The sequence below is a fragment of the Streptomyces macrosporus genome (assembly GCF_039533145.1).
Lineage (GTDB): Bacteria > Actinomycetota > Actinomycetes > Streptomycetales > Streptomycetaceae > Streptomyces > Streptomyces macrosporus.
The window spans coordinates 145,910-200,035 of the sequence record NZ_BAAASZ010000020.1; the positions used below are offsets into that span (position 1 = coordinate 145,910).

39 protein-coding genes are annotated in these 54,126 nt (G+C 73.6%); 18 read left to right on the plus strand and 21 right to left on the minus strand.

Annotation, left to right across the window (positions count from 1 at the left end):
• Positions 1–40: 40 nt before the first annotated feature.
• The 4 genes from ABD335_RS12745 to ABD335_RS12760 form a co-directional block, all read right to left on the minus strand.
• Positions 41–466 (minus strand): Fur family transcriptional regulator, encoded by a 426-nt coding sequence (locus ABD335_RS12745; protein ID WP_344323005.1) that lies wholly within the window; start codon positions 464–466, stop codon positions 41–43.
• A gap of 143 nt (positions 467–609) precedes the next feature.
• Positions 610–1,497, minus strand: a complete 888-nt coding sequence (locus ABD335_RS12750) for a metal ABC transporter permease (RefSeq protein ID WP_344322390.1) — start codon at positions 1,495–1,497, stop codon at positions 610–612.
• On the minus strand, positions 1,494–2,255 hold the full coding sequence (locus ABD335_RS12755; RefSeq protein ID WP_344322391.1) for a metal ABC transporter ATP-binding protein: 762 nt from the start codon (positions 2,253–2,255) through the stop codon (positions 1,494–1,496). Before ABD335_RS12755 ends, ABD335_RS12750 begins: the two co-directional genes overlap by 4 nt.
• 74 nt (positions 2,256–2,329) lie before the next feature.
• Positions 2,330–3,355: a metal ABC transporter substrate-binding protein gene (locus tag ABD335_RS12760; protein ID WP_344322392.1), complete on the minus strand. Its 1,026-nt coding sequence runs from the start codon at positions 3,353–3,355 to the stop codon at positions 2,330–2,332.
• 173 nt (positions 3,356–3,528) lie between these two features.
• Here ABD335_RS12760 and ABD335_RS12765 point away from each other — a divergent pair, with 173 nt between their 5' ends.
• The 3 genes from ABD335_RS12765 (at position 3,529) to dusB (ending at position 6,743) form a co-directional block, all read left to right on the plus strand.
• Positions 3,529–4,908, plus strand: coding sequence for a glycine--tRNA ligase (locus ABD335_RS12765; RefSeq protein ID WP_344322393.1), 1,380 nt, complete (start codon positions 3,529–3,531; stop codon positions 4,906–4,908).
• A 278-nt stretch (positions 4,909–5,186) separates the two neighbouring features.
• Positions 5,187–5,489 carry a hypothetical protein gene (locus tag ABD335_RS12770; RefSeq protein ID WP_344322394.1) on the plus strand — a complete coding sequence of 101 codons (303 nt, stop codon included), beginning with the start codon at positions 5,187–5,189 and terminating at the stop codon, positions 5,487–5,489.
• Between the two features lie 123 nt (positions 5,490–5,612).
• The gene (dusB, locus tag ABD335_RS12775) at positions 5,613–6,743 is read left to right on the plus strand and encodes a tRNA dihydrouridine synthase DusB (RefSeq protein ID WP_344322395.1); all 1,131 of its coding nucleotides are present in this window, start codon (positions 5,613–5,615) and stop codon (positions 6,741–6,743) included.
• Between the two features lie 24 nt (positions 6,744–6,767).
• On the opposite strand, the gene ABD335_RS12780 is transcribed toward dusB, so the two are convergent.
• Positions 6,768–8,318 carry an MGH1-like glycoside hydrolase domain-containing protein gene (locus ABD335_RS12780; protein ID WP_344322396.1) on the minus strand — a complete coding sequence of 517 codons (1,551 nt, stop codon included), beginning with the start codon at positions 8,316–8,318 and terminating at the stop codon, positions 6,768–6,770.
• A 366-nt stretch (positions 8,319–8,684) separates the two neighbouring features.
• On the opposite strand from ABD335_RS12780, the gene ABD335_RS12785 reads away from it, so the two are divergent.
• The 8 genes from ABD335_RS12785 to ABD335_RS12820 all read left to right on the plus strand — a co-directional run bounded on the left by ABD335_RS12785 (position 8,685) and on the right by ABD335_RS12820 (position 23,869).
• The gene (locus tag ABD335_RS12785; protein ID WP_425583621.1) at positions 8,685–10,046 is read left to right on the plus strand and encodes an ABC transporter substrate-binding protein; all 1,362 of its coding nucleotides are present in this window, start codon (positions 8,685–8,687) and stop codon (positions 10,044–10,046) included.
• A gap of 62 nt (positions 10,047–10,108) precedes the next feature.
• Positions 10,109–11,086, plus strand: coding sequence for a carbohydrate ABC transporter permease (locus ABD335_RS12790; RefSeq protein WP_344322397.1), 978 nt, complete (start codon positions 10,109–10,111; stop codon positions 11,084–11,086).
• 14 nt (positions 11,087–11,100) lie between these two features.
• Positions 11,101–11,952, plus strand: a complete 852-nt coding sequence (locus ABD335_RS12795; protein ID WP_344323010.1) for a carbohydrate ABC transporter permease — start codon at positions 11,101–11,103, stop codon at positions 11,950–11,952.
• A 37-nt stretch (positions 11,953–11,989) separates the two neighbouring features.
• Complete coding sequence (locus ABD335_RS12800) at positions 11,990–13,207, plus strand: ROK family transcriptional regulator (RefSeq protein ID WP_344322398.1); 1,218 nt, start codon at positions 11,990–11,992, stop codon at positions 13,205–13,207.
• A 504-nt stretch (positions 13,208–13,711) separates the two neighbouring features.
• Positions 13,712–16,450 (plus strand): pyruvate, phosphate dikinase, encoded by a 2,739-nt coding sequence (gene ppdK / locus ABD335_RS12805; protein WP_344322399.1) that lies wholly within the window; start codon positions 13,712–13,714, stop codon positions 16,448–16,450.
• A gap of 764 nt (positions 16,451–17,214) precedes the next feature.
• Positions 17,215–19,275 (plus strand): NACHT domain-containing protein, encoded by a 2,061-nt coding sequence (locus tag ABD335_RS12810; protein ID WP_344322400.1) that lies wholly within the window; start codon positions 17,215–17,217, stop codon positions 19,273–19,275.
• A 711-nt stretch (positions 19,276–19,986) separates the two neighbouring features.
• Positions 19,987–20,886: an arginase family protein gene (locus ABD335_RS12815; RefSeq protein WP_344322401.1), complete on the plus strand. Its 900-nt coding sequence runs from the start codon at positions 19,987–19,989 to the stop codon at positions 20,884–20,886.
• A gap of 190 nt (positions 20,887–21,076) precedes the next feature.
• Positions 21,077–23,869 carry a glycosyl hydrolase gene (locus tag ABD335_RS12820; protein WP_344322402.1) on the plus strand — a complete coding sequence of 931 codons (2,793 nt, stop codon included), beginning with the start codon at positions 21,077–21,079 and terminating at the stop codon, positions 23,867–23,869.
• Positions 23,870–23,948: 79 nt separating this feature from the next.
• Here the strand turns inward: ABD335_RS12820 and ABD335_RS12825 are convergent, their stop codons facing one another.
• A complete protein-coding gene (locus tag ABD335_RS12825) occupies positions 23,949–25,106 on the minus strand; it encodes an alkaline phosphatase PhoX (RefSeq protein WP_344322403.1) in 1,158 nt (385 codons plus the stop codon).
• Between the two features lie 220 nt (positions 25,107–25,326).
• Here ABD335_RS12825 and ABD335_RS12830 point away from each other — a divergent pair, with 220 nt between their 5' ends.
• Entirely contained in the window at positions 25,327–25,953 is a 627-nt protein-coding gene (locus tag ABD335_RS12830; RefSeq protein ID WP_344322404.1) for a mycothiol-dependent nitroreductase Rv2466c family protein, read from the plus strand.
• Between the two features lie 114 nt (positions 25,954–26,067).
• Here ABD335_RS12830 and ABD335_RS12835 read toward each other — a convergent pair whose 3' ends face one another.
• The 7 genes from ABD335_RS12835 to ABD335_RS12865 form a co-directional block, all read right to left on the minus strand.
• Positions 26,068–26,865 carry an alpha/beta fold hydrolase gene (locus ABD335_RS12835; protein WP_344322405.1) on the minus strand — a complete coding sequence of 266 codons (798 nt, stop codon included), beginning with the start codon at positions 26,863–26,865 and terminating at the stop codon, positions 26,068–26,070.
• 38 nt (positions 26,866–26,903) lie between these two features.
• A complete protein-coding gene (locus tag ABD335_RS12840) occupies positions 26,904–27,824 on the minus strand; it encodes an oxidoreductase (protein WP_344322406.1) in 921 nt (306 codons plus the stop codon).
• Between the two features lie 152 nt (positions 27,825–27,976).
• Positions 27,977–30,244: a beta-xylosidase/alpha-l-arabinosidase gene (locus ABD335_RS12845; protein ID WP_344322407.1), complete on the minus strand. Its 2,268-nt coding sequence runs from the start codon at positions 30,242–30,244 to the stop codon at positions 27,977–27,979.
• A 52-nt stretch (positions 30,245–30,296) separates the two neighbouring features.
• Positions 30,297–31,220: a carbohydrate ABC transporter permease gene (locus tag ABD335_RS12850; RefSeq protein WP_425583622.1), complete on the minus strand. Its 924-nt coding sequence runs from the start codon at positions 31,218–31,220 to the stop codon at positions 30,297–30,299.
• Positions 31,217–32,125 carry a carbohydrate ABC transporter permease gene (locus ABD335_RS12855; protein WP_344322408.1) on the minus strand — a complete coding sequence of 303 codons (909 nt, stop codon included), beginning with the start codon at positions 32,123–32,125 and terminating at the stop codon, positions 31,217–31,219. The genes ABD335_RS12850 and ABD335_RS12855 overlap by 4 nt, the downstream gene beginning before the upstream one ends.
• Positions 32,122–33,456, minus strand: coding sequence for an extracellular solute-binding protein (locus ABD335_RS12860; protein WP_344322409.1), 1,335 nt, complete (start codon positions 33,454–33,456; stop codon positions 32,122–32,124). Before ABD335_RS12860 ends, ABD335_RS12855 begins: the two co-directional genes overlap by 4 nt.
• Before the next feature lie 158 nt (positions 33,457–33,614).
• Positions 33,615–34,694: a LacI family DNA-binding transcriptional regulator gene (locus tag ABD335_RS12865; protein WP_344322410.1), complete on the minus strand. Its 1,080-nt coding sequence runs from the start codon at positions 34,692–34,694 to the stop codon at positions 33,615–33,617.
• Positions 34,695–34,816: 122 nt separating this feature from the next.
• Between ABD335_RS12865 and ABD335_RS12870 the strand changes: the two genes are divergently transcribed.
• Positions 34,817–36,247: an endo-1,4-beta-xylanase gene (locus ABD335_RS12870; RefSeq protein ID WP_344322411.1), complete on the plus strand. Its 1,431-nt coding sequence runs from the start codon at positions 34,817–34,819 to the stop codon at positions 36,245–36,247.
• A 31-nt stretch (positions 36,248–36,278) separates the two neighbouring features.
• On the opposite strand, the gene nirD is transcribed toward ABD335_RS12870, so the two are convergent.
• From nirD to ABD335_RS12895, 5 genes are all read right to left on the minus strand, one after another.
• On the minus strand, positions 36,279–36,731 hold the full coding sequence (gene nirD / locus ABD335_RS12875) for a nitrite reductase small subunit NirD (RefSeq protein ID WP_344322412.1): 453 nt from the start codon (positions 36,729–36,731) through the stop codon (positions 36,279–36,281).
• Positions 36,728–39,325 (minus strand): nitrite reductase large subunit NirB, encoded by a 2,598-nt coding sequence (gene nirB, locus ABD335_RS12880; RefSeq protein WP_344322413.1) that lies wholly within the window; start codon positions 39,323–39,325, stop codon positions 36,728–36,730. Before nirB ends, nirD begins: the two co-directional genes overlap by 4 nt.
• 2 nt (positions 39,326–39,327) lie before the next feature.
• Positions 39,328–40,602 carry an NAD(P)/FAD-dependent oxidoreductase gene (locus ABD335_RS12885; RefSeq protein ID WP_344322414.1) on the minus strand — a complete coding sequence of 425 codons (1,275 nt, stop codon included), beginning with the start codon at positions 40,600–40,602 and terminating at the stop codon, positions 39,328–39,330.
• A gap of 149 nt (positions 40,603–40,751) precedes the next feature.
• Positions 40,752–42,065 carry a cytochrome P450 family protein gene (locus tag ABD335_RS12890; RefSeq protein WP_344322415.1) on the minus strand — a complete coding sequence of 438 codons (1,314 nt, stop codon included), beginning with the start codon at positions 42,063–42,065 and terminating at the stop codon, positions 40,752–40,754.
• Positions 42,066–42,260: 195 nt separating this feature from the next.
• The gene (locus tag ABD335_RS12895; RefSeq protein WP_344322416.1) at positions 42,261–42,905 is read right to left on the minus strand and encodes a SanA/YdcF family protein; all 645 of its coding nucleotides are present in this window, start codon (positions 42,903–42,905) and stop codon (positions 42,261–42,263) included.
• A gap of 95 nt (positions 42,906–43,000) precedes the next feature.
• Between ABD335_RS12895 and cutA the strand changes: the two genes are divergently transcribed.
• The gene (gene cutA, locus ABD335_RS12900) at positions 43,001–43,369 is read left to right on the plus strand and encodes a divalent-cation tolerance protein CutA (protein WP_344322417.1); all 369 of its coding nucleotides are present in this window, start codon (positions 43,001–43,003) and stop codon (positions 43,367–43,369) included.
• A 15-nt stretch (positions 43,370–43,384) separates the two neighbouring features.
• Here the strand turns inward: cutA and ABD335_RS12905 are convergent, their stop codons facing one another.
• On the minus strand, positions 43,385–45,646 hold the full coding sequence (locus ABD335_RS12905; RefSeq protein WP_344322418.1) for a molybdopterin oxidoreductase family protein: 2,262 nt from the start codon (positions 45,644–45,646) through the stop codon (positions 43,385–43,387).
• A 161-nt stretch (positions 45,647–45,807) separates the two neighbouring features.
• On the opposite strand from ABD335_RS12905, the gene ABD335_RS12910 reads away from it, so the two are divergent.
• The 3 genes from ABD335_RS12910 (at position 45,808) to ABD335_RS12920 (ending at position 48,900) form a co-directional block, all read left to right on the plus strand.
• Positions 45,808–46,596, plus strand: a complete 789-nt coding sequence (locus tag ABD335_RS12910; protein ID WP_344322419.1) for a sirohydrochlorin chelatase — start codon at positions 45,808–45,810, stop codon at positions 46,594–46,596.
• A gap of 67 nt (positions 46,597–46,663) precedes the next feature.
• The gene (locus ABD335_RS12915; RefSeq protein ID WP_425583623.1) at positions 46,664–48,016 is read left to right on the plus strand and encodes a deoxyguanosinetriphosphate triphosphohydrolase; all 1,353 of its coding nucleotides are present in this window, start codon (positions 46,664–46,666) and stop codon (positions 48,014–48,016) included.
• 401 nt (positions 48,017–48,417) lie between these two features.
• Complete coding sequence (locus ABD335_RS12920; protein WP_344322420.1) at positions 48,418–48,900, plus strand: hypothetical protein; 483 nt, start codon at positions 48,418–48,420, stop codon at positions 48,898–48,900.
• Positions 48,901–49,076: 176 nt separating this feature from the next.
• On the opposite strand, the gene ABD335_RS12925 is transcribed toward ABD335_RS12920, so the two are convergent.
• Both ABD335_RS12925 and ABD335_RS12930 read right to left on the minus strand, forming a co-directional pair.
• The gene (locus ABD335_RS12925; protein ID WP_344322421.1) at positions 49,077–49,796 is read right to left on the minus strand and encodes a lytic polysaccharide monooxygenase; all 720 of its coding nucleotides are present in this window, start codon (positions 49,794–49,796) and stop codon (positions 49,077–49,079) included.
• A 365-nt stretch (positions 49,797–50,161) separates the two neighbouring features.
• Positions 50,162–51,079: an endonuclease/exonuclease/phosphatase family protein gene (locus ABD335_RS12930; protein WP_344322422.1), complete on the minus strand. Its 918-nt coding sequence runs from the start codon at positions 51,077–51,079 to the stop codon at positions 50,162–50,164.
• 258 nt (positions 51,080–51,337) lie between these two features.
• Between ABD335_RS12930 and ABD335_RS12935 the strand changes: the two genes are divergently transcribed.
• Positions 51,338–54,126, plus strand: a 2,789-nt coding sequence (locus tag ABD335_RS12935; protein ID WP_344322423.1) for a helix-turn-helix transcriptional regulator, incomplete at its 3' end; no start/stop codon positions are given.

A 54,126-nucleotide genomic window follows, 5' to 3' on the forward strand; every position in this document is an offset into this window, starting at 1 on the left:
GTGCGTGCGGAGGCCGCGGCGCGAGCGGCGGCGCGGGCCGTCAGCTTCCGGAGCGTCCGGCGGCGGCGCACTCGCCGCAGGTGCCGAAGATCTCGATGGTGTGGGCCACGTCGACGAAGCCGTGCTCCTCGGCGATGGAGTCCGCCCACCTCTCCACGGCGGGCCCCTCCACCTCCACGGCCCTGCCGCAGTGGCGGCACACCAGGTGGTGATGGTGGTCCTCGCTGCTGCACCGGCGGTAGACGGCCTCGCCGTCGTCGGTGCGCAGCACGTCCACCTCGCCCGCGTCGGCCAGCGACTGGAGGGTGCGGTAGACCGTGGTCAGACCCACCGAGTCGCCTCGGTGCTTGAGCATGTCGTGCAGCTCCTGAGCGCTGCGGAACTCGTCGACCTCGCTGAGAGCCGCCGCCACAGCGGCGCGCTGCCGGGTCGACCGGCCGCGTACGGGGGGACCTGCGGTCGCCACCATTGCCTCCTCATGTCGGCGCTACCTCGCGTAGCTGATCGGCCATTGTGCCAGGGTGTGGTGGGCGCGGTCGGGGAGCGCTCCTTACCGGTGCGTCCACCGGTGTGTCTCCGTCCGTGCCGCCGCCGACGACCGTGGTCGCCTCACCGCACGACCGTAGCGCCCTCGGGCGTCTCCTGGGCCCTGTGGTGTTCCTCATGCCGGGTTCCCACCCGGCTGCGTACCCGCGCCACCAGGGGTGTCACCACCGCCAGGAGCGCGAACAGCGCGATGGCCAGCAGCACGATGCTCGCGCCGGGCGGCACGTCCGCGTAGAAGGACATGGCGGTGCCGGAGAGGGCCACCAGCACGCCGGCGACCACCGACAGCGCCAGCGTCGTCACGAAGCCGCGCGTGACCTGCTGGGCGGCGACGACGGGCAGCACCATCAGGGCGCTCACCAGCAGCAGGCCCACCACCCGCATCGCCACGGTCACGGTGACGGCCGCGGTGACGGCCAGCAGCAGGTTGAGCGCCCGCACCGGCAGCCCGGTGACCCGGGCGAACTCCTCGTCCTGGCAGACGGCGAACAGCTGCCGCCGCAGCCCCAGGCAGACCGCCAGCGCGAACGCGGACAGCGCCACGATCGCCGTGACGTCCTCGGGCGAGACGGTGGTGATGGAGCCGAAGAGGTACGTCATGAGATCGGCGTTGGAGCCGCCCGGCGACAGGTTGATGATCATGACGCCGCCGGCCATGCCGCCGTAGAACAGCAGCGCCAGGGCGATGTCGCCACGCCCCACGCCGTACCAGCGGATCAGCTCCATCGCGATCGCGCCGAGGGCGGAGACCAGCACGGCCGTCCACACCGGGTTGGTGCTCAGCAGGAAGCCGAGCGCCACACCGGTCATCGCCACGTGCCCGATGCCGTCGCCCATGATCGCCTGGCGGCGCTGCACGAGGTAGATGCCGACGGCCGGAGCGGCGACGCCGACCAGCAGCGCCGCCAGCAGGGCGCGCTGCATGAAGGGGTAGTTCAGCAGTTCGATCATGTCAGCAGTCCGGTCCGGGCGGGGGCGGAGGGGTCGGGGTGCGGGTGGCACGCCTGGTCGTGGAGGTGGGTGGTGCCGTCCACGCGCTCGACCCGGCCGTCGTGGAGGACGACGGTGCGGTCGATCAGCGGGGCCAGCGGGCCCAGCTCGTGCAGCACCAGCAGGACGGAGGTGCCCCGCGCGGTCTGCTCGCGCAGCGCGTCGGCCAGGACGCGCTGGCTGACCAGGTCCACCCCGGCCAGCGGTTCGTCCATGACCAGCAGTTCGGGCCCGCCGGCCAGCGCGCGGGCGATCAGCACGCGCTGGTGCTGGCCGCCGGAGAGCGCGTTCACCGAGTCCCGGGCCCGGTCGGCGAGCCCGACCAGCTCCAGGGCGCGGCGCACCGCCTCCCGGTCCGCGCGGCCGAGCGGTCCGAACCGCCTGCGGGCCAGCCGCCCGGCGGAGACCACCTCGCGCACGGTCGCGGGCACGCCCGCGGCGGCGGTCGAGCGCTGCGGCACGTAGCCCACGCGCCGCCAGTCGCGGAAGCGCCGCAGCGGGGTGCCGAACAGCTCCAGCTCGCCGCCCGTGGGCTGCACCTGGCCGACGACGGTCCGCACCGTCGTCGACTTCCCCGAGCCGTTCGCGCCCAGCAGGGCGACGACCTCGCCGCGCGCCACGGTCAGGTCGATCCCGCGCAGCACCTGACGCGCTCCGAGGGAGGCGGTCACGCCCCGCAGGGAGAGCGCCGGTGCCGCCGTGGTCTGCTCGTCTGCCATGGGTGGCCTCCTCGGTGGGCTCGGTGGGCTCGCTCGGCCCGTCCGGTCGGTCCGTTCCGTTCGGTCCGTTCGGTTCACTCGGCGCCGAGCGCCTTCCGCAGGGCCTGGAGGTTGGCGCGCATCACCTGGAGGTAGTCGTCGCCGCGGGAGTTCTCGCCGATGCCCTCGATCGGGTCGAGGACGTCGGTGCGCAGGCCCAGGTCGTCGGCGAAGGTCCTGGCCGTCCGGTCGCTGGCGGCGGTCTCGAAGAAGACGGTGTTCACCTCGTCCTCCTCGGCGATCTCGTGCAGCTCCTTCATCCGGGCGCCGCTGGGCTCGGACTCGGGGTCGAGGCCGGCGATGGCCTCCTCGTGGAGGCCGTAGCGCTCGGCGAGGTAGCCGAAGGCGGAGTGGGTGGTGATGAAGGTGTCGGTCCGGCGGTTCTTCAGGCCCTCGCGGAAGTCCGCGTCGAGGTCGTCCAGCTTCGCGGCCAGGGCCTTGGCGTTCTCGCGGTAGTCGGCGGCGTGGTCCGGATCGGCCTTGGCCAGGGCCTCGCCGACGCCCTCGGCGATCTCGGCGTACTTCACCGGGTCGAGCCAGACGTGCGGGTCGACGGCGTCCTCGCCGTGGCCGTGGTCGTGGCCCTCGTGCTCCCCGGCGTGCTCGCCGTGGTCGTGGCCCTCGTGCTCCCCGGCGTGCTCGTGCTCGTGTCCGGAGCCGCGCTCCTCCAGTTCGGTGTACGAGCCGGCCTCGGCGACGTGCTCCACCCCGGACTGCTCGACGGCCTTGTCCACGGCGGGCTGGAAGCCCTTCAGGTAGACGACGAGGTCGGCCTCGCCCAGCTCGGCGATCTGCCGGGGGCTGAGTTCCAGGTCGTGCGCCTCGACGCCGGGCTTGGTCAGGGTGTCGACCGTGACGTGCTTCCCACCGACCTCCTCGGCGATGAACCGCATCGGATAGAAAGAGGCGACGACGTTCACCTCCTCACCCCCGCTTCCGCCTCCCGTACCGGTGCCGCACGCGGTCAGGCCGAGCACGCCCAGGGCGGCCGCGCCGGCCAGAGCCGTGCGGGAGGCGACGCGGGGGCGGGGTATGAGGGGGCGACGTCGTCGAGCGTTCATGACAGTCATTTTCAGCCGAGATGGAAATGATTGTCAAATGAGATGGGGAGTTTCCGCCTGATCCGCCCGGGTTCCCGTGGAGTGCCGTGCGAGCTTCCCCGGACCGATTTGGTCAGGCCCCCTGTCTCGCCGGTAACCTGAGATGTTCCGTCGTCTGCATTGAAGAGAGCACCGTGGCCGCCGACAAGATCGACACCATCGTCAGCCTCAGCAAGCGCCGTGGCTTCGTCTACCCCTCCAGCGAGATCTACGGAGGGACGAGGGCCGCCTGGGACTACGGTCCACTGGGCGTGGAGCTGAAGGAGAACATCAAGCGCCAGTGGTGGCGCTCCATGGTCACCTCGCGCGACGACGTGGTCGGCATCGACTCGTCGGTGATCCTCGCCCCCGAGGTGTGGGTGGCGTCCGGTCACGTCGCCACCTTCACCGACCCGCTGACCGAGTGCACCTCGTGTCACAAGCGGTTCCGCGCCGATCACCTGGAGGAGGCGTACGAGGCCAAGCACGGGCGTCCCCCGGCGGGCCTGGCGGAGGTCAACTGCCCGCACTGCGGCACCAAGGGCCAGTTCACCGAGCCCAAGCAGTTCTCCGGTCTGCTCGCCACGCACCTCGGTCCCACCCAGGACTCCGCCTCGATCGCCTACCTCCGTCCCGAGACCGCGCAGGGCATCTTCACCAACTTCGCCGCCGTCCAGCAGACCTCGCGCAAGAAGCCGCCGTTCGGCATCGCGCAGATGGGCAAGTCCTTCCGGAACGAGATCACTCCGGGCAACTTCATCTTCCGGACCCGCGAGTTCGAGCAGATGGAGATGGAGTTCTTCGTCAAGCCGGGCGAGGACGAGAAGTGGCACGAGTACTGGATGGAGCAGCGCTGGAACTGGTACACCGACCTGGGCCTGCGCGAGGAGAACATGCGGTGGTACGAGCACCCCAAGGAGAAGCTCTCCCACTACTCCAAGCGCACCGCCGACATCGAGTACCGCTTCCAGTTCGGCGGCAGCGAGTGGGGTGAGCTGGAGGGCGTGGCCAACCGCACCGACTACGACCTCACCGCGCACTCCAAGGCGTCCGGCCAGGACCTGTCGTTCTTCGACCAGGAGGCCGGCGAGCGCTGGACGCCGTACGTCATCGAGCCCGCCGCCGGTGTCGGCCGCACGATGCTCGCGTTCATGCTCGACGCCTACGTCGAGGACGAGGCGCCCAACGCCAAGGGCAAGATGGAGAAGCGCGTCGTGATGCGCCTCGACCCGCGCCTGGCGCCGGTGAAGGTGGCCGTCCTGCCGCTGTCCCGCAACCCGCAGCTCTCGCCGAAGGCCAAGGAGCTGGCGGCCGCGCTGCGCAAGCACTGGAACATCGAGTTCGACGACGCGGGCGCCATCGGCCGCCGCTACCGCCGCCAGGACGAGATCGGCACGCCGTACTGCGTCACCGTCGACTTCGACACCCTCGAGGACAACGCGGTGACCGTGCGCGAGCGCGACTCGATGAAGCAGGAGCGGGTCTCGCTCGACCAGGTCGAGTCCTACCTCGCCGGCCGCCTGCTGGGCTGCTGAGCGACTCCGTCCGCCCTCCGAAGGTCCCGGACCCGCCCGCGGGTCCGGGACCTTCGACGTACCCGCGGCCCGCGGCGGCCCGCGGCGGTCACCGCGCCCGGAGACGCCCGCCCGAAAACGGAAGCAAACCGGCCGGTTCACCGGGCTTCGTACCGCGCATCCTGCCGGGATCCGGCAGCCGGACGGCCCCCGACACTGCTGCCATCACCCCTGCCGCACCGGCCCGCCCCGCGCCAGACTCGGTCGGGACGCACCACGGTGTCGGAAGGGGGACACGGATGCCGACGACGAGCGTGGTCAGCGGTTACGGCACGGACGGGCGCCTTCACGAGGTGCGGATCGTCCGAGCCCTCTCCTTCCGCCGCGGCACGGAGGACGCCCGGATCGTCTGCGGCACCTGCGACCACCGGGGGACGGCCCGGGGCCTCGCCCGGTCCGAGGCCGCCCACCACCTCGCCGAGCACGGCGCGGCGCGCGGCGGCGGCACACGGCAGCGGCTGAGCCCCGCGCCCTGGATCCTGGGGCTGATCGGGGCGGCCGGCTTCCTCGTGGTCTTCACCGCCGGCGTCCTGGGGCACTGAGCCCGCCGCCGGCGGGGCCGAGGGCCGGTCCGGACACCGGAGCGGATGGGGGACGGCGAATGGGGGACAATGAAGGATCGTCCCCCCGAAGCGACCCCCAAGCGACAGAGGATGCCCACGCCCATGACACAGCAGCTCGCCATCGGCCCGCACACGGTCCGGCCGCCGGTGGTCCTCGCGCCGATGGCCGGGATCACCAACGCGCCGTTCCGGACGCTGTGCCGCGAGTTCAGCGGCGGCAGGGGGCTGTTCGTCAGCGAGATGATCACCACCCGGGCGCTGGTGGAGCGGGATGCGAAGACCATGCGGCTCATCCGCTTCGACGCGAGCGAGAAGCCGCGCTCCATCCAGCTCTACGGCGTGGACCCGGCGACCGTCGGCAAGGCCGTCCGCATGATCGCCGACGAGGACCTGGCCGACCACATCGACCTCAACTTCGGCTGCCCCGTCCCCAAGGTGACCCGCAAGGGCGGCGGCTCCGCGCTGCCCTACAAGCGGCCCCTGCTGCGGGCGATCCTGCGCGAGGCCGTGGCGGGCGCGGGCGGGCTGCCGGTGACGATGAAGATGCGCAAGGGCATCGACGACGACCACCTCACCTACCTGGACGCCGGGCGCATCGCGGTGGAGGAGGGCGTCACCGCCATCGCCCTGCACGGCCGCACCGCCGCCCAGCACTACGGCGGCACCGCCGACTGGGAGGCCATCGCCCGGCTGAAGGAGGCCGTCCCCGAGATCCCGGTGCTGGGCAACGGCGACATCTGGTCGGCCGACGACGCCGTGCGGATGATGCGCGAGACCGGCTGCGACGGGGTCGTGGTCGGACGCGGCTGCCTGGGACGGCCGTGGCTCTTCTCCGACCTGGTCAACGCCTGCTCCGGCTCCGACGAGCGCGCCCGGCCGACGCTGCGGGAGGTCGCGGCGGTGATGCTGCGGCACGCCCGGCTGCTGGGGGAGTGGCTGGAGGACGAGGCGCGCGGCGTGATCGACTTCCGCAAGCACGTCGCCTGGTACACCAAGGGCTTCTCGGTCGGCTCCGAGATGCGCCGGAGGCTGGCCGTCGCCTCCTCCCTGGCGGAGCTGGAGGACCTGCTGGGCGAGCTGGACCTGGACCAGCCCTGGCCGGCGGGGGCCGACGGTCCGCGCGGTCGCACCTCCGGCCGCAACCGGGTCGTCCTGCCCGACGGCTGGCTGGACGACCCCAACGACTGCGCGGGCGTCGCGGCGGACGCCGAGCTGGACACCTCCGGCGGCTGATCCGGCCGCCGGGGGCGGCCGGGCTCACCGGGCCGCTTCGCCGCTCCCCACCGGGGCCCCGACGCGGGCCTCGACCCGCGCTTCGACGCGCGCCTCGACGCGGGGTTCCGCGAGAGCGGCGGCCCGCTCCGGAGCGGGCTCCGCGGCCGGTGCGCTCTCCGCGGCCGGTGCGGTCTTCAGCAGGTCCAAGGCGAGCGCCGCCGTCCAGCTGAACTCCCGGCTGCCGTACCCGGCGCCGGTGCGCGGGTCGACGTACTCGGCGAAGTCCGAGGCGGCGGCGGCCGTCACCACCGCGGCCCGCAGGGCGTCGGCGCGCGCGGTCTGCCCGTGCTGCCGCAGGCCGCGCTCGACCAGCCAGTTGACGTTGAACCAGGCGGGGCCGCGCCAGTAGCGGCGCGGGTCGAAGGCGTGCCCGAGCAGGTCGTAGCTGGGCACCAGCCGCACGGTGCCGCCCAGCCCGAAGTGCTCGCCGCAGACCGTGCGCAGCAGCGCGTGGACGACGTCCCGCGGCAGGCCCGGCACGATCAGCGGCAGCAGCCCGGCGACACCGCGCTCCCGGATCGGCTCCCCGGACCGCACGTCGCGGCAGAGGAACTGTCCGGCCTCCGCGTCCCACAGCCGCTCCACCAGCGCGGCGGTCAGCTCGCGGGCCCGCCGGCGGTGCGCGTCGGCGTCGGCGCACAGCGCGTCCCGGGCCTCGGAGACGGGGTCGGGGACGACCTCGGGCGCGATCTCGTCGGCGATGTCCGCGAGCGCGTGCTCGGAGGCGATCAGCAGGGCGTTGACGCCGGGGTCCTCGACGGCGAACCGGTGCGGCGCCTCGGCGTCCAGGTAGTCGTGGTCGCGGTAGTCGGCCGCCAACCGCACGTACCGGGCGTAGTCCAGGTCGGTCGGACGGTCCGCCGCGGAGCCGTGGTCGAGGTCGGCGCGGCGGAAGGAGCCGGGCGGGGCCGGCTCGACGCGCGCCAGCGGCTCGTCCCAGCAGGGGCTGTTGTCCATGCCGGGCTCCCACGGGTGGACGACCGACACCAGGCCGTGTCCGCCCAGGTCGCGGTGGGTGGTGAGGTAGCGGTGCCAGGCGACCAGCTTCGGGTACAGCCGGCGCAGGAAGCCGCGCCGCCGCGAGGTCGCCGGGTCGGCCCGGTGCACCAGCCAGGCGGCAAGGGCGTGGACGGGCGGTTGCACGATGCCCGAGGTCTCGACGCCCTCCGGCGCTCCGGCCGCGGCTCCGGCGGTCGAGGACCGCCAGAAGTCGGGGCTGGGGAAGTAGGCGTCCAGCGGGACGGCCGGGTTGAAGACGATGTGCGGGACGCGTCCGTCGCCCCACTGGGCGGCCAGCAGCGTCTCCAGCTCGCGCTGGGCGCGCTCCGGCGACACGTGGCGCAGGCCGATCGCGACGAACGCCGAGTCCCAGCTCCACTGGTGCGGGTACAGGCTGCGCGAGGGGACGGTCGAGTTCCCCACCCAGTTGCGCAGCAGCACCCGCCGCGCGGCGTGGCGCAGCGCGCTCGCGGTGACGTCGGCCGTGGAGCGCTGGGCGGGGATGTACGGCCGAACGGGCGGAGACGGGTTCATCGCACCGCCGCCCGGTGACCGGTGGACACGACGGCCCGCGCGGGGCCGGTGCCGCCGACCGGCACGTGTGCGCCGGTGGAGGGAACGGTCGGACGCGGAAGGCGGAACCGCGGGTATCCGGTCGAGGGCCGGGGGACGTCCCCCGGGACGGCAGCGGGTTGGGGAGGGTCGATGGACTGTGCGACGCGCTCCACGAGAACTCCGGAATCTGGATGTTACGTCTGGATTACGTCTACGTAAGCCTAGGGTTTTGTCTTATGGAAAGGCAGAAATGGGGTTGTGAAACCTGACACAGGGAGAGTCGGGAGGCCGAGGAAGAGCGCGCGGGAGCACGTGCGCCCCCGTCAACTCCGATGCGGAGCATGGGTGTCGGCCGTGGTGCTCTGCGCCGGCCTGCTGCCCGGCTGTTCGGGTGAGACGAACGTCACACCCGACGACAGGATCACGGTGTGGTCCCTGGAGAACCTCCCGCCGCGCATGGCCGCCACCGAGGAGATCGTCGCCCGGTTCGAGGAGGAGACCGGCATCGAGGTCGAACTGGTCGGCGTCGCCGAGAACCAGCTTCCCCAGATGGTCATGTCGGCCGCCGCGGCGGGCGATCTGCCCGACGTCATCGGCGCGGTGACCCTCGGCCAGGTCTGGCAGATGTACGCCAACGACCTGCTGGACACCGACGTCGCCGGCGACGTCGTCCGCGCGCTGGGCACCGACACCTTCACCCCCGACGCGCTGCACCTGACCGGCGACGGCGACCGCCGGCTGGCGGTGCCCTCCGACGCCTGGCTGCAACTGGTGGTCTACCGCGCGGACCGCTTCCGCCAGGCGGGCCTGCCCGCCCCGGACACCTACCGGAACCTGCTGCGCGCCGCGGAGGAACTGGACGGCGACGGGCGCGTCGGGGTGTCCCTGGCCACCGACCCCGGAGACGTCGCCACCCAGCAGAGCTTCGAGGACCTCGCCCTGGCCAACGACTGCGAGATGGTGCGCGCGAACGGGGACGTGACGTTGGACACACCGGCCTGCCGCCGGACCTTCGCCGTGTACGACGCCCTCGCCCGCGAGCACGGGGCCCCCGGCACCCAGACCGTCGACTCCACCCGCGCCACCTACTTCTCCGGCTCCTCCTCGGTGCTGGTCTGGTCCTCCTTCGTCCTCGACGAGTTGGCCGGGCTGCGCGAGGACGCCCTGCCGAGCTGCCCGGAGTGCGCCGACGACCGCGGCTTCCTGGCGGAGAACAGCGGGATCGTCACCACCCTGGAGGGGCCGGACGGCACCGGGCCCACCCAGTTCGGCGAGGTCACCTCCTGGGCCGTCACCAGGACCGCCGAGACGAGGGCGTCCCGGACCTTCGTCGAGTACATGATGGGCGAGGGCTACGAGGACTGGTTCGGCATGGCCCCCGAGGGCAAGATCCCGGTGCGCACCGGAACCCCCGACGACCCCGGGGGGTTCCTCCGCGCCTGGCGCTCCAGCTCCCTGGGCGTGGACCGGCGCGAGCCCATGGACCGGGTGTACCCGCCCGAACTCCTCGACCGACTCGCCGACGGCGTGACCGAGATGCGGCGCTGGGGCATCACCCAGGGCCAGGGTCCCCTCGTCGGCGCCACGGGCGGCGAACTGCCCGTGCCCAAGGCCATCGGCGCCATGACCAGCGGGCAGCTCTCCCCCGACGAGGCCGCGCGCGACGCCGACGAGGAGGTCTCCGCCCTGCGGGACTCCCTGCGCTAGTCCCGCGCTCCGCCCCACTCCGACGGCCCCCGCCCCCCCACACGCCCGAGGTGCACAAGCCCATGACGACAACGGAGAGCCGCGCCGTCCGGCGCCGCGACCGCCCCCTCACCGCCGCCCAACGGGAGAACCGCGCGGGACTGGCCTTCGTCGCCCCCACCCTCCTGGTGGTCCTGGTGGTGGTCGTCCTGCCCATCGCCTGGACCGTGCTGCTGGCGTTCCAGGACGCCCGGCTCGTCGACATCCAGGGCATGGGCCTGCTCGGCGACTGGACCCTGGAGAACTTCGCCGGCGTCTTCGGCTCGCCCGGCTTCTGGACCAGCCTGGTCACCACCCTGGTCTACGCGGTGGGAGGCACCGCCGGGTCGATCCTGCTGGGACTGGTCGCCGCCCTCGCGCTGCGCAGGCCGTTCCGCGGTCGCGGCCCGCTGCGCGCCGCGATGCTCCTGCCGTACGTCGCGCCGGTCGTCGCCGTGGCCTTCGTCTGGCAGGTGGCCCTCAGCCCGCAGTACGGCGTCGTGGGCGAGTGGGGCCGGCGGTTCCTCGGCTGGGACCAGGCGCCGGCCTTCCTCTCCACGCGCGACCACGAAGTCTCCCTCCTGGGTCTGGACTTCGAGATCCCTCTCGCCCTGCTGACCGTCATCGCCTTCGAGACCTGGCGCTACTTCCCGTTCGCCTTCCTCTTCCTGCTGGCCCGGCTCCAGGCCGTGCCCGCCACCCTGGAGGAGGCCGCCACGGTGGACGGCGCCACCGTCTCCCAGCGCTTCCGGTACGTCCTGCTGCCGCAGTTGATGCCGGTGATCGCGCTGCTGTGCGTGCTGCGCTTCATCATGACGTTCAACAAGTTCGACGACGTCTACCTGCTGACCGGCGGCGGTGCGGGCACCGACGTCGTCGCGGTGCGGGTCTACGACTTCCTCACCGCCCGCTACGACGTGGGCGCGGCGGCGGCCCAGGCGCTCGTGCTGGCCCTGGTCCTGGTGGCCCTGTTGGGCCTGTACTTCCGGTTCTTCGCGGGCAGGGCGCGGGAGGAGGCGTGACGAGTCGCGCTCGGATGGAGGAGAGGGCCTTCGCGGTCCTGCGCCGGGTGGTGATCGCCTTCCTCGCGCTGATCACCGTCGCGCCCTTCTGCTACATGCTGCTGCTGTCGGTGAAGTCGATCGACGCGCTGCTGCTCGCCCCCGGAAACCTGTGGGTGAGCGCGCGCGAGCTCACCACCGCCACCTACCGGGAGGTGCTGCGGCCCACCTCCGAGGGCGGCCAGGGGTTCGTGCGGATGCTGGCCAACTCCGCCGTGGTCTCCCTCGGCACCGTCGCGCTCACCCTGCTCGCGGCGGTCCCCGGCGCGTACGCCGTCGGCCGGCTGAGGTTCTTCGGCGGCCGGCACGTCGGCGCGCTCTTCCTGGCCGTCTACCTCTTCCCCGCCACCCTGTTGGCCGTGCCGCTGTTCGTGCTGTTCGCCAGGATGGGGCTCCAGGGCAGTCTGACCGGGCTCGCGATCGTCTACATCGCGCAGACCGTGCCCGTGTCGATCTACATGATGCGGAACTACTTCGCCACCGTCCCCCGCAGCGTCGAGGAGGCGGCGGCGCTCGACGGCTGCACCCGGCTGCAGACGGTCCGCAAGGTGGTGCTGCCGCTCTCGGTGCCCTCCCTGATGGCCACGGGCCTGTACATCTTCATGATCGCCTGGAACGAGTTCCTGTTCGCGCTGCTCTTCCTCGTCGCGAAGCCGGAGAAGTGGACGGTCTCCCTGGGGCTCCAGCAGCTCGCGGGCGGCATCGAGGTCTCCAAGACGGTGCTGATGGCCGGTTCGGTCGTGCTCACCGTGCCGGTGGTGCTGCTGTTCTTCGCCGCGGAGCGGCTGCTGGCGGAAGGGCTGACCGCCGGCGCGGACAAGGGCTGAGGGGCGAGCGTCCCGCGCGAGCGGCGAAGATGGCGGCATGATCGGAAACCAGTCGAGCGCGGGACACCTGCTGCACCTCATCCGCAGCGGGGAGGCGACCACCCGCGGCGAGCTCCAGCGCGTCACCGGACTGTCCCGCTCCACCGTCGGCAACCGGCTCGACCGGCTCTTCCGGGCGGGCTGGATCCGCGAGGGCGCCACCGTCCCCGTCGGCGGGGGCGGCGGACGCCCCGCGGGACGGCTGGAGTTCGACGGCACGCACGCCGTGGTCCTCGCCGTGGACCTGGAGACCCGGTACGGCCGGGCCGCCGCGCTGGACCTGAGGGGCCGGGTGCTGGCCGAGCACACCGGGTCCCTGAACGTCGAGGACGGCCCCGACGAGGTGATCGACCGGCTGGCGCGCTGGTTCCCGCCGCTGCTGGAGCGGGCCGGGGCCGCGCCCGGGGACGTCTGCGGCATCGGCCTGTCGGTGCCCGGGCCGGTGGAGTGGGAGTCGGGGCAGGTGGTCCAGCCGCCGATCATGCCGGGCTGGGACCGCCATCCGATCCCCGAGCGGATGCGACGGGCCTACCGCGAGCACGTCCTGAGGGACGCCGGGACGGGGGAGGACGGGACCCCCGTCGTCCTGGTCGACAACGACGCCAACCTCATGGCGTACGCCGAGCAGCGCGTCCACTACCCCGACTGCGGCGCGTTCCTGCTGGTCAAGGTCTCCACCGGCATCGGCGCCGGACTGGTGGTGGACGGCCGGGTGTACCGCGGCATCGACGGCGGCGCCGGGGACATCGGGCACATCCGGCTCCACGACCGGACGGACGCCCTGTGCGTGTGCGGGTCGTACGGCTGCCTGGCGGCGGTCGCCGGCGGCCGGGCGCTGGCCGAGCGGCTCTCCGCCGCCGGGGTGCCGGTCGCCCCCGGCACCGGGGTGCGCGACCTGCTCGCCGCGGGCCGGCCCGAGGCCGTCCGGCTGGCCCGGGAGGCGGGCCGCAGGGTGGGGGAGGTGCTGGTCACGGTCGTCACGGTGCTCAACCCCGGAGTGCTGGTGGTCGCGGGCGACCTGGCCGGGGCCCCGTTCGTCACCGGCGTCCGCGAACTGCTCTACCAGCGGGCCATGCCCCGCAGCACCGCCCATCTGACCGTGGTCACCTCCCGGCTCGGGGACCGCGCGGGCCTGATCGGGGCCGGCGCCATGGTCGTGGAGCACCTGTACTCCCCCGACCGGGCCGACGCCCGTCTGGCCGCCATGGGCCTGTGACGCGCGCCCGTGGCACCCCGTGGCACGGGCCGGCGGACGGGGTGGGACACGTCGATTCGGCGGGCGCCCGTGGTGCGCTCGTTTGAGCGGCAGGGGGCGCGTATGTGTCCAATGATTGAGACGAAGTGGATGTCAAGGGCGTGATCCTCGCCACTTTGATATGACTCCCGCTCATATGAGCGGCTAAAACCGTCCTGCATTTCTCCAAGGGGTGGCACTGAGTGCCACCCCTTGCGTCTTCAAGAAGTGACGACAAAAATCACTCGAAGTGATGAGGGAGCGCTCTCCGTTCACTGTCTGCGCGGAGGGACTTCGAGCGATGAACTCGCCTGTTTTCGGCCCTTGAACAAGCCTTTGCTTTAGATCCTTCAACTGATGGGCGGTTACACCCTCATGGCCTAACGATGGCCGTACTCCAAAGCCTTCGATCTGGGTACTCTCCCCGCCGTCAGGGCAGCCTCCCCCGGACCCGTCCGGGGGGATCCAGCGAGGAGCGCGATTCTCGTGCCGGAAAACGAAGAGCCTCACGTAACCACGAAGTTCGTCTACGACTTCACCGAGGGCAACAAGGACCTCAAGGACCTCCTCGGCGGCAAAGGGGCCAACCTCGCCGAGATGACCAACCTCGGCCTCCCGGTCCCTCCCGGGTTCACCATCACCACCGAGGCGTGCAAGGTCTATCTCGAATCCGGTGCCGAGCCCCCGGCGCTCCGCGACGAGGTGAGTGCGCACCTCGACGCCTTGGAGCGGAAGATGGGCAAGAAGCTCGGCCAGGCGGACAACCCCCTCCTCGTGTCCGTGCGGTCCGGCGCCAAGTTCTCCATGCCCGGGATGATGGACACCGTCCTCAACATCGGCCTGTCCGACGCCTCGGTCGCCGGACTCGCCGCCCAGGCCGGGGATGAACGTTTCGCCTGGGACTCCTACCGCCGCCTCGTCCAGATGTTCGGCAAGACCGTGCTGGGCGTCGACGGCGACCTGTTCGAGGAGGCCCTGGAGGAGGCCAAGCGCGCCAAGGGCGTGGCCACCGACGTCGACCTGGACGCCGACGACCTGGAGAAGCTCGTCGAGCGCTTCAAGGGCATCGTCGCCAAGGAGGCCGGACGCGAGTTCCCGCAGGACCCGCGCGAGCAGATGGACCTCGCCATCCGCGCGGTCTTCGACTCCTGGAACGGCGAGCGGGCCCGTCTCTACCGCCGCCAGGAGCGCATACCCCACGACCTGGGCACGGCCGTCAACGTCTGCTCGATGGTCTTCGGCAACCTCGGCCCCGACTCCGGCACCGGCGTCGCCTTCACCCGCGACCCGGCCAGCGGCCAGCAGGGCGTCTACGGCGACTACCTCGCCAACGCCCAGGGCGAGGACGTCGTCGCCGGCATCCGCAACACCGTGCCGCTCTCCGAGCTGGAGAGGATCGACAAGACCTCGTACGACCAGCTCATGGAGATCATGGAGACCCTGGAGAACCACTACAGGGATCTGTGCGACATCGAGTTCACCATCGAGCGCGGCAAGCTGTGGATGCTCCAGACCCGCGTCGGCAAGCGCACGGCCGCCGCGGCCTTCCGGATCGCCACCCAGCTCGCCGACCAGGGCCTGATCGACGACGCCGAGGCGCTCCGCCGCGTCAACGGCGCCCAGCTCGCCCAACTGATGTTCCCGCGCTTCGACGAGAACATGATCGGCGACGGAGGGGCCGAGCGGATCGGCAAGGGCATCGCCGCCTCGCCCGGAGCCGCCGTCGGCCGGGCCGTCTTCGACTCCGCCACCGCCGTCAAGCGGGCCCAGGAGGGCGAGAAGGTCATCCTGGTGCGCCGCGAGACCAACCCCGACGACCTCGACGGCATGATCGCCGCCGAGGGCATCCTCACCAGCCGCGGCGGCAAGACCTCGCACGCCGCCGTCGTCGCCCGCGGCATGGGCAAGACCTGCGTGTGCGGCGCCGAGGAGCTGGAGGTGGACACCAAGCGGCGCCGGCTGACCGCGCCGGGCGGCGTGGTCATCTCCGAGGGCGACGTCATCTCCATCGACGGCTCCACCGGCAAGGTCTACCGCGGCGAGGTCCCCGTCGTGCCGTCCCCGGTCGTGGAGTACTTCGAGGGCCGCATCCGGGCGGACGAGGACGCCGACGAGCTGGTCAGGGCCGTGGACCGGATCATGACCCACGCCGACCGGATCCGCCGCCTCGCGGTGCGGGCCAACGCCGACAACGCCGAGGACGCCGCCCGCGCGCGCCGCTTCGGCGCCCAGGGCATCGGCCTGTGCCGTACCGAGCACATGTTCCTCGGCGAGCGGCGCGAACTGGTCGAGCGCCTGATCCTGGCCGAGACCGACGACGAGCGCGAGGCGGCGCTGGACGCGCTGCTGCCGTTCCAGAAGGGCGACTTCGTCGAGTTGTTCGAGGCCATGGACGGCCTGCCGGTCACGGTGCGGCTGCTGGACCCGCCGCTCCACGAGTTCCTGCCGGACCTCACCGAGCTGTCGGTGCGCGTCGCGCTCGCCGACGCCCGCGGCGAGCGCGACGAGAACGACCTGCGCCTGCTCCAGGCCGTCCGCCGGCTGCACGAGCAGAACCCCATGCTGGGCCTGCGCGGCGTACGCCTCGGCCTGGTCGTCCCGGGCCTGTTCACCATGCAGGTGCGGGCCATCGCGGAGGCCGCGGCCGACCGCAGGGCGGCCGGCGGGGACCCGCGCGTGGAGATCATGATTCCGCTGGTGGGCACCGTCCAGGAGCTGGAGTGCGTCCGCGAGGAGGCCGAGAAGGTCGTCGCGGAGATCGAGCGGGCCCGCGGCGTGGAGCTGGAGCTCGCCATCGGCACCATGATCGAGCTGCCGCGCGCCGCGGTGACGGCCGGGCAGATCGCCGAGTGCGCCGACTTCTTCTCCTTCGGCACCAACGACCTCACCCAGACCACCTGGGGCTTCAGCCGGGACGACGTGGAGGCGAGCTTCTTCACGACCTACCTGGAGAAGGGCATCTTCGGCGTCTCCCCCTTCGAGACCATCGACAAGGAGGGCGTCGGCGCGCTGGTGCGCACCGCCGCCGAGGCCGGCCGGGCCACCCGCCCGGACATCAAGCTCGGCGTCTGCGGCGAGCACGGCGGCGATCCGGAGTCGGTCCACTTCTTCCACGAGGTCGGCCTGGACTACGTCTCCTGCTCCCCGTTCCGCATCCCGGTCGCCCGCCTGGAGGCCGGCCGCGCGGCGGCGATGGAGAGCGGCGGGGGCAGCGACAGCCGCTGACCCGTCACCCGATACCACCTGACACCGGAGCCGACCGCCGTCACGTCCCACCCTCACCGGCGGAGGACGGCTCCGGGGCTCGAAGGAGGGGGCGGCGCCTGTGCGGAGGCGCCGCCCCTTCCGCCATGACCCGCGCGGATGCGTTGGGTTCGCCTCTGACCAGCGCAGACGCTTCTCACCGCATCTCGCCGTTTCGCAGTGATGTCCGCCCGCATGTGCCCTGAGAGTGCCCTGGTCGCCACACGAGAGGCGATGACCCGGTGCCCCTGAGGAACCGGCCCGGCTGGCTCGCCAACGAGATCGAGAACCCCGCTCCCGGAGATCTCGCCCGGCTTGCCGACGCGCTGGACGAGTTGTTCTCCGCGCTCGGCGGGCCTGGGACCACTTCCGGTCTTCGGCCACAGCTCGTAGCTCCACCCGTCCCAGAGCCGGCGTGGCCGCCTGCTCGGCAAGGAAGTCCCGCTGCTCCGCGATCCGGTCTCGCCGGCTCTTGAGCGTCCACGCCGCCGCCGCTGCGGCCGGGGCGGCGAAGACGGCACCCAGCCACGTCGGGGCGTCCCCCCGGTCGATCCCTCCCACCGGCCGGCGTAGAGCGACCATGTGACAACGCTCCGGTGGCCAAGTCGAGTTGGGCGGCCACCAGCGGAAACGCTTCCTTGGCGTGAACGGCTCCCCGGCCGAGGCGAGGCGAGGCAGGATGACCTGCTGTGAGACATGGGGGACAGAGTCAGGTACTGAAGCGTGTGGGCGTACGGTCGCTGCTGTTGGTCGGGCTGACGACGGCCGGAGCCTTGCTCCTGGCCTGGCGCTTCGATTCGAAGGTGGCCGAGACGGCGGCCACGGCACTGCTCGCCGCAGGGCCGCTCTACATCGCCTGGAAGGCGTTCAAGCACGATCGCGTCGAGGCCGCCGCCGTGGACCTGACGGCGGTGACCGACCGGCTGGCGGACGCGGTGCGCACACAGTGGGAAGCCGAGGCCGAGGTCCGCCGGGTCAACGATCCCTACCCGCTGCCGGTCGCCTGGCGGGCCGCCGACCCGGATCTGGTGGAGTCCTGGGAACTGCTGACCGACCTCGCCCGCACCTGGCCGGGCGGACCCCCAAACGACCCGGCTCGGTGGCCCGCAGACGCCGATGGATTGGCGGACAGTGACGCCCGGATCGGCGAGGTGTTCAGCGAGCGCGTGCCCACCCGTCGTCTGGTCGTGCTGGGCGAGCCGGGCGCGGGCAAGAGCGTGCTGCTCATCCACCTGCTCCAGGACCTCATCGCACGGCGCCCTGCGGGCGGGCCGGTGCCGGTGCTGTTCTCCCTGGCTTCCTGGAACCCCAATCAGCAGCGGCTGCAAGAGTGGATGGCCGACCAGTTGCGGCGTGCCCATCCGGGCCTGCACAACCCGGCCTCTGCCCCGGCCTCGGCCGTCACCTCCCGGCCCGAAGCCCACGACCTGGCCCGGGAACTGCTGGACGCCCGGCTGATCCTGCCGCTGCTGGACGGTTTCGACGAGCTGCCCCCGGCCCTGCACGCCGTCGCGCTCGATGCGATCAACCGCGCCCTGCCCGCGAAGCAGCCCCTGGTCCTGGCGGCCCGATCCGCCGAGTACCGGGCCGCGGTGGCCCGCTCGGACGCCGTGGTGCGGCTCAACGGCGCCGCGGGCATCCACCTGCTTCCCGTCACCCAGGAGCAGGCGGCCGACTACCTGCGCCGGGACGCGGGCGGATCGCACACGCCTGCCGCCCGGCGGTGGGACGCCGTCACCGCCCACCTGGGCACCGACACCCCGGTCGGGCAGGCTCTTGGCACCCCGCTCGGGCTGTTCCTGGCTCGCACCATCTACAACCCCCGCCCCCAGGTTGTCCCGCCCTCGGCACCGGTTCCGCATCCGGACGAACTGTGTGACACGACTGTCTTCCCCGACCGCGCCACCGTGGACCGGCACCTGTTCAACGCCTTCATCCCGGCGGCGTACACCCCCCGCGGTCCCAGCTTGCCTCGCTGGTCGGTCGCCCAAGCACGTCGCACCCTGACCTTTCTTGCCCGGCACTTGGAGCTCGACCGCGGCGGAACCGCTGACCTGGCCTGGTGGGAACTCCACCACGCCACCCCCACCCCCATTCGTCGCCTCATGGTCGGGCTCGTGCTCGGGCTCCTGGTCGCGTTCCTGGGCGGGCTCGTATCCGAGTTCCTGATCGGGCTCATGTCCGGGCTCCTGATCGGGCTCGTGTTCGGGCTCAGAGGGAGCGACGCAAACGCTCCGAGCGTACGACTGCGCTGGTCGCCTTCCACGTCCGCAGCCGTGCTCAGACTCGGACTCGTGTTTGGGCTCTTCGTCGGGCTCCTCGTCGGGATCACAGTCGGGTTTGTGAGCGGGCTCACGATCGGGCTCGCGTTCTGGCTTGCGATCGGGTTCGTGGGCGGTTTCATGGCCGGGCTCACAACGGAGGAGCCTGATCTGACCACCACAGTGGGGCCTGCGGCGCTGCTCGCCCAAGACCGCCGGATCTACCTCACGGGCGGGCTCGTGCTCGGACTCTTGCTCGGAAGCGGACTCGGGCTCGCGGTCGGGTTCGCGACCGGGGACATGGCCGTGTTCCCGTTCGGGCTCGCACTCGGGCTCATGGGCGGGCTCCCGCAGACAGCGTGGACGGGTTGGGGTACAGCCAAGCTGTACCTGGTGGTGCGGCACCGACTCCCGTGGCACCTCATGGCTTTCCTTCAGGACGCACACCAACGCGGCGTGTTGCGGCAGGTCGGGCCGGTGTACCAGTTCCGACACATCGACCTGCAACGCCACCTCGCCCAGCAGCCCTGGCCGCCTGCCACGTGAGGCCGGGACCAGCTCGGCGGCCATTCGCCTGCATCGTGTAGTCGGAGGCCTCCACCACGGCGTCCGACTGCAAAATCTCCCCGAATGCCAGGTGGCGGTCCTGCGCGGCCTCACCGCGTCCCGGCGGCGCCGCAGCGGCGTGCTCACGTCGAGCGCGTACCCGGTACCGGCCGCCACCCCGGACGACGGACCGAGGACCGCCGTGTCGGTGGCCGTTGCGTTGGTGTTCGTGACGACGAGCCGTTGACCGCCGGGGCCCGCCGTGTCGAGCGGCACACCGCCCACGGTGGCGTCCACCGTGATCCGTCCTGCCGTGGCGGCCATGTTGCCCACCCCTCGTGTCGTTGCTCGCCGGTCACGCCTGCCGGTCTTCTTCGCGCCCGGCGCGTACGGCGACATCGCGCCGGTGCTCCAGGGCGCTGAGCCTGGAGCGGGCCCGGCCGCACCGGGGGCACTTGCCCCCGGCCGATCGCCGCCGTGCCACGGGGCCGGGCAGGTCGGGAACCGGTGGCCGCGACGGCGGGGACCCGGCTCCGTCCGCGAGAAGGGGGTCCGGCACAGGCTTCGCGGTGGGATTGACGCGCGTGTCCGAGGTGACTCGGCGCGGTGTCCGTTCCGCGGCACCGTGGGCCGGTGGCGGCGGCACCCGACCGGGTGGCGCCGGCAGGGACGCCGGGCCGGGTGCCGCCCGGCAGGCGAAGGAGTCGGGACGTGCGGGAACCGGCGATCATCGAGGCACCGTCCGTGCTCGGGCTGCGGCCGTCCGGCGTCCAGGACCTGCCGGGGGCTCTACTCGACGCCGGTCTGTCGGCCCATCCCGGGGTGGTGCGGGCCGATCGGGTCGAAGCCCCGGCGTACGACCCGGAGCGGGACGCCGACACCGGGGTCCTCAACCCCGTCGGCATCGCGCGGTACTCCGTCCGACTGGCCGACGCGGTCGGCGGCGTTCTCGACGCCGGCCGCTTTCCCGTGGTCCTCGGCGGCGACTGCAGCATCCTGCTCGGCGTCCTCCTCGCCCTGCGCCGCCGCGGACGACACCACGGCCTGCTGTTCCTCGACGGCCACACCGACTTCTACCAGCCGTCGGCGGAGCCGACCGGCGAGGCGGCCTCGATGGAACTGGCCCTGGCCACGGGCCGCGGTCCTCGGCTGCTCGCCGATCTCGAAGGCCGCGGCCCCCTGCTCCGGGACGAGGACGTCGTCGCCTTCGGCTTCCGCGACTCCGCCGAGTCCGCCGAGGCCGGGATGCAGCCTCTGCCGCCGCGGCTGCACGCGATCGACCTCGACGGTGTGCGCGCGGCCGGCGCCGCCGCGGCAGCGCGCCGGGCGGTCGGCCGACTCGCCGGCGGCGCCCGCGCGGGGTACTGGGTCCACCTCGACGTCGACGTCCTGGACGACGCGGTCATGCCCGCCGTCGACTACCGCCTGCCCGGCGGGCTGACCTGGGCGGAGCTGGAGAGCGTGCTGCGGACGGCGCTGGCCGACGAACGGGCCGTCGGCCTCGACGTCACGATCTTCAACCCCCGTCTCGACCCCACGGGAGGGATCGCGGTCCGCCTCGCCGAGTGCCTGCGCCGAGGGCTGTCGGCGCGGACCGGGGACAGGGGGTGAGCCGGAGTCCGCCCCGGTGCGCGGAACCGACGAAAGGGACAATAAGGCGTCAACTCTTGAACGGGTCAAGGCTGTTCGAGATCGTTTCTGTCAAAAAGCTTGACGGTTATTTATCTGAAATTTACGTTGCCGGAATCTGAGAGCGCTCTCACCCCCCCTCACCCCCCTCATCCCCCACGAGGAGCCGTTCGTGAGATTCCGTAGACGTCCCAGACGTCCCGTCGCGCTGTCGGCCGTGGTCGCCACGGCCGTCGCCGCCACCTGCCTCGGCGTCGTCGGAGCCGGCAGCGCCGGCGCCGCCACCGTCCCCGTCGGACAGGGCGGCTACAGCGACACCCGCCCCGCCGGCGCCGCGGGGCCCCAGAACAACGCCGGCGCCCCCGTCAAGCCGAAGGTCACCTCCGCCGCCGCGGGCAAGCCGGTGCCCACCAACGACTGGTGGTCGTCCCTGGTCTTCCAGCGCTACCCCGACAACCCGTACTCCGAGAACATGTACGGGCACCCCCTGACCTACCGGGCCGTCGCCGGCGGGCTGGAGGTCGGCCACCCCACCTCGCACGCGATCGTGGGCGAGGGCCGCCAGTACGAGTTCGCGCACAAGCGCGACCTGACCCTCGGCCTGCAGGGCCTGAACTCGCCCGACGCCAAGGCCGACTCCTGGAGCGACTGGACCGTCACCCCCTACTGGTCCGACGGCACCCGCACCCTGCGCACCACCATCGGGCACGGACTGCCGTACGTGTACGCGCAGGGCAGCGGCGGCGCGGCGCAGATCTCCACCGCGAGCGCCCCGAACGTCTTCGCCGACGACGGCAACGTCCTGGGCGTCACCATCGGCGGCCGGCACTACGCGCTGTTCGCCCCCACCGGCAGCGACTGGACCGTCTCGGGCAACGACATCCGCGCGAACCTGGGCGGCAAGGACTACTTCTCCCTGGCCGTCCTGCCGAGCACCGACGCGCTGGCCACCTACCGCAAGTACGCCTTCAGCTTCGTCACCGGCTCCAAGGTGAGCTGGCAGTACGACCAGGCCGCCGGCCGGGTGAAGGCCACCTACGCCCTGACCACGACCGCCAAGGAGGGCAGCCAGACCGGCACCCTCCAGGCGCTCTACCGCCACCAGTGGCTGCACACCTCCGACGCGCTGACGTCCTGGACCTACCCCTCGCCGCGCGGAACGATGAAGGTCCGCGAGGGCACCTCCTTCACCACCTCGCAGAAGGTCCCCGGAGTCCTGCCCGCCCTGCCCCGGGCGTCCGGCGTGGACAAGACCAGGATCACGGGGTACCTCAACGAGGTGGCGAACGCCGCCGACCCGTTCCAGGGGGCCACGGACACCTACTGGACGGGCAAGCAGCTCGGCAGGCTCGCCCAGCTCGTGCCCATCGCCGACCAGATCGGCGAGACGGCCGTCCGCGACAAGCTGCTCGGCCTGATCAAGGGCCGGCTCCAGGAGTGGTTCACCGTCGGCGGCGCCTCGGAGTTCTCCTACGACCGCGACTGGCGGACGCTGATCGGCTACCCCGCCTCCTACGGCAGCGACAAGGAACTCAACGACCACCACTTCCACTACTCGTACTACGTGATGGCCGCGGCCGTCGTCGCCCAGTACGACCGGGCCTGGGCCGCGGACTCCGCCTGGGGCGGCATGGTCAAGACGCTCGTCAGGGACGCCGCCAACCCCAGCCGCACCGACGAGCTCTTCCCGTTCCTGCGCGGCTTCGACGTCTACGCCGGGCACAGCTGGGCCGCCGGCCACGCGGGCTTCGCCGCGGGCAACAACCAGGAGTCGTCCTCGGAGTCGATCAACCTCAGCGCGGGCCTGGTCCTGTGGGGCTCGGCCACCGGTGACACCTCCCTGCGCGACCTGGGCGTCTACCTGCTGACCACCGAGTCCGAGGCCATCGCCCAGTACTGGTTCGACGCCGACCAGGCCGTCTACCCCGGCGACTTCGCCCACGACGTCGTCGGCATGGTGTGGAGCAGCGGCGGCGCCTACTCCACCTGGTGGACCGCCAACCCCGAGGAGATCCACGGCATCAACGTCCTGCCGGTGACCGGCGGCTCCCTCCACCTGGCCCGTGAGAAGGACGCCATCCGGCGGAGCATCGCCGAGATGGAGCGGAACAACGGCGGTCCGGCCGTCGAATGGCGCGACGTGCTCTGGGAGTTCCAGGCCCTGGCCGACCCCGCGAAGGCCAAGGCCGCCTGGGACGCGCAGGGTGGGAACTACGGTCCGGAGGCGGGCGAGAGCAAGGCCCACACCTACCACTGGATCGCCACCCTGGACGCGCTCGGGGCGCCCGACCCCTCCGTCACCGCCGACAGTCCGACCGCCGCGGTCTTCACCAAGAACGGCACCCGCACCTACGCCGCCCACAACTTCTCCGACACGGCGAAGACGGTGACGTTCTCCGACGGCGGCAAGCTCACCGTCCCGGCCCGCTCCACGGCCACGGGCACCGGCACGGCCGACCCGGGCGACCCCGGCGACCCGCCGGCCACGGGCGACACCCTCCACCTGCGCTCCGGCGGGACGCTGAGCACCACCGAGGCCGGCTCCCCGGCCACCGACACCATCGCCTCCGCCGACGGCGTCAACCACGACGGCACCCCGTACCGGCCGCTGGCCTACGAGATCAGGAACGTCAACGGCACCCACGAGGCGGGCGGCACCACCGACTTCCGCCTGAAGGTGGACGCGGGGACGACGGTCGGCCTCGGCCAGCAGGCCCGGGTGTCCTACGACCTGACCGGCGACGGCACCTTCGACCGGGTGGAGACCTACCGCTACTTCGCCACCGACCCGGTGAACGGCTGGGAGGAGTACGCCGCCTCCCGCGCCGGACTGAAGTCGGCCTCGGGCAGCCTGGGCGACCTCAGGGGCGGAACGGTCCGGGTGGAGGTGTGGAGCGCGATCGGCAACGGCCCGTCGAAGCTCCAGGTGGACTCCGGCTCGGTGCTCACCATCCCCTTCGGGTGACCGACCCCCGTCGGCTCCGGGAGGCCGCGGAATCCGGGCGGCCTCCCGGAGCCCCGGGGGGACGGGGAGGGGAGACGGGTCAGGACCGGAAGGGGCCCGTCACCTCGTAGGTGATCCCGCCCGAGCTGCTGCCGCTGGTGCCGCGCTGGCTGGAGAAGTACAGCCGCCTGCCGTCGGGGGAGAAGGCCGGGCCGGTGATCTCCGAGGACGACTGGCCGTTGATCCGCAGGAAGGGCGCGACCACGTCGTCGGGGGTGATGACGCAGATCTCCATGTTGCCGCCGTCCTCGGCGACGAAGAGGTCGCCGGAGGCCGAGCCGGTGACGTTGTCCACGCCCGTCAGCGGGGCGCCGCCGGAGACCAGGGAGTCGTCGTAGGCGAGCTCGATCGTGTCGCTCGCCGCGTTGAGCCGCCACACCCGGCCGTCGCCCTTGGTGGTGAACCAGCAGGTGTCGTCGGCGTAGTGGCAGCCCTCGCCGCCGTTGAAGTGCTTGGCCGCGGAGACCTGGTGGCGGGTGGCGGTGGAGGCGGCGGACGGGTCGGGGACGGGGGCCCAGCCGATCGCGCCGGAGGTGCCCGAGCCGCCCGTGAGCACCTCCAGGCGCCCCGAGGACAGGTCGCCCCAGGTGTCGGGGCGGAAGCGGTAGAGGCAGCCGTCGGAGACGTCCTCGGTCAGGTAGATCACCTGGCGGACCGGGTCCGCGGCGGCGGCCTCGTGCTTGAAGCGGCCCATGGCGTCGCGGCGGACGGCGGCCTTCACGCCCCACGGGTCGGTCTCGTAGACGTAGCCGCGGTCGACCTCCTCGCACGACAGCCAGGTGTTCCACGGGGTCTTGCCGCCCGCGCAGTTCTGGCGGGTGTTCGACAGGACGCGGTAGGCGTCGGTGATGTTCCCGGAGGAGTCGAAGCGGATCGCGCTCGCGCCGCCGCCGGGGTTGATCTCGGAGTTGGAGACGTAGATCCAGCCGCTGCCGTCGGCGTAGCAGGCGCCGCCGTCGGGGGCGTTGTGCCAGGTGTGGGAGGTGCCGGGGACCCTCTGTCCGGAGCGGGCGATCACCCGGCTGGTGAAGCCCTGGGGCAGTTGGATTCCGTTGGCGTCGGCCGGGCGCAGGGCCCCGTAGGGGCCGGGGCCGGGCTGGGCGGGGGCGGCGTGTGCGGCGCCGCGCCACAGGGAGCCGCCGAAGGCGGCGACCGATCCGGTGAGCACGGCTCCGCGCAGGAAGTCACGACGTTCCACGATCAACTCCACCGAGGTCGTCTGGCCCCGCGACCGGTCGGCCGCGGAGTCGAACGATCAGGAAAGGTAGGAGCTGTGCTTTGACGGGGCATGAACGGACGGTCGCTCCGGGTGGCCGGTTGCCCCAACGTCGGTTGTCCCGTCCGGCTCGCCGACCGGTTCCCCCGACCCCCGGCGGCCGTAGGGTCGTCTCCGGGAACGGCGCGGCGAGGGAGGACCGATGACGGAACGGGACAGGACGACCGTGGACTTCTGGTTCGATCCGATCTGCCCCTACACCTGGCTCGCCTTCCGGTGGCTGCGCGAGGTGGAGAAGGTCCGCCCGGTCCGGATGCGCCCGCGCCTGATGAGCCTGCGGGTGCTCAACGAGGGCCGGGAGGTCGATCCGGAGGACCCGGACGGCCGGTGGGGCGACTACCTGTGGTACCCGGTGCGGCTGTGCGCCGCCGTCGAACGGGAGTACGGCGCGGACGCCCTCGTCCGTCTCTACGAGGCGCTGGGCCGGCGCCTCCACGTCCGGGGCGAGTGGGACGCCTTCCCCGACGCCCTCGCCGCCGCGGGGCTGCCCGCGCGGCCGGCGGCGGCGGTGGAGTCCGCCGCGTACGACGGGGCGATCCGCGCCTCCCACGCCCGGGCCGTGGCCCTGGTCGGCGAGGACGTGGGCACGCCGGTGATCGGCCTCCCCGCCCCGGACGGCGGGCGCGTGGGCCTCTTCGGCCCGGTCGTCTCCCCGGCGCCGCGCGGCGAGGACGCCGGACGGCTGTGGGACGGCCTCCTGCTGCTCGCCTCCGTGCCCGGCTTCTTCGAACTCAAGCGCACCCGCACCGGTGAGCCGGACGTCGGCTGAGGAGGCCCCGCGCGGCCGACCGGTCGACCCTCCGCGCCGCCCCGGGGTCGCCCACCCCGTCCCGGACGTGCCCGCCCCGCGGGAGGACGGCGGCGCGGCGGTCGCCGGGCACCGTCACCCGAGGGCGGCGAGGAAGCCGGCGACGGCGCGGGCGACGCCGTCCGGATCGTCGTCGTGGATCCAGTGCCCGGCCGAGGGGAAGGTGACCAGTTCGGTGCGGGGGCGGCGCTCGACCATCTCGCGGGCCAACCAGGCGGGCAGCAGGGTGCTTCGACCGCCGTGCAGCACCAGGGCGGGGCAGGTGGAGGCGAGCCAGTCCGGCCACCAGTCGCCGATACCGCCCTCCTGGACCGCCATCATGTCGTCCCAGTCGAACAGCAGCCGCCACCGGTCCCCGTCCCGGACCGCGCTCCGCATGAAGTAGCCGCTGTCGGGGACGCCGGCCGCCTCGATCCGGCGGGCGAGCTCCTCCCTGGTCCGGCCGGTGGTGGGCCAACCGCGCACGTCCAGGATCGGGTGGGCGATCTCGGGGCGGCGCATGACCGGACCGACGTCCTCGACGATCAGCGCGCTCACCGACTCCGGGTGCCGGGCGGCCAGTTGGCAGGCCGTGATGCCGCCCAGGGAGTGACCGAGGACGACCGCGGGGCCCAGGTCCAGTGCGCGCAGCAGGTGCGCGGCGTCCTCGACGAAGCCGTCGCGGCCGTAGTCGGCCGCGCGGTCGCTGAGGCCGTGGCCGCGCTGGTCGGGTGCCACGATCCGGGCCCGGCCCGCGAGGTCCCGGGCCAGGCGGGCGAAGACCGAGCCCCGGCCGAAGGTGCCGTGGAGCGCGAGCACGGGGACGCCGTCCCCGCCGAAGTCCAGGCAGGAGAGGGTGCGGCCGGCGATTCGGAGGCGGAGGTGTTCGGGCATGTCGAACACCCTGCCACGTTCCGCTCGGACGGCCGTGGCTACCGGAGCGCGGGGAACTCGTAGCGCACGCCGGTGAGGCGTTCGGACACCGCCCACAGGCGTTCGGCGGCCGTGTTGTCCAGGGTCCAGGGGGCACGCCAGGACGGGCCGGGATCCCCGCGCACGCCCAGCCGGCTGGGCCCGGTGAAGGAGTCCTGGCGGACCAGGGGAGCGGTCGCGGCGTAGAGGATGGGGACCGCCCCGGCCTCGGGGGTGGAGGCGAGGAGCCGGTTGAACAGGCGCATGGCCTTCTCCTGCGTGCGCCTGCCCGCCATCCGCGGCCCCTTGGCCTGGAGCTCGGTCGAGGAGTACCCGGGGTGCGCGGCGGCGGAGAGGACGTGGTGGGGCGCGGCGCGGCGTGCCAGCTCGCGGGTGAACAGCAGGTTCGCCGTCTTCGACCGGGCGTAGGCGATCCAGGGGTTGTGGCGGCGCTCGCCGCGCGGGTCGCCGAGGTCGACGTTGGCCAGGGCGTGGGCGAGGCTGGAGACGGTGACGACCCGGGCGCCGCGGGCGGCCAGCAGCCGGGGCAGCAGCAGACCGGTCAGCGCGAAGTGGCCCAGGTGGTTGACCCCGAACTGCGTCTCGAAGCCGTCCACGGTGCGGGAGTACGGGATGGCCATCAGCCCGGCGTTGTTGACCAGCAGCTCCAGGCGGTCGCAGGGCAGCGCGTCGGCGAAGGCCCGCACCGAGGCCAGGTCGGCGAGGTCCAGCGTCCGCACCTCGGCCCGTGCGTCCGGCACCTCGTGCAGCAGCCGGCACAGCGCCGTCGCGCCCCGCTCCCGGTCGCGGCAGGCGAGCACCACCCGCGCGCCGCGCCGGGCCAGCTCGCGCGCCGTGACGAGGCCCAGGCCGCTGTTGGCGCCGGTGACCACGGCGGTGCGTCCGTCGAGGTCGGGGATGTCCCGCGTGGTCCAGTCCATGCCCTGCCGCTCCTCGCCTCGACGTCCGCCCGGTCCACCGTGACGGCGCGATCGGTCACCTTCGCGCGGCACAGCGTAGGCCGGGGGAGGACGTCGAGGCGAGGAGTCCGGCGCCGCTCGGGTGGGCGCCGGGGCCGGATGGGTCAGGGACGTCAGGAGGCCCGGACGCGCACCTCCGTGCCGCAGGACATCCGGCGGTCGTGGCCGACCGTGCGCTCCGGCCCGGTCAGGGTCAGCGGCACGGTGTGGCGGACGTCGGCGCTGGAGGCGGCCAGACGCAGCTCCACGGCGCCGGGTTCGACGATCCGCCGGCCGGGCCGCACGGTGTACGAGGCCAGGTCGGCGTGGAAGTCGAAGACGACCTCGGCGGCCTGCCCCGGCTCCAGCGGCACCCGCGCGTAGCCGATCAGCCGGACGACCGGCTGGGCGGTGCGGGCCACGGGGTCGTGGAGGTAGAGCTGGACGACCTCGGTGCCGGCCCGCTCGCCGGTGTTGCGGACGGTCAGGCGGACGGCGGTGCCGCCGTCGGTGGCGACGGTGTCGGAACCGGCCTCGGGCGCCTCCCACTCGAAGGTGGTGTACGACAGGCCGTGCCCGAAGGCGTACAGCGGCGTCGGGTCGATGTTGCTGGCCTCGCCCTTCCGGCCCAGCGGCGGCGCGAGGTAGGTGGAGGGCTGGCCGCCGGGCGAGCGCGGCACGCTGACCGGCAGCCTGCCCGAGGGGTCGACCCGGCCGGTGAGCACCCCGGCGACGGCCGGACCGCCCTCCTCGCCCGGGAAGAACGCCTGCACGGTGGCGGCGAGCCGCCCCTCCCACCGGCCGAGCGCGTACGGGCGGCCGGTGAGCAGCACCAGGACGACGGGACGGTCGGTGCTCTCCAGCAGCTCGTCCAGGAACGCGGCCTGGCCGTCGGGGAGGGTGAGGTCCTCGGCGTCGCAGCCCTCGCCCGAGGTGCCGCGGCCGAAGAGGCCGGAGCGGTCGCCGAGCACGGCGATAACGATGTCGGCGTCACCGGGGTCGTCGGTGAGGACGGCTCCGGGCAGCTCGGCGCCCAGGGAGTCCAGCAGCGTGGGGATCTCCACGCCGATGGGCAACTCGGGGTGCTCGACGCCGACGTGCCGGGGGAAGGTGTAGCAGCCGAGCATGGCGGCCGGCTCGTCCGCGTACGGGCCGACCACGGCGATGCGGGCCGTGGGGTCCAGGGGCAGGACGCCCGCCCGGTTGTCCAGCAGGACCACGGACTCCTCGGCGACCCGCCGGGCCAGGGCCCGCATCGCGGGCGGGTCCAGGTCCACCGGGCCGTCCGTCCCGACGGGCGGGACGGCCGACCAGTCGGGGTCCAGCAGGCCCAGTTCGCACTTCTGCCGCAGCACCCGCAGCGCGGCCCGGTCCACCAGGGACTCGGGGACCTCGCCGGAGCGCACGGCCTTCAGCAGCGGCTCGCCGTAGCAGCGCAGGCCGGGCAGCTCCACGTCCACGCCCGCGGCCAGCGCCAGGGCGGCGGCACGGGCGGGGGAGTCGGCGACGCGGTGGGCCATCTCCAGGAAGGAGACGCCGAAGTAGTCGGAGACCACCGTGCCGTCGAATCCCCACTCCTCGCGCAGCAGGTCGGTGAGGAGCTCGGTGTGCGCGGCCGCCGGGACGCCGTCGAGGTCGTTGTAGGCGTGCATCACCGAGCGCGCCCCGCCCTCGCGCAGGGCCATCTCGAACGGCGGCAGGATCACGTCGGCCAGCTCGCGCGGGCCGATCGAGACGGGGCCGTGGTTGCGGGCGGCGCGCGAGGCGGAGTAGCCCGCGAAGTGCTTGAGCGTGGACACGATCCCCGACGACTCCAGCCCCGCCACGTAGGCGGTGGCCAGGGTCGCCACCAGGTACGGGTCCTCGCCGATGGACTCCTCGGTGCGGCCCCAGCGCGGGTCGCGGACCACGTCCAGGACCGGGGAGAGGCCCTGGTGGATGCCGACCGAGCGCATCGACGCGCCGATCGCCGCGGCCATCTCCCGGACCAGCGCCGGGTCGAAGGTCGCGCCCCAGGCCAGCGGGGTGGGGAAGATGGTGGCCTGCCAGGCGGTGAAGCCGGTCAGGCACTCCTCGTGGGCGATGGCCGGGATGCCGAACCGGTTCGCCGCGGCGACCTTCGTCTGGAAGTCCGCCAGGGCCCGCGCGCCCTCGGCGGGCTCGACGGGGGCGGTGCCGAAGGGGCGGGTGAGCTGGCCCAGGCCGTGGGGCAGCAGGGCGTCCAGATCGACCTTCTCGGAGACCTCGTGCTGGAGCGGAGCGACGTCCTCGCCGTCGGCCTCGGAGCCCGGCCAGACGCTGGAGAGCTGTGCGAGCTTCTCCTCCAGCGTCATCCGGGACAGCAGATCGGCGGCGCGCTCCTCCACGGGTCGGGAGGTGTCCTGCCAGGGGTGGTGATGCATGAGGCTCCTTGTTCAAGCGTCAGCGTGTCTCGGCGCGTCCCCGCGAGGCGGGTCAGCGCCCGCCGGCGCCCATGAGGCCGTTGACGAGTTGACGGCGGGCGAAGAGGTACACGACGAAGATCGGCACGATCGACAGCACGACCGCGGCGAGCAGCGCGGGGATGTCCACCCGGAACTGACCGACGTAGTCGTAGAGGCCGAGGGTGAGGACCCGGCTCTCCCGGGACTGGGTGAGGATCAGCGGGAAGAGGAAGTTGTTCCAGGCCTGCAGTGCCGCGTAGACGCCGACGGTGGAGATCCCGCCGCGGGAGAGCGGGACCACGAGCTGGAGGAGGACGCGGGTCTGGCTCGCCCCCTCCAGCGCCATCGACTCGTACATCTCCTCCTCGATGTCCCGCATGGTGCCCGCCAGGATCAGCACGCAGACGGGCAGGCAGAACGCCGCCGTCGGCAGGATGATCGCCAACAGGCTGTCGTACAGGTTCATCTGGGTGATCAGCAGGTAGATCGGGATGATCACCGCCTGGGCCGGGATGGCCAGGCCCAGCAGGAAGAACTGGAAGACGCGCTGGGAGGTCCGGCTGAGGGTGCGCACGACGGTGTAGCCGACGCCCACCGAGAGCACGATGACGATGGCCGCGGTGGCGACCGTGACGATCGCGGTGTTGAGCAGGTAGGTGAGGAAGTCGCTCTCCAACACCGTGCGGTAGTTGTCCAGCGTCAGGTCGCCGGGCAGGGCGAGCGACCCCTCGTCGAAGTAGGCGTCGCGGTCCCGGAGGGTGGTGAGGACCAGGACGTACAGCGGCAGGCCGACGACGACCAGCCAGGCGAGGGCGGCGACGCCCGCCGGGACGTTCCACCTGCGGACGCGGCGGAGCCCGCCGCGCAGGCCCCGGTCGTTCCGCGGCTGCGGGGTCCGCGGACTCGGCTCGACGTGCCGGGGCTGCCGGTGGTCCGGCCGGGTTGCGGTCTTCACATCCCCTCCCGGGTGCTGCGCATGGCGCTGAAGCCGGAGATCCGGACCATCAGCAGGGAGATGGCGGTGGCGACCACGACGAGGACGGTGGCGATGGCGCTGGCGTAGCCCATGTCGTACGCCTGGAAGCCGGTCTCGTACATCAGGTAGGGCACGATCGTGGTGTCCGTTCCCGGTCCGCCCTCGGTGAGGATGAGGACGGTGTCGAAGAAGGTCAGCGCGCCGACCACCATCAGCACCGAGGAGGTGACGATGGTGTTGCGCAGCTGCGGCAGGGTGATGGAGAAGAACTGCCGGACGGTGCTCGCCCCGTCGATGGAGGCGGCCTCGTAGAAGGACTTGGGGATCTGCCGGGCGCCGCCCTGGTAGAGCAGGGTGTGGAACGGGATGAACTGCCAGGCGGCGACGAAGGCGATCGCGGCCATGGCGCCCCGTCCGGTGCCGAGCAGGTTGCCGTCCTCCAGGCCGAACCACGGGCCGATCTCGGATATCAGGCCGAAGTTGGGGTCCAGCAGCGACTTCCACAGCAGTGCCAGGGCCACCGAGGAGGCCAGCAGCGGCAGGAAGAAGATGGCGCTGAGGACGGCCCGGGCCTTCTGCCGGCCCGCGGCCCACACCCCGAGCAGGAGGGCGATCGGCGTCTGGATCAGCCAGCTGGCCGCCGTGAGGACGATGCTCAGCCACACGGCCTGCCGCATGGTGGGGTCGTTCCACAGCCGTTCCCAGTTGCCGGTGCCGCTCACCGAGGGGAAGGAGCCGAGTCCGTCCCAGTTGGTGAAGGAGAGGTAGACGACCAGGGCCATGGGGCCGACGGCGAACAGGACGAAGAACAACACGCCGGGGACCGCCCAGGCAATGCCCGGGCGGCCCACGCGCGGCGACGCGGTCGGTGCTGCTTGCTTCACTTGAGGGCCTTCATGGCGTCGACGAACTCTTCGGGGCCGAGCTGCTTGTTGAAGAGCTTCTGGATGTTGGTCAGCATCGGCGACGCCTGCTGCGCCGGCAGGGCCTGGTCCCAGGAGAGGGTGAAGGACGGGGCGTCGCGCACCATGTCGTACTGGTAGACGGCGTAGTCGGGGGCGTCGTGCTCGGCGACCAGGTTCTCGGAGTCCGAGGTGGTGGGGACGTCACCGTTGTCCACCAGCGTCTCGGCGTACCAGTCCTCGCTCGCGGTCTTGACGAACTCGATGGCCGCCTCGCGCTGCGCGCCCTTCAGCTTGGAGCTGATGGACCAGAAGTTGGTGGGGTTGCCGACCACGCTCTTGGGGTCGCCCTTGCCGTCGGGGAGGGCGGGGAAGGTGGTCCAGCCCAGGTGCTTCTCGGCGAACTCCGGCTGGTTGGCCTTCTGGTTGGAGTACTCCCAGCTGCCCATCAGGTGCATGGCGGCCTTGCCCTTGGCGAAGAGGGTGGAGGCGCCGTCGGCGGTGTAGTTGACCGACTTGTAGTTCTTGCCGAACGCACCGCGGTCGACGAGGTCCTGGACGGTCTCGGCGGTCTTCAGGACGGCCGGGTCGCCCCACGCCTCGGAGTCGCCGTTCTGGATGCGCTGGAAGACCTCCGCGCCGCCGATGCGGTCCAGCAGGTACTCGACCCACATCAGCTCGGTCCAGGCGTCGGTGCCGGCGAGGGCGAAGGGGGTGACGCCCTCCTTCTTGAAGGTGTCGATCAGTCCGAGGAGGTCCTTCCAGGTGTTCGGAGGCTCGACCCCGGCCTTCTCGAAGACCTCCTTGTTGTAGAAGAGGATCACCGGCTGCATGCCCCGCATCGGGACGCCGTAGTACTTCCCGTCGACCTTGCCCGCTTCCAGGATGGACGGGATGAAGGACTCCTTGAACTCGGCGTCCTTCTCGAACTCGGGCGTGAGGTCGACCAGCATGCCCTTCTCGACGAAGTTGCCGATGCTGCCGCCGCCCCAGTTGAAGAAGACGTCCGGGGCGTTGGGGGTGCCCATGGCGCTGCGCATCTTGTCCTGGTAGCCCTCGCCGGGCACCTCGACGAGCTCGGCCTTGACGTCCGAGTTCTCGTTGAAGCGCTTGATCGCCTCGCGCTGCACCTTGGTGGAGGCGTCCTGGTAGACCCAGACCTCCAAGGTGTCGCCCTTGGCCTCGCCGGGACCGCCGCTGCCGCAGGCGGTGAGCAGGGAGGCGGCCAGGGCGGCCGCCGTCAGCGTGGCGGCGTGGCGCCGCCGGAACCCTCGACGGCCCGCCTTCGCAGAGCCCAGCAGTGCTGTTCGCATCGCATACCTTCCGGAAGGAATCCGAAAATTATCGGTAGTGGTGTGGGGAACGTACGGATGCGACCTGCGTGTGTCAACGGATCTGACAAAAAACGGGCGGGGCGGGCGACGATGTGACGTTCTCGTGACCTCCGGATGTCCGACGGACCGTCGGAGACTCAGCCGCGCGGAGGCGCCGTGCTGGCACGAACGACCAGTTCAGTGGCCAACTCCACGCGTGGGGAGTCCAGTTCCTCGCCCCGGGCCTGGCGCAGCACGGTGCGGGCCGCGACCTTCCCCATCTCCACCAGCGGCTGGCGCACCGTGGTCAGGGGCGGAGCGGACCAGCGCACTTCCGGAAGGTCGTCGAAACCGACGACGCTGATGTCCTCCGGCACCCGCATCCCGCGGCGCCGCAGCGCCTCGATGGCGCCCAGCGCCATCTGGTCGCTGGAGGCGAAGAGCGCGGTGGGCGGCTCGTCCAGGTCCATCAGCCGGTTGCAGCCGGTGAAACCGGACTCGTGGTAGAAGTCGCCGGGCACCATGAGCCGGTCGTCCACGGGCACGCCCGCCGCCTCCAGCGCGGCGCGGTAGCCGTCCATCCGGGCGCGGCTGCACAGCAGGCGCGGCGGACCGGCGATGAACCCGATCCGGCGGTGGCCCAGCTCCAGCAGGTGCTCGGTGGCCGCCATGCCGCCGGCCCAGTTGGTCGCGCCCACCGTCGGCGCGTCCAGGGCGGGCGACCCGGCCGGGTCCACCACCACCAGCGGCACGCCCAGCCGGTGCAGCTCCTCGTGGAGCACCGGCTCCAGGACCGAGGTCACCAGGATCACGCCGCCCGAGGCGCGGGCCCGCAGGTTGCGCATCCACTGCCGGGCCGAGCCGGCGCGGTCGTGGATCGCCGAGACCACCGTGCCGAAGCCGACCTCGTGCGTGGTCTCCTCCACCCCGCGGATGATCTCCACGGCCCACGGGCTGTCCAGGTCGTTGAAGACCAGGTCGATCAGGGCGGGACGGTCGCCCGAGGAGGAGGTGCGGCGGCGGTACCCGTACTGCCGCAGCAGCTCCTCGACCCTGGCCCGGGTCGCGGGCGCGACGTCCGACCGGCCGTTGACCACCCGCGAGACCGTGGGCACCGAGACCCCCGCCTCCTGGGCGATGGCGGTGATCGTCACCTTCTGCTCCACTTTCGGCGCGACCCGCTGCTCGGCGACCCCGTCGGCCGTGCCCGCCGCGCCCTCTGCCCTGCCGTCTGCCATGCCCCTGCTCCTCCACCGTTGACGGGCGTTCTCATCGGCTCTACCGTTCCCGGCGCACCCTCGAAACCTTCCAACAGTCTTCCGGAAAGCGTTCCGGGGCGTCGAGAGAGGGACACCCCAGCATGAGGCCACACCGTGTACGCACCGTACGTCGTTTAGCCAGGGCGGTCGTAGCCGCCTCCGCCGCCGCGGCCACCCTGGCCTTCGGACTCGTCGGCACGAGCCAGGCCGCCGACCCCACCCTGAGGGAGGTGGCCGAGCCCACCGGCCGCTTCATCGGCACGGCGATCAACGACGGCCTGCTGAGCAACAGCACCTACCGGAACATCGCCGCGACCGAGTTCGACAGCGTCACCGCCGAGAACGTCATGAAGTGGGACACGGTCGAGCCCCAGCGCGGCCAGTTCAACTGGTCCGGCGCCGACCGCCTGGTGCAGTTCGCCCAGCAGAACGACCAGCTCGTCTACGGCCACACCCTGGTCTGGCACAGCCAGATGCCGGGCTGGCTGCAGAACGGCTCGTTCTCCAACAGCGAGTTCCGCACGATCATGACCGACCACGTCACCACCCAGGTGAGCCGCTACCGCGGCCAGGTCCAGCGCTGGGACGTGGTCAACGAGGCGTTCAACGAGGACGGCACCTTCCGGCAGAGCAAGTTCTACCAGCAGCTCGGCTCGTCCTACATCGCCGACGCCTTCCGGGCCGCCCGCGCCGCCGACCCGAACGCCAAGCTCTTCATCAACGACTACAACACCGAGACCGCCAACGCCAAGAGCGACGGCCTGTACCGGCTCGTCAGGGACCTGAAGGCCCAGGGCGTGCCCATCGACGGGGTCGGCTTCCAGAACCACCTCATCGTCGGCCAGGTGAACGGCTCCGCCATCCAGCAGAACCTCAAGCGCTTCGCCGACCTCGGCCTGGAGGTCGTGATCACCGAGCTGGACATCCGGATGCGGACGCCCGCCGACAGCACCAAGCTCCAGCAGCAGGCCCGGGACTACCGGGCGGTGGCCGACGCGTGCCTGGCGGTCTCCGCCTGCTCCGGCATCACCGTCTGGGGCATCAGCGACCGCGACTCGTGGGTGCCGGACGTCTTCCCCGGCGAGGGCGCGGCCTGCCCCTGGGACGACAACTACCGGCCCAAGCCGGCCTACGAGGCGCTGCGCGCCGCTTTCGTCGCGGCGGGCGGCGGCGACCCCGGGGACCCGGGCGACCCCGGTGATCCGGGCGACCCCGGCACCGGAAGCTGCACCGCCGCCTTCACCGTCTCCAACCGCTGGGCCACCGGTTCGGTCGTCTCCGTCACCGTCCGCACCACCCAGGCCCTGAACGGCTGGCGCGCGGAGTTCGACCTGCCGTCGGGCGTCACCGTCGCGGGCGGCTGGAACGGCGGCTTCTCCCAGAGCGGCAGCCGCGTCACCGTCACCAACGCCGCGTACAACGGCACGGTCCCGGCCGGCGGAACGTTCTCCTTCGGCTTCCAGACCGCCGGCGGCGCGGCCCAGGACGGCACCGCCGTCAGCCTCGGCGGCCAGAGGTGCGCCGCGGGCTGACCCCGAAAGCCCCCGGCCGGCGCACCGATCGTCAGGGCAGGACGGACGGCGCGCCGGACGGGTCCGCCCCGGTCGCGGCCCGCCCCACACGGGCCGCGGCCGGCCGGCGGGTACGGACGGCGTAGACGGGCACCGACACCTCGTCGTCGTCCAGACACCGCCCCGTGGCCAGGTCGAACCGCTGCTTGAGCAGCGGCGACGCCACGAACGCCCGGCCCCCCGCCGAACCCAGCAGCCCGCGCGAGAGGACGTAGGCGCCGGTGAACGGATCGCGGTTGCCGACCGCGTACGTCCGGCCCGCCCGGTCCCGGAAGAGGGCGACCTGCCGGCCGTCGGGCAGCAGCGCCGCCACCCCCCGGCCCGGCTCCAGGTCGGACAGGCCGCACACCGCGGCCCAGCCGTCCTCGGTCCGCACCTCCACGCGCGGGTCGGCCGCGGCGGCGGTCGGGACGTCCTCGGAGGCGGTGACGGTCACCGTGGTCATCGTGAAGCGCTCCCTTCGAGAGTGCGGACGGGGATGTCCGGCCCGGACAGGACCGTCAGGTCGGGCTTGATCTGCTCGCGCTCGGGGACGAACCGCACCGACGGATCGGGCGCGTCCGGCGCGTTGACGAAGGAGACGAAGCGCCGCAGCCGGTCCGGGTCGTTCAGGGTCTCGGCCCACTCGTCGCGGTAGTTCGCCACGTGCTCGGCCATCATGGCCTCCAGCTCGTCGCAGAGCCCCAGCGAGTCGTGGACGACCACGTCCCGCACGTGGTCCAGGCCGCCCTCGATCCGCTCCAGCCAGGCCGCGGTCCGCTCCAGCCGGTCGGCGGTGCGGATGTAGAACATCAGGAAGCGGTCGATCAGCCGGACCAGCTCGGAGTCGCTCAGGTCCTGGGCCAGCAGGTCGGCGTGGCGCGGGGTCGCGCCGCCGTTGCCGCCCACGTACAGGTTCCAGCCGCCCGCCGTGGCGATCACGCCGAAGTCCTTGCTCCGCGCCTCCGCGCACTCGCGCTGACAGCCGGAGACCGCCGCCTTCAACTTGTGCGGGGCGCGCAGACCCCGGTAGCGCAGCTCCAGGTCGATGGCCATGCGCACCGAGTCCTGCACCCCGTAGCGGCACCAGGTGGAGCCCACGCACGACTTCACCGTGCGCAGCGCCTTGCCGTAGGCGTGGCCCGACTCGAAGCCGGCGTCCACCAGCCGCGCCCAGATCGCGGGGAGCTGGTCCACACGGGCGCCGAACAGGTCGATCCGCTGCCCGCCGGTGATCTTGGTGTAGAGGCCGAAGTCCCGGGCCACCTCGCCGATCACGATCAGCTTCTCCGGGGTGATCTCCCCGCCGGGGACGCGCGGCACGACCGAGTACGAGCCGTTGCGCTGGAGGTTGGCCAGGTGGTGGTCGTTGGTGTCCTGGAGCGCGGCCTGCTCGCCGTCCAGGACGTAGCCGTCGGCGCCCAGCGTCGGGGCGAGCGAGGCGATGATCGAGGCGACGGCCGGCTTGCAGACCTCGCAGCCGTCGCCGCCGCGGGCCTCCTCGCGGCCGTGGCCGTCCAGCAGCTCGGCGAAGGACGTCAGCCGCAGGGTGCGGACGATCTCGTACAGCTCGCCGCGGGTGTGGGCGAAGCAGCCGCACAGGCCCTTGTCGACGGTGACGCCGCTCGCCTCCAGCTCGTCGTTGACCAGCGTGGTGAGCACCTTCACGCAGCTTCCGCAGCCGGTGCCCGCCCGGGTGCACTTCTTCACCTCGGGCACGCCGGCGCACCGGTGGTCGGTGACGGCCGCGCGGATGGTGCCCTTGGTGACGTTGTGGCAGCTGCAGATCACCGCCTCGTCGGGCAGCGCGGACGGTCCCGGCGCCGGCGACGCGCCCGCGCCGGCCGGCAGCACCAGTCGCTCGGGGGCCACCGGCGGGACGCTGCCGGTCAGCGGGCGCAGCGTGCCGTACGCCTCGGCGTCCCCGACCAGCACCCCGCCCAGCAGGGTGCCGTCGGAGGCGACCACCAGCTTCTTGTAGATCCCGGCGCGCGAGTCGGAGTAGACGACGTCCAGGCAGCCCTCGGTCCGTCCGTGCGCGTCGCCGAAGGAGGCGACGTCCACGCCCAGCAGCTTGAGCTTGGTGGAGGTGTCGGCGCCGGTGAAGGAGAGCCCCGTTCCGCCCGCGACGGCCTCGGCCGCGACCCGCGCCATCTCGTAGCCGGGGGCGACCAGCCCGTACACCGTGCCGTCCACGGCCCTGGCGCACTCGCCGATGGCGTACACGGCCGGATCGGAGGTGCGGCAGCGCTCGTCGACGACGATGCCGCCGCGCTCGCCGACGGCCAGGCCGCAGTCGCGGGCGAGCCGGTCGCGGGGGCGCACGCCCGCCGAGAAGACCACCATGTCGGTCGCGAGCACCGAGCCGTCCGACAGCGTCATCGAGGCGACGGCCCCGCCGGCGTCGGCGGTGATCTCTTGGCCGGCCACGCCCGTGTGGACGATCAGCCCCATCCCCTCGACGGTGCGGCGCAGCGCGGCGCCGCCGCCCTCGTCGACCTGGAGGGACATCAGGCGCGGGTTGAACTCCACGACGTGGGTCTCCAGCCCCAGCCCGTCGAGCGCACCGGCCGCCTCCAGCCCGAGCAGCCCGCCGCCGACGACCGTGCCGACGCGGCTGTGCCTCGCGTACGCCTCGATGGCGAGCAGGTCCTCCACCGTGCGGTAGACGAAGCAGCCGGTGCTGTCCCGGCCCGGCACGGGCGGCACGAACGGGTACGAGCCGGTGGCCAGCACCAGCGTGTCGTAGCCGATCTCCAGCCCGGCGCGCGAGGTGACGGTGCGCGTCTCGCGGTCGATCGAGACCGCCGGGTCGCCCACGTGCAGCTCGATGCCGTGCCGCTCGAGGAAGCCCTCGTCGACCAGGGACAGCTCCTCGGGCGAGGTGCCGGAGAAGTACGAGGACAGGTGGACGCGGTCGTACGCGGGCCGTGGCTCCTCGCACAGCACGACCACCCGGGCCCGCTCGGTGACCTTCCGGTTCGCGAGTTCCTCCAGGAACCGCTGGCCGACCATCCCGTGTCCGACGAGCACGATCGTGGGGCGTGGCGTCCGGGGCATCTCTACAGGCCTCCATCGTTGGCGATCAGGTGGAGCAGCGGGGCGGAGGGCAGCGGCTCGTCGCCCTCCCAGGTCCGGGCGAGCGTGCCGACGGCGCCGAGGTCGCCGAGGAGGATTCCGCCGACGAGCCGGTCGCCGCGGACGACGACCTTGCGGTAGGTGCCGCGGGTGGCGTCGGCGAGGTGGACGACGTCGTCCTCCGGCCGGGGAACGGTCTCGCCGAACACGGCGAGGTCCAGCGTCCGCCCCGGTCCGCCGGTGGGCGGGGCGAGGGTGAGCCGGGTCAGCGCCCGGGTGCCGGTGTACGCGGCGGCGTCGCCCAGCAGGACGCGGGCCAGCGCGTCGGCCTGGTCCTGGGCGGCGCCCGCCAGCCCGTAGACCACCCCGCCGTGCTCGGCGCAGTCGCCGACGGCGTGGATCCGGGGGTCGGAGGTGCGCAGCCCGTCGTCGACGACGATCCCCTCGCGGACCTCCAGCCCGGCCGCCCGGGCGAGCCCGACCCGCGGCCGTACGCCGCAGGCCACCACGGCGATCTCGGTCTCCAACCGGTGACCGTCGGCGAGCGCGACGGCCGAGACGGCCCGCCGGCCGGTCCCGTCGGTCCGGACCTCCAGACCGCGGACGCGGCACTCGGTGTGGACCTCCACGCCCAGGTCCTCCAGGTGGTCGCGGAGCAGCGCCGAGGCGCGGGGGTCGAGCCGGCGCTCCAGGAGGCGCTCGCCCTGGTGGGCGAGGAGGGTGTGGACGCCGCGTCCGGCCAGCGCGCGGGCGGCGGAGACCCCGAGCAGGCCGCCGCCGACGACGACGGCCCGCGTTCCGGGACGCGCCTCCTCCGCCAGGGCCCGGCAGTCGGACAGGGTGCGGAAGGGGTGGACGCCCCGGGGCGGTTCACGGTCGCCGCCGGCGGGGAACAGACCGCGCAGCGGGGGCAGCACCGGGTTGGAGCCGGTGGCCAGCACCAGGGTGTCGTACGGCACCGAGGAGCCGTCGTCGCACAGCACCAGCCGCTCGGCCCGGTCCAGACGGACCGCCCGCACCCCCCGCGACCAGCGGGCGGCGGACGGCTCCGGCAGGGCCGTCACCTCCGGCCCGTACCGTCCGGCCAGCACCTCGGCCAGCAGCACCCGGTTGTACGGCCCGTACGGCTCCTCGCCGATGACCGTCAGGTCCACGGCGGCACCGGCGGCACCTGCGGCACCGGCGGCGGACAGTTGTCCGGCGAGCCGCGCGGCGGCCATTCCGCCGCCGATCACCACCACACGTGTCGTCGAGGTCATGCCGGAAGCGTGCGGGACCGCCGTTACCCACCCGCATCCCCGCTGTTTCCCCGGGGCAACGCTGTCCTCAGCGTGCCGCGGCCCCGGCTGTGAGCCCCGGCCGCGCGCCCCGGCAGGGGCTCACAGCCGGGGCACGCGGCCGGACGGGGTCAGGCCGGTTCGGGGGCCGGCGGCGCGGCCGTCCCGCCCGGCACGGCGGGCGCGGCGGCCGGACACCGCGCGGCCAACCGGACGGGCAGCGCCGCCAGACCCCTGGTCCAGGGCGACGACGCCCACGCCAACCCCCCTTCGGCGACGGAGAGTTCCAAGCCCGGCAGGCGGTTCCGGAGGACCTCCACGGCCGTCCGCGCGATCAGCCGGGCCTGCTCCCGCACCGGGCAGGCGTGCGGCCCCGCGCCGAACGCCACGTGCGCCCGGTTCCCCACCACCGGCCGTCCGCACCGGGGCAGCGTCCCGGGGTCCGCGTTGGCGGCGGCCAGCCCCAGGACGAGCATGTCCCCGGCCCGGACGTCCTGCCCGCCGAGGCACAGGTCGCGGGTGGCGTAGCGGGCGGGGAGGTTCTGGGTGGGAGGGAACCGCCACAGCACCAGGTCGAGGACGTCGTCCACGGTGAGGTGCCCGCCGTCCAGCGAGGACCGCACGGCGGGGTCGGTCAGCAGGACGCGCAGCGTGGTGGCGATCCAGTTCCGCGTCGTCTGGTTGCCCGCCACGACCGTCACCACCAGGTTGTGGAGCACCTCCTCGTCGCTCAGCGCGGCGGGGTGGGCCAGCAGCCGGGAAACGATGTCAGGCCCCGGACGGGCGCGCTTCTCCTCGATCAGCGCGAGCAGGAGCCGTTCCAGCCGGCGGACGGCGTTGAGGGAGTCCGCGTTGGCCGCGGCGGTACCGGCGGCGGCCTCCGCCACCTGCCAGCCGGTCCGCTCGTCCGCGCCCAGCAGCCGGGCGAGGACCCGTTCCGGCAGTTTGTGCGCGTAGTGCGCCACGAGGTCGACCTCGCGCCGCCCGGCGAAGGAGTCGACCAGCCGATCGGCCGCGGCCCGCACCACACGGCCCAGCTCGTACCGGTCGAAGCGGGTCAGCGCGTCGGCGACGGCCGCCCGCATCCGCCGGTGCCGCCGTCCGTCGACGAACGTCACCGCCGGCCGCCAGCCGACGAACGCCAGCAGCGGCGAGTCGGCCGGGACCAGCCCCTCGCGCAGCAGGTTCCAGCACCGCGGGTCGTGGCTGAAGTCCCGCTCGTTCCGGGCCGACAGCAGCACCTCCCGGTAGCCCAGGACGAGCCAGGCGTGGACGCCCGGGGCGAGGGCCACGGGAGCGACCGGGCCGTGCTCCGCCCGCAGCCGCTCGTACAGCGCGGACAGGCCGTCCCCGTCGAGGCCGGGCGCGTACAGCGGGGTGGGCCGGCGGCGGCCCGAACGGCCCGGCGACCCGGCCGGGGGGAGACGGTGAGGGGGCGCGGTCATGGTGCGGCTCCGGGGGAGGGAGGGGAGAGGGCGCGGTGCGGGTGAGGCCCGCTTCCCCGGAGACAACGCCTTCCCGGTGCGCAAGGTCAATGTCCTTGCGTCAAAAGGCAGTTGAGATCCCACTGAAGAGTGACCGCGAGGGTGTACGGAGGGCTTCGGGACGGTTGACCGGCGGTTCCGCCGCTCGCCGGCCGATCAGTCGGCGAGCGCCCGCTCCAGACCCTTCTCGCGCGGCCCGAGGAAGTGCGGATCGGGCGTGAACGCGGCCTCCAGCCCGGCCTTGACCGCACCGGCCACCTCGCGCAGGGCGCCGTGGTGCCAGGTGACGTCGCGCGGTTCCGCGACCCCCACGCCGTACGCGTCGACCCCGGCGGCCCGGCACAGGGCCAGCGCGCGCCGGATGTGGAAGTCCTGGCTCACCAGCACGGCGCGCTCGACGCCGAAGATCCGGCGGGCTCGGGAGCAGGAGTCCCAGGTGTCGAAGCCCGCGTGGTCGCCGACCACGTCCTCGGCGGGGACGCCGTGCCGCACCAGGTACGCGCGCATCGCGCCCGTCTCGTCGTAGTCGTGCCGGCTGTTGTCGCCGGTCACCAGGACCGCGCGCACCGTGCCCCGCTCGTACAGCTCGGCGGCGGCGTCCAACCGGTGCGCCAGGTACGGGGACGGCTCGCCGTCCCACAGCCCGGCGCCGAAGACCACCGCGACCGGTGCCGGGGGAGCGGAGTCCACCGTTCGGACCCGGTCGCCGGTCGTCACCCGGAGCCAGGTCGCGGGCAGCAGCCCCAGCACGCACAGCAGCACCGCTACCCGGATCGCCCGTCGTTTCCTCTCGATCGCCACACCGGAGGTGACGGCCCACGGCCCGCGACGGTTGCCCGACTACCGTGGACCGGCGAGGCCCGTAGGACCGACGACGCGGACGAGGAGCGGCGGAGATGACGGAGAAGACGGGGACGGAGACCGTGGGAACGGCGGAGATCCTGACCGTGCTGACCACCACCGACGACCCCGGGAAGGCCGAGGCGCTGGCCCGCGGCGCGGTGGAGGCCCGCCTCGCCGCGTGCGCGCAGGTGGCCGGCCCGGTGACCTCGGTGTACCGCTGGGAGGGCGAGGTGCGGGCCGAGCGCGAGTGGCAGGTGCTGCTGAAGACGACGGTGGCCCGCTACGACGCCCTGGAGGCGCACCTGCGCGCGGCCCACGACTACGACACCCCGGAGATCATCGCCACCCCCGTCGTCCGCGGCGGCGCCGACTACCTGGCCTGGGTCGCGGCGGAGACGGACGCCGGGATCCAGGCCGGGTAGTCGGCGCCTGAGGGGTCACGGGGCCGCCTCGCCGTGTTCCTCCCCGGCCGCCTCCACCCGGACCGCGCAGACCTTGAACTCCGGCATCCGCGAGGTCGGGTCCAGGGCCGGGTTGGTCAGGGTGTTGGCGCGGCCGGCGCCCGGCCAGTGGAACGGCATGAACACCGTGTCCGGACGGATGTCCGGGGTGATCCGGGCCGGGGCGACCGCGCGGCCCCGCCGCGAGACCACCGCGACCGGCTCGCCCTCGGCCACCCCCACCTTCTCGGCCAGCCGCGGGTGGAGCTGGACGAACGGGCCCGGCGCGGCGTCGTTCAACTCCGCCACCCGGCGCGTCTGGGCGCCCGACTGGTACTGGGCCAGCACCCGGCCCGTGGTCAGCAGCAGCGGGTACGCCGCGTCCGGCTCCTCGGCCGAGGGCCGGTGGGCGACGGGCACGAAGCGGGCCCGGCCGTCGTCGGTGGCGAAGCGGTCCAGGAACAGGCGCGGGGTGCCGGGGTGCGGGGCGGGGGTCCCCCCGGGGGCGCCTCCCGGGGGGAGTCCGGGGGAGGAGTCGGGGGCGGGGGTTCCCCCGACAGGGCCAAGGGGAGGCTCGGCCCCCTCGCCCACCGCCGGCACCTCCGGACACGGCCAGAAGACGCCGTCCTCCTCGGCGATGCGCCGGTAGGTGATCCCCGAGTAGTCCGCCGGGCCGCCGGCCGAGGCCCGGCGCAGCTCGTCGAAGACCTCCTCCGGGTCGGTGGGGAAGCCCTTCTCCCGGCCCAGCCGGGCGGCGAGCGCGTTCAGCACCTCCAGGTCGGTGCGCACTCCGGGCGGAGGGGCGACGGCCCTGCGGCGCAGCAGCACCCGGCCCTCCAGGTTGGTGGTCGTGCCCGTCTCCTCCGCCCACTGCGCCACCGGCAGCACCACGTCGGCCAGCGCGGCGGTCTCCGAGAGCACCACGTCGCACACCGCCAGGAAGTCCAGCGAGGCGATCCGCTCCTCGACGTGGGCGGCGCGCGGCGCGGAGACCACCGGGTTGGAGCCCGTCAGCAGCAGGGCGCGCACGTCGCGGCCGAGCGCGTCCAGCAGTTCGTACGCGCTGCGCCCCGGCCCCGGCAGCGTCTCCGGGTCCACCCCCCACACCCGCGCCACGTGCTCGCGCGCGGCCGGGTCGTCCAGCCTGCGGTAGCCGGGGAGCTGATCGGCCTTCTGGCCGTGCTCGCGCCCGCCCTGGCCGTTGCCCTGGCCGGTCAGGCAGCCGTAGCCGGACAGCGGACGGCCCGCCCGACCGGTGGCCAGGCACAGGTTGATCCAGGCGCCGACGGTGTCGGTGCCCTTCGACTGCTGCTCGGGGCCGCGCGCGGTGAGCACCATCGAGGAGGAGGCGTCGCAGAACAGCGCGACCGCCTCGCGCAGCCGCGGCACCGGCACGCCGGTGATCCGCTCCACCAGCTCCGGCCAGTGCGCCATCGCCGCGGCGCGCGCCTCGGGCCAGCCGGTGGTGCGGGCCGCGACGAACCCGGTGTCCACCCGGCCCTCGGCGACCACCAGGTGCAGCATGCCCAGCGCCAGCGCCAGGTCCGTGCCCGGACGCGGGGCCAGGTGCAGGTCGGCCTGCTCGGCGGTGCGGGTGCGCCGGGGGTCGACGACGATCAGCTTCCCGCCCCTCTCGCGCAGCTCGGTGAGGTAGCGCAGGGCGGGCGGCATGGTCTCGGCGAGGTTGGAGCCCACCAGGATCACACAGCCGGTGCGCGCCACGTCCGCCAGCGGGAACGGCAGGCCCCGGTCCAGGCCGAACGCCTTGTTGTGGGCGGCGGCGGCCGAGGACATGCAGAACCGGCCGTTGTAGTCGATCTGCGAGGTGCCCAGCGCCAGACGGGCGAACTTGCCCAGCAGGTACGCCTTCTCGTTCGTCAGCCCGCCCCCGCCGAACACCCCGACCGCGTCCGGCCCGTGGGCGGCCCGCACCTTCGACAGGCCCTCGGCGACGCGGTCCAGCGCCTCCTCCCAGCCGGCCGGCTCCAGCGGCCCGCCGGGGCGGCGGCGGACCAGCGGCTCGGTCAGCCGCACCCGGGAGGAGAGGAGGGCGGGCGCGGTGCGGCCCTTGCCGCACAGGGCGCCGCGGTTGACGTCGAACGCGGTGCGCTCGACCACCTCCACGCCGCCCGCCGCCCCCTCCGCGCCCGGCCGCAGCCCCATGCCGCACTGGAGGGCGCAGTAGGGACAGTGGGTGTCCACGGTCGCCGCGGGGGTGTCGGAAGCCGATCCGGCGGGAGGGGCGGTCGTCGAGCTCATGCCGCACAGCGTGCGTCGCGCGTGTTACGCCCCGCGCCCCCGCCGGTTACGGGACGGGCACACCGGCCTCAGCCCGGCCGGGAGCGCGCCGTGAGCCGCGCGCAATCGGACGACACGAGCGCGCAACGGCGGGGCAACCACCACCCCCCACACTCGGCCCCATGGTTCCCCCTCACCCGCCGTCCGCCCGCTCCCGCCGCCCCGCGCCCGTCCTGGTCGCGGTCGCCCACGGCTCCCGCGACCCCGAGGCGCCGCGCACCGTCGCCGCGCTGCTGACGCTCGTACGGTCGCTGCGGCCGGGGCTGCGGGTGGAGCTCGGCCACGTCGAGCTGAACGAGCCCCTGGTGACGGACACCCTGGAGGCGCTGCCGCCCGGCGAGGCCGTCCTGGTCCCGCTGCTGTTCGGCCGCGGTCACCACGTCAAGCACGATCTGCCGCGGGCCGCTGCCGCCGCCGCGCACCTGCGGACGCGGATCGCCGCCCCGCTGGGGCCGCACCCCCTGCTCGTCGACGCCCTCGCCGCGCGTCTGGCGGAGACCGGCCGGCGCGGCGCCCGAGCGCTCGATCCGCAGGACGGCGGCGTGGTGCTGGCCGCCGCCGGCTCCCGCGACCCGGAGTCCGCCGTGGACGCCGGGCGGACGGCCGCCCTGCTCTCCGCCCGTCTGGGCGGCACACCGGTCGTCCCCGCGTACGCCTCGGCCGCCGCGCCGACCGTTCCCGAGGCGGTGGCCGCGCTGCGGGCCGCGGGCCGTCACCACACCGTCGTCGCCTCCTACTTCGCCGCCCCGGGCCTCTTCGCCGGCCGGTGCGCGCGGGCCGTCCCCGGCCTGCCCGTCGCCCGGCCGCTCGGCGCGCACCCGGCCCTGGCCCGCCTGGTCCTGCACCGCTACGACGAGGCCCGCGCCGCGCCCCTCCCCGCCCGGGAGGGGGGCCTGGCCCGCGCCTCGTGACCACCCGCATGTCGTCCCGGGCGCGTACGGTCGGTGTGTGGGCGGTGGATACGGCGATGAGTACGGCATGGACGAGGCCACGCACGACGCCACGCACGACGCCATGTACGGCACCACGCACTACGACGCGGCGGCGCTGGAGCGCTGGGTGCCCGAGCCCGACAAGCGCCCCGGCCGGACGGCGTTCCAGCGCGACCGGGCGCGGGTGCTGCACTCCGCCGCGCTGCGGCGGCTGGCGGGCAAGACCCAGGTCGTCACCCCCGACGGAGCCGTCCCGGCGTGGGACGCCACCCCGCGCACGCGGCTGACGCACTCCCTGGAGTGCGCCCAGGTCGGCCGGGAGCTGGGCGCCGCGCTGGGCTGCGACCCGGATCTGGTGGAGGCCGCCTGCCTCGCCCACGACCTGGGCCACCCGCCCTTCGGGCACAACGGCGAACGGGTGCTGGACGAGATCGCCGCGCCCTGCGGCGGCTTCGAGGGCAACGCCCAGTCGCTGCGGCTGCTGTCCCGGCTGGAACCGAAGCGCTTCGTCGAGGAGCGGACCGGGGACGGCGGCCGGCTGGTCAGCGTCGGCCTCAACCTCACCCGCGCCGCGCTGGACGCCGCCACCAAGTACCCCTGGCCGCGCGGCGGTCACCCGAACGACCCCGCGTCGCGGAAGTTCGGCGTCTACGAGGACGACCTGCCGGTCTTCGAGTGGTTCCGGCGCGGCGCCCCCGAGCACCGGCGGTGCTTCGAGGCGCAGGTCATGGACTGGTCCGACGACGTCGCCTACTCCGTCCACGACGTCGAGGACGGCCTCCACGCCGGGCACCTCGACCCCAACCTGCTGCTGGCCGAGCCCGAGCGCCGCGAGGTCTTCGCCGTCGCCGCCCGGCGCTACGCGCCGCCCGGCACCGAGGAGGCGGAACTCGCCGCGGCCCTCGACCGGCTGCTGGACCAGGAGTGGTGGCCGCACGGCTACGACGGGACGGCCGTCGCCCAGGCCCGGCTGAAGGACGCCACCAGCCAACTCATCGGCCGCTTCTGCCTGGCCGCCGAGGGCGCCACCCGGGCGGCCCACGGTTCGGGCCGCCTCACCCGCTACGCGGCCCGCCTGGTGGTGCCGCGCGAGACGAGGCTGGAGTGCGACGTGCTCAAGGCCGTCGCCGACCGGTACGTCATGCAGCGCCCCGACCAGGAGCGGCTGCGCCGCGAGCAGCGCGCCGTCCTCCTCGAACTGGCGGACGCGCTGACCGCCCGCGCCCCGGACGGCCTGGACCCCCAGTTCCGCGCGCTGTTCTCGGCGGCCGACACCGACGCGGCCCGGCTGCGGGCGATCGTCGACCAGATCGCCTCCCTCACCGACGCCTCGGCCCGCCGCCTCCACGCCCGTCTCACCGGCACCGGGACCACGGTCGTCGACCTCGGCGCGGTGTGAGGCGGACGCGCTCCGAGGTCTCGTGCGCGGAGGGAGGGGGGAACGGGGGCGTCGGCCGATCGGGTGTGGAGCCCGACGTCGTGGCGGACGCCGCCGGCGCGGCCTCCCACGGCCTCCCACGGCCTCCGCGCCCGGCGCGCACCAGGGGCGCGGCACCGGTCCGGACGGGGGCTCGACACGGTCGCGCGCGTCCGGAGCCACCACGGTCTTCCGGCCCGGGGTCACCCGATCGCCCGGCCGGGCCCTCGCGGGCGGCGTGCCCCGGACCGGGGACGGCAACAGAGGGTGAACCACCCCAACGTCCCATCTGCGGTGGCAGATTGGCCGGCGTGCGGTTTGCATCGATGGTGGGGCCCACCGGGCCCGCTTTCTCCCAGTTCTTCCGGAAAGGCACACCGTCCATGCGACGCATCACCACAACGCTGGGCTCCCTTGCCGCAGCGGCCCTGATGACCCTCGCCGTTCCCAGCTCCGCGTCCGCCGCACAGGGGCTCCTCGTGATCGGGGACAGGTCCTTCCAGAACCCGAGCGGCTGCTACGGCCTCCTCGGCGACCGGGACGGCCGCGGCGGCGACCACAGGGCCGAGGGCCTCGAAGGCACCGGCACGGCCGAAAGCGCCGAGAACGCTCAGAACGCCGAAGGCGCCCAGAACACCGAGGGCGCCCAGAACGCCGGGAACACCGGCGGCGACGGCCGGGGCGGCAACGACGACGACCGTGACCGCGACCGCGACCGTGACCGCGACCGCAGGACCACGGTCGGCAACTACACCAACCGTGCCGCCCTCGTCTTCGAGGACAACTACTGCACCGGGTACCCGGTGGACACCGTCTACCCGGGTGAGCACACCGAGGTGAGGGGCCGGAGCCTCTTCATCCGGTGACGCCTGCCGTCCCCGTCCGGTGACGCCTGTCGTCCCCGCGCACCGCACCCGTCGGGCCTCGCGCCCGGCGGGTGTGCGACGTGCGGGGGGATTCGGCGGCGCGCACCGCGGTCGGTCCCGGCCCGGCGTCGGGGTTCCCCGTACCGGGCCGGGACCGAGGCCGGTGGGCCGCTCCGTCAGCAGGCGCCCAGGTCGCGCCAGACACCGGAGGCGGAGACGCCCGGCTCCTCGCCCTGCGTCCACCAGGCCGCCCGGTACGCGCGGCCCCGGTGCGTCACCGTCGAGCCGCCGGTGTAGGCGGTGGAGGCGCTCCAGGCGGCGGAGGTGCACTCGGCCGGGGTGGTGGGCGGCGTCGGAGGCTGGCCGCCGCCGCTGCCGACCTCGACGTCCACGCAGTTGTAGAACGCGTTGACGGTGTCGGCGATGTTCCACACCGCGAGGATCTTGTGACGGCCGCCGGGCAGCCCGGACAGGGTGTGCGAGACGGTCGACGGCGGCTGCGTGTTGCCCTGGTCGATCCGCTTGAACAGGACGCCGTCGACGTAGTAGTCCCAGGTGCTGGTGCGGTGCGCGGCGGTCAGCCGCCACTGGAAGGTGACCGTGCTCGACACCCGCGTCACCGGCCAGTTCTTGCTCTCGTCGTCCAGCACGGTCCAGCGGCTGCCGCCGCTGCACAGCCGCGAGCCCTTGGGCGCCTCGACGCTCTGCGGCTCGTACTCCAGGCCGCCGCAGCCGGTGACCTTGCGGGTGGCGCAGTGGTCCTGGCGGCTGGGCGGGGAGGTGATCCAGCCGTGGGCGCCGGCCGGGCTCGCCGAGGTGACGACGACGGCCAGGGGCAGCGCCAGCGCGAAGGTGAAGAGGACGGTCAGCAGTCTTCTCGCACTCGTGTGACTCATGTGGGGGGCTCCTTCTCGACCCGCGCGCCCGGCGGACCCACACGACGCGCGGAGTTGGCGTGAGGGGATGCCACGGCGAGCCGCTCCAGAGCCGTGGCACATCGCTGACGAAGGTAGGGCGGGGCCGGCCGACCGTTAAGAAGGTTTTCGGTTGGACTCCGCGCGCCGCCGCGCCCCGCGACCGACGGGGAAGGCGGAGGAAGCGGCCGGGCGCGCCTCGATCGCCGCACGTGGGAGGGGGGCGGAGGGGCGACGCGCTCGCGCGCCGGTCCCGACGGGCGGTGGGTGTGTCAGGGATTGCGGCGGTTCGCGAGCGTGTCCGAATCTGGTACAGACCAATGCTCCGTGCGGGACGCGCCCTTCCGTCACCGGTCGTGCGACGCCTCTTCCGACGGCGTTCCCGACGGCTTTCCCGAGGATGTGCCCGACGGTTCTCCCGAGGGCGTTCCCGACGGTTCTCCCGGCGGCTCCGTCGCCAGGTCGACGACGACGGCGGCGTGGTCGGAGGGCCAGACGCCGTCGACGGGCGCGTCGCCCGCGCGCCGCACGGCGACGACGCGGCCGATCCCGCCGGGGCCGGGCGGGCCGACGTGGACGTAGTCGACCCGGACGTTCGGGTCGAAGGCCGCCGCGACGTGGGGATTCGCCCGGTTCCAAGTGGCCGACGGGGCCTGCGGGTCGGCGTACTCCCAGGCGTCGAGGAGGACTTGGCCGGGGACGGCGGGCGCCGTCTTGTAACCGCCCAGCAGCCGGATCTCGTCGGAGTCCGGCCAGGCGTTGAAGTCGCCGGTGACCACCGGCGGGAAGTCGGTTCCGCCGCGGTGGGCCGCGACGAACTCGGCGACGACGCCGACCTGTTCGCGGCGCACGGCCGAGGCGTGGAGGGCGGAGGTGAGGTGGACGGTGAAGAACGGCACCCGGTGGCCGGGCGCGTCGACCAGCGCGTACAGGGCCAGGCGTCCGTCGTCCAGGTCCTCCGGCGCCGGCAGCCGCACCACCTCGTGTTCGACCACGGGCCGGCGGCTGAGCACGGCGACGCCGATGTCGACCGTCGGATCGCCCAGGCGCTTCCGCCACTTCTCGGGTTGGTCGGAGGCGGCCCACACCCAGTGCATGCCGAGTTCCTCCGCCAGGTGCCGCGCGAGGTTCTCCCCGCCGGCGGCCCACACCTCCTGCAACCCGACGATGTCGGGCCGCAGTTCGCGCAGTACGGTGGTAATGGCTTTCCGCCGCTCCCGCCAGGGTCCGAATCGCCACCACAGGTTCCACGTCAGCACGCGCATGCGCCCCTCGTCCCCTCTCCGCTCCGCCGGACGCGTTCCGTCCGTCGCCCCGGTACCCGGACGAGATGACGTGCAACGGCCCGGCGGGAGAACGGTCGGGAACGGGCCGGTTGTGCGGGCGCACACGCCGTCCCGCCGGCCGGTGGGCGGGGGCCGCGACACGGTCCCTTTGACATGGACACAACTTGGGCATGGTGCTGTCGTGGGGGAACCCCCGAGCGACCTGCCTGAGAGTCCCTTCCGAGGAGGGATGAGCGGATGCACGGTGCGAACGCGGCGCGAACGGCCGTGACGGAGCTGATCGACGGCGCACGCGCGGGACGGGGCGGCGCCCTGCTGGTGCGGGCCGAACCGGGGCTCGGCACCACCACCCTGCTCGACCACGCGGTCGCCCGCTTCGGGGCGGACGGCGGCACCGTGCTGCGCGCGCGGGGCGTGGCCGCCGAGACCGCCGTCCCCTACGGCGGGCTGCACGCCCTGCTGCACCCCGTCGCCGACCGCCCGAGACCGGACGACCCGCGCACGGCGGCCCTCGCCGAGGCCCTGACGCTCGGCGAGGTGTCCGACGCCGCGGCCCGGGGGCCGGTGCCGGCCGCCCTCCGGGCCCTGCTCCACGACCTGGCCGCCCAGGGGCCGTTGCTGGTCTGCGTCGACGACGTCCACCACCTCGACGAACCCTCCCGCCGGGCCCTGGGCTTCGTCGCCCGGCGCCTGGACGCGCCCCTGCCCGTCGCGATGCTCCTCGGCACGCGCCACGACGGCACCGAGGACCCGCTGCTGGACGGCCTGCCGCGGCTGGCCCTGGAACCGATGGAGACCGCGACCGCCGGCGCGCTCCTGGACGGGCTGCTGCCCCCGGACGCCGACCCGGCCCTGCGCGAGGCCCTGCTCCACACGGCCGGAGGCAACCCCGGACTCCTCACCGACCTCGTCGCCTCCCTCACCCCCGAGCAGCTCGCCGGCGCCGTGCCGCCGCCCCATCCGCTGCCGCCCGCCGGTCCCCGGCTGCGCTCGTACGCCGGCGAACTGGCGCGCCTGCCCGCCGACCTCCGCACCCTGCTGCTGTCGGCCGCCGCCGTACACGAACTCGGCGGCACCGCGGACCGCACCCTCCTGCTGCGCGTCGCCGCCCGCGCCGGGATCGACCCCGCCCGGCTGGAGGAGGCCGAGGAGAGGGGGCTGCTGCGGCGCGAGGGGGACGCCCTCCGCTTCGCCCACGCCCTGCTGTGCCGCGCCGCCTACTGGGGCGAACCGCCGGAGCGGCGCCGCGCCGCGCACCGGCTCCTGGCCGACGCCCTGGACGAGCGCGTTCCGCGCGGCGGGGAGGCCGGCCCACGGCACCTGCCCGCCCTGCGCCACCGCGCGGCGGCGGCCACGGACCCCGACCCGTGCCTCGCCGACGCCCTCGCCTCCGCCGCCTGCGACACGGCCGTCACCGACGAGCGCGTCCACGCCGAACTGGCCGACGCCCTGTGGCGCGCCGCCGAACTCACCGGCGACGACGACGCCCAGGACACCGGCGTCCGCGCGGCCCGGCTGACCGCGGCGGCCGAACACGCCTGGTCGGCGGGGTTCCCGCAGCGCGCCCTGACCCTGCTGGACCAGGCCCGCGCCCTGCCCGTCCACGACGCCGTCCGCGGCCGGACCGAACTCGTGCGCGGCACCCTGGAACTGCGCAACGGCGTGGTCACCGACGCCCACGAACTCCTGTCGTACGCCGCCCGGTTGCTCGCCCCCTACGACCCGCACACCGCCCGCAGGGCGCTGCTCCACGCGAGCGAGGCGTCCTGGGCGGTCGGCGACATCACCGGCCTCCGCGCCGACCTCGCCGGCATCGCCGCGCTCCGGCCCCCCACCGAGGACCCGCTGCTGGACGACTACTGCGCCGGGCTGGACGCCGTGATGTGCGCCGACTTCGCCCGCGGCGCCCCGCCCCTGCTCCGCGTCCTGGAGCACGCCGCCGAGGAGCGGCAGCCCTGGCGGCTGATCCGGGCCGGGATCGCCGCCCTGGTCGTCGGCGACGTCGCCGCCGCCCTCGACCTCAACACCCGCGCCCTGGCCGCCGCCCGGGCGTGCGGCCCGGCCGCCCTCGTGCCCCAGGCCCTGGAGCACCTGGCCTACAGCGAGTTGCGGGCCGGACGGCACGGCCGGGCCCGCGCCCACGCCGAGGCCGGACTGCGCCGCGCCCGACGGACCGGACAGCGCAACTGCGCCGCCCACCACCACGCGGTGCTGGCGATGGCCGCGGCGGTGGAGGGGGACGCCGAGTCCTGCGCGGCCCACGCCCGCGCGGCGGGCGAGGACGCCGGCCCGCACGGCCTGGGCGTCGCCGCCACCCTCGCCCAGTGGGCCCTGGCCCGCTGCGACCTGGGACGGGGCAGGCCGCACGAGGCCGCGGCCCGGTTGGACCCGCTGGTGGGCTCCGCACCCGGCGTCGGACAGGGGCACTTCGCGCTCCAGGCGCTGGCCGCGCCGTGCCTGGCCGAGGCCGCCGCGCTGGCGGGCGACACCGCCACGGCCCGCCGCGCCGTGGCGTACTTCACCGAGTGGACGGCCGTCACCGCGGACCCGCTGGCCCCCGCCCAGCTCGCCCGCTGCCGCGCCCTGCTCGCCGCACCGGAGGAGGCTCCCGCGCTGTTCGCCCGCGCCCTGGAGGAACACGCCCGCACCGACAGCGACTTCGAGCGGGGACGCACCCAGTTGCTCCACGGCAAGGCGCTGCGCCGCGCCCGGCGACCGGGCGCGGCGCGCGGCGTGCTGCGCGACGCGCTCCTGGCCTTCGAACGCTGCGGCGCCCACGGCTGGGCCGAGCAGGCCCGCGCCGAGCTGCGGGCCACCGGCGAGGCGGCGGGCGCGGACGGGCCCAGGGTCCTGGGCAGGCTGACCCCCCAACAGCTGCGCATCGCCCGGTGCGTGGCCGAGGGGGCCACCAACCGCGAGGTCGCGCTGCGGCTGTCGGTCAGCCCCCGCACGGTCGACCACCACCTGCGCAACGTCTTCGCGGTGCTGGGCATCCGCTCCCGGGTGGAGCTCACCCGCGTCCTCGC

Coding starts and splice junctions, on each gene's coding strand:
- ABD335_RS12800 (WP_344322398.1), top strand. CDS start 11,990: ATGATCGGAAACCAGTCGAGCGCGGGACACCTGCTGCACCTCATCCGC.
- ABD335_RS12780 (WP_344322396.1), bottom strand. CDS start 8,318: ATGAACCCGTCTCCGCCCGTTCGGCCGTACATCCCCGCCCAGCGCTCC.
- ABD335_RS12835 (WP_344322405.1), bottom strand. CDS start 26,865: ATGCCCGAACACCTCCGCCTCCGAATCGCCGGCCGCACCCTCTCCTGC.
- ABD335_RS12930 (WP_344322422.1), bottom strand. CDS start 51,079: ATGCGCGTGCTGACGTGGAACCTGTGGTGGCGATTCGGACCCTGGCGG.
- ABD335_RS12885 (WP_344322414.1), bottom strand. CDS start 40,602: ATGACCTCGACGACACGTGTGGTGGTGATCGGCGGCGGAATGGCCGCC.
- ABD335_RS12840 (WP_344322406.1), bottom strand. CDS start 27,824: ATGGACTGGACCACGCGGGACATCCCCGACCTCGACGGACGCACCGCC.
- ABD335_RS12910 (WP_344322419.1), top strand. CDS start 45,808: ATGGTTCCCCCTCACCCGCCGTCCGCCCGCTCCCGCCGCCCCGCGCCC.
- ABD335_RS12915 (WP_425583623.1), top strand. CDS start 46,664: ATGGACGAGGCCACGCACGACGCCACGCACGACGCCATGTACGGCACC.
- ABD335_RS12795 (WP_344323010.1), top strand. CDS start 11,101: ATGGAGGAGAGGGCCTTCGCGGTCCTGCGCCGGGTGGTGATCGCCTTC.
- dusB (WP_344322395.1), top strand. CDS start 5,613: ATGACACAGCAGCTCGCCATCGGCCCGCACACGGTCCGGCCGCCGGTG.
- ABD335_RS12925 (WP_344322421.1), bottom strand. CDS start 49,796: ATGAGTCACACGAGTGCGAGAAGACTGCTGACCGTCCTCTTCACCTTC.
- ABD335_RS12865 (WP_344322410.1), bottom strand. CDS start 34,694: ATGGCAGACGGCAGGGCAGAGGGCGCGGCGGGCACGGCCGACGGGGTC.
- nirD (WP_344322412.1), bottom strand. CDS start 36,731: ATGACCACGGTGACCGTCACCGCCTCCGAGGACGTCCCGACCGCCGCC.
- ABD335_RS12870 (WP_344322411.1), top strand. CDS start 34,817: ATGAGGCCACACCGTGTACGCACCGTACGTCGTTTAGCCAGGGCGGTC.
- ABD335_RS12750 (WP_344322390.1), bottom strand. CDS start 1,497: ATGATCGAACTGCTGAACTACCCCTTCATGCAGCGCGCCCTGCTGGCG.
- ABD335_RS12920 (WP_344322420.1), top strand. CDS start 48,418: ATGCGACGCATCACCACAACGCTGGGCTCCCTTGCCGCAGCGGCCCTG.
- ABD335_RS12905 (WP_344322418.1), bottom strand. CDS start 45,646: ATGAGCTCGACGACCGCCCCTCCCGCCGGATCGGCTTCCGACACCCCC.
- ABD335_RS12770 (WP_344322394.1), top strand. CDS start 5,187: ATGCCGACGACGAGCGTGGTCAGCGGTTACGGCACGGACGGGCGCCTT.
- cutA (WP_344322417.1), top strand. CDS start 43,001: ATGACGGAGAAGACGGGGACGGAGACCGTGGGAACGGCGGAGATCCTG.
- ABD335_RS12845 (WP_344322407.1), bottom strand. CDS start 30,244: ATGCATCACCACCCCTGGCAGGACACCTCCCGACCCGTGGAGGAGCGC.
- ABD335_RS12830 (WP_344322404.1), top strand. CDS start 25,327: ATGACGGAACGGGACAGGACGACCGTGGACTTCTGGTTCGATCCGATC.
- ABD335_RS12755 (WP_344322391.1), bottom strand. CDS start 2,255: ATGGCAGACGAGCAGACCACGGCGGCACCGGCGCTCTCCCTGCGGGGC.
- ABD335_RS12860 (WP_344322409.1), bottom strand. CDS start 33,456: ATGCGAACAGCACTGCTGGGCTCTGCGAAGGCGGGCCGTCGAGGGTTC.
- ABD335_RS12790 (WP_344322397.1), top strand. CDS start 10,109: ATGACGACAACGGAGAGCCGCGCCGTCCGGCGCCGCGACCGCCCCCTC.
- ABD335_RS12760 (WP_344322392.1), bottom strand. CDS start 3,355: ATGAACGCTCGACGACGTCGCCCCCTCATACCCCGCCCCCGCGTCGCC.
- ABD335_RS12890 (WP_344322415.1), bottom strand. CDS start 42,065: ATGACCGCGCCCCCTCACCGTCTCCCCCCGGCCGGGTCGCCGGGCCGT.
- nirB (WP_344322413.1), bottom strand. CDS start 39,325: ATGCCCCGGACGCCACGCCCCACGATCGTGCTCGTCGGACACGGGATG.